This window comes from Rhodococcus sp. Ni2, from assembly GCF_021352185.1.
Lineage (GTDB): Bacteria > Actinomycetota > Actinomycetes > Mycobacteriales > Mycobacteriaceae > Rhodococcus_F > Rhodococcus_F qingshengii.
The window spans coordinates 167,501-225,171 of record NZ_WOXZ01000001.1; the positions used below are offsets into that span (position 1 = coordinate 167,501).

The window sequence follows — 57,671 nt, forward strand, 5'->3', positions numbered from 1 at the left end:
GGATGGACCCGGCTGCGACTGTTCCCCAGCAGTAACGCACAGGAACAGCAGTAACGAGCAGTCGCGCGGGTCCCTCCATACTAGGGGGCTCGCGCAACTCCTTGCCCCTACATCTCGGCAGGGCCCCTACAGCTCGGCAGGCAATCCGAACCTTGCGAACAGACTCAGATCGAAGAAACACGTCACGTGCGAGATCCCGGACTCGGTGACATCGAGAACGTGCAACTGGAAAGCGCGGTGAACACCATCGGGCTCGCGCATGTAGAGGCCGAACGCCGGCTGTCCGTTCGCAGCGGTCGGAAGTAGGCGCATCGCTCCTGGTCCGTCGGCCGGGCATTTGGTTCCGATGAGTTGCCCGATTGCCTCGGGGCCCTGGTACCAACCCTCGAACGGAGGCATCTCCCAGATGGCTTCGCGCGTGAACAGTTCGACGATGGCCTCGACGTCGTAGCTCTCGAAGCTGTGCACGTAGTCGCGAAGCAACTTCCGGGCAGCCTCGGTAGTCGGTTCCACGAGATCGTCCTCGGTGGGTCCGATGTGATTGATCTGCGCGCGAGCCCGCTGCAGCAGGCTGTTTACCGCAGTGGTTGTGGTGTCCAGCGCCTCCGCAACTTCCGACGCCTTCCACTGGAGAACGTCACGTAGAACCAGAACCGCACGTTGGCGCGCGGACAAGTGCTGCAAAGCGGCAACAAGGGCGAGCCTGACCGAATCGCGATTGACGACCATGACGGCCGGATCATTGACGTCGCCCAACGCAGAATCGGCAATCGGTTCCAACCAGGCAATCTCGTTGCGCTCGATCAAATCGTCGGCCGGGTCCGAACTAGGTGCGCCGAGGCCGGTCGGGAGGGGACGCCTCGATCTCCCCTCCAGCGCGGTCAGGCAGGTATTCGTCGCGATGCGGTAGAGCCAGGTCCTGAGAGATGACTGGCCCTTGTAACCGTCGAACCCGCGCCAAGCCCGGATGAACGTCTCCTGGACCTGGTCTTCGGCGTCGTGAATCGACCCCATCATGCGATAGCAGTGCGCCAGCAACTCGCGGCGGTACGGATCGGCAAGAGTGAGGAAATCACTGTCCAACGCCTGATCGACTGTCATTTGTTCAGACTAGTGGCCGAGCGCCCGAAACACAGGCGTCGGCGAGAATTCGATCAGGCAGGCGCCTGCACCGCAGTCAACCTGGATCTCTTCCGGAGAACGAACCCCAGTGATTCGTAGAGTCTGATCGCATTCGTATTCGATTGCACTGCATGGAGAAATGGCAGCTCGCCGCGCTCGCGAATCCCGGTAGCGACGGCACGGATCAGCGTCGTACCCAGGCCTCGCCCCCGAAAGTCGCTGTCAGTGCACACCGCACTGATTTCCGTCCATCCCGGAGGGTGCAACCGCTCCCCCGCCATGGCAACAAGTCTTCCGTCGACGCGAATGCCGTAGTAACTGCCCATCTCGACGGTACGAGGAAGAAACGGTCCTGGCTTGGTGCGCTCGATCAATGCCAGAATTTCGGGAACGTCGCCCGTTCCGAGAAGTTCGACCGACGGATCAACGGAGACTTCGAGTGCGGATCCGTCCATCTGCACCGAGCCGAACTGATCCACAACGCGCCACCCTTCCGGCGGGCGATGATCAAATCCTCGTAAACCTACTGTGCCGCCAGGACCTACGAGTGTGAGTAGGTTCTCCCAGTCCTCGGCGTCCAACTCGGGCGGATGACCGACAAACGGCGCGACCGTCGGGTCGTATCGCGCAACTCTCCCTGCCCAGCGAGCGAATTGCGCATGATGTCCGCGAAGTCCTTGTCGCACAGCATCGTCCAGCGGATGGGTGTCGACATCCGTGTCAACTGTCTCGACAAACGACGCCAGGGTCGCCTCCGTGGTCATCGAACCTCTTCCTGCCCTATTTGCCTGTGTTGGAGGCGAACGAACCTCCCCGCCCACCTCGATGACAACGCTAGGAACACTTGCTGTCGTAGTCGCCGGATAGAATCAAGATGATTCTGACCTCGACCTGTATTTCCGGCGTCAATCAGGGCTCGATTGCAGATCTGCACCAGGACATTCGTCGCGACGCCTCACCAACCGGAAGGCTATTTGGCATGAGCAACTCCGACCCGATCAGGTCTGCATTCGACCAGTTGCCCCTGAAGGAGATGGACGCTGCAACGCTGGTCTTCGCCATCGAGAGCGCCGTCGACGAGCTGGCGATCTCGGGTGAAACCCTACGGCTCGCCATGGAGGTCGCTACCCTTGCGCACCTCGATCAGTTCAGAAAGAACGGGATCAAGTCCGACGAGGATCCCTACATCGTTCATCCCCTACGAAATGTATTGCGGCTGCTTCGGTACGGGTGCTCCGATGTCGAGATCCTGAGCGCAACCGCGCTTCACGACACGGTCGAAGACCGACCACACGCCGTCATCGCGCTCCTCGGTGGCCAGACTGCAGACGACATGTCCGCATCCGAAGCGCAGGAACGTGCGTCAACACTCATCGCCTCGCGCTTCGGCCACAGAATCTCCGAACTTGTTGAGGCAGTGACCAATCCAATCGACTACCCATGCGACAACACCACCGCCGGATATCAGGATCACGTCATCCGCGCGATAGCGGATCCCGCAGTGTTCCTCGTGAAGTTCAGTGACTTCGTCGACAACGCGGGAAGCGTGAAGTACCTGAGCGAGACCGACAGGCTGAGACTGGTCACGAAATACGAACCACTCGTGGAGCACTTCAAGCGGACTTCACTTGCTCTCGGCAACGGATTGCACCTCCCTCCCTCAGGACTCGACGCGATCGCAAAGCACATCGCAACCATCGAAGGCGATTTCTCGAATACGGTCCGACCGGACATAAAAAATACTCGCCAGTAGTACCGATCAGTAATAATCGAGCAACCCAGAGAATTCTCCCAATATGCGATTTTGTTACCAGTGAGTATTCACTTTCTTGCCGATTTCATTACCATCGTGATCCGTGTCACAAGTCCGAATTCGATTGCACCGCAATGATTTAACGCCATATGTGTAACCGTGGTTCACGTTGACTAATATTCTTCAATTCGCCCAGGTGACATGAGCGTCGACATACTGCATTCTTAGATAAACCAGGGATTCCCTGGAAGCAGACACAATATGTTGCTGATTCGTGATTGGAGCGGTTCTGAGTCCACGCCTGCAGGGTGGCGCACAAGGCACACAGTGCCTCAGCGCACACAGCGCTTCGGTGCACACAGTGCTTCAGCGCAGGGGACTCGACGAACCGGAAGGGCAATCACTTGCCGACGCGCAACCGGGGGAAACACAGCGCATCGCGGCGTAGTTCACGAACCGGGGAATCCGGGTACGTGGGACACGGTCGGCTCATATCGCAACGTACGTGACGAAGAATCTCATCAAGGACGGTGGCAGTGACAATGTTCAAACGAATCGCAGTGGTCAATCGAGGTGAGGCCGCGGTCCGGCTGATCAGGGCTGTACGCGAACTGAACGCCGAACACGACTACGGCATTCGCGTCATTGCGCTGCACACCGAGGCCGAGCGCCGCGCCATGTTCGTCCGCCAGGCCGATGAGGGCGTGACCCTGCGCAGCACCGGCACCGGTAGCCCGTACCTCGACTACGCCGAACTCGAGCGAGCACTGCTCGCAGCCAAGGCCGACGCAGTCTGGGTCGGCTGGGGCTTCGTGGCCGAGGATCCCGCCTTCGCGGAGATCGTCGCGAAACTGGGCATCACGTTCATCGGCCCGAGCGCCGACGCGATGCGCCTGCTCGGCGACAAGGTTGCCGCCAAGATCCTGGCCGAGAAGGTCGGCGTACCGGTCGCCCCGTGGAGCGGCGGACCGGTCGAAACGCGCGCCGACGCTCGTCGTCATGCTCAGTCCATCGGATATCCCCTGATCATCAAGGCCCGAAGCGGCGGCGGCGGACGCGGTATCCGCAAGGTCTGGGCCGAAGACGAACTCGAAGTTGCACTCGAGCGCACGCAGGGCGAAGCAGAGCGGTCCTTCGGCGACCCCGTCGTCTTCCTCGAACGCCTTGTCACCGATGCACGCCACGTCGAGGTACAGGTCATCGCCGACAACCACGGCAATGTCTGGGCTCCGGGCGTTCGCGACTGCTCGATTCAGCGTCGCAACCAGAAGGTCATCGAAGAATCCGCCTCCCCCGTCCTGACCGAAGAACAGTCGGACCACCTCAAGAAGGTGTCCGCCGAACTGGTCAAGGCAGCCGGATACCAGGGCGCAGGCACGGTCGAATACCTCTACCAGCCCGAGAACAAGCTCTTCACGTTCCTCGAGGTCAACACCCGCCTGCAGGTCGAGCACCCGATCACCGAGGTCACCACCGGAATCGACCTCGTCAAACTGCAGATCCTGGTCGCCAGTGGTGACGAATTGGTCGGTGACTGCCCGCCCGCATTCGGCCACGCCGTCGAAGCCCGCCTCAACGCCGAAGACGCCGACAACGATTTCGCGCCGGCACCCGGCACCGTTCAGCTCCTCAAGTTCCCGCTCGGCTCCGGCATCCGGGTCGACACCGGCATCGCTGCCGGGGACGTCATTCCGCCCGACTACGACTCGATGGTCGCGAAGGTCATCGCGTGGGGCCGCAACCGCTCCGAGGCACTTGCGCGTCTGCGCACTGCCCTTCGTGAAACCACTGTCGTACTCGACGGCGGCACTACCACCAAGTCGTTCCTCCTCGATCTACTCGATCGCGACGAGGTCATCTCGGCATCCGCGGATACCGGCTGGCTCGACCGCACGGGCGCCCTCACCGGCACCACTCGCCGCGCGGACGTCGCGCTGATCGCCACCGCCATCGATGCTTACGACGCCGAGGAGTCACTCGAGCGTGCGGCCTTCCTCGCCTCGGCACGTGGCGGCCGCCCACGCGCCAATCACGCGATCGGCCGTACCGTCGAGCTCAACTACCAAGGTCAGGCATACAAACTGACCGTCGGGCGTATCGGCCCGCACCGCTACCGCGTCGACGGAGACGCCGGAGACATCGAGGTCGACGTCGATCGTCTCGGTGACTTCGAGTCACGGCTGGTGATCGGTGATCGCCGCTTCCACGTCGTTTCCGTCGTGAGCCCGGCTCGCTATCTCGTCGAGGTCGACGGCATCAGCCACCAGATCAGCCAGGACGACGCCGGCGTAGTCCGCGCGCCGGCTCCCGCCGTAGTGGTAGCAGTACCGGTCGCGGTCGGCGACGACGTCGAAGCCGGATCCACTCTGGTCGTGCTCGAATCCATGAAGATGGAGACCGCGGTTCGCGCTCCGTACGCGGGCAAAGTGCGTGAGGTTCTCGCTACCGTCAACTCCCAGGTCGATGCCGGCGCACCGCTCCTGCGCGTCGACCAGGTCAGTGAGGAAGCTGTCACGGAGAAGGCTCCGCGAGTCCAATTCGATCTTCCCGCAGCAACTTCCGGGTCCGATACCCGCGCAGATGCATTGGCACAGCTGGAAGCACTGACCGCGATGATCAGTGGCTACGACGTCAGCGGCAAGCACGCAAACGCTGTTCTGGCCGAATACGACGCACTTCGCAGCGCACTCGAATCCGAGGACCGCGAACTGGTCCAGGCAGAACTGGCTGTGCTGACCACCTTCGCCGACATCTGCGAACTCTCGCGCAACAAGCCCACCTCGGGCGAGTCCGCGAAGGACGAGTCCGTCCACAGCCCCCGCGAGCACTTCCACACCTTCCTGCACTCACTCGACTCCGAGCGCGAAGGTTTGCCGGCGTCGTTCCGCACGAGACTCGAACGGGCACTTCGCCACTACGACGTCACCGATCTGGAAGATCGCCAGGCCGTCGAGGAAGCGGTGTACCGACTCTTCCTGGCTCTGCAGCGCATGGAAGCCCAGATCCCGGTCATTGCAGCACTTCTCGAAGGCTGGCTCGTCGGCGACAAGGCTCCCGGTTGCTCGGCGCAGGAGCTCAACGAGGTTCTCGATCGACTCATCGTCGCGACGCAGGTCCGCTACCCCGTCATCGGCGACGTCGCCCGCAACCTTCGCTTCCGGTTCTTCGACGAGCCGCGCATCCGCAAAGTTCGCGAAGACGTCTACGACGGAGTACGCGGCAACCTCGCCTACCTCGAAGAGCAGCCGGACGCTGCAGATTTCGACGAGCGAATCGCCAATCTCGTCGCCACTCCCGAACCGCTCCTGGACCTGTTGGGTCGAAAGATCGGCCTCGGCAACCGCGATGGCGGCCCTCTGCTCGAGGTCATCACGCGTCGCTACTACAAGATTCACTCGTTCGAAGACGTCCGCGTTTTCGAGCACGTCGACCGCCGTTTCGTAACCGGTAACTTCGACCTCAAGGGCGACGGGCTGCATCTGGTCTCGACGGTGGCCGAATTCGACGCTCTCGGTACGGCTCTCGACGATGTCGCCACGATCGCGCAGGATGCTCCATCCGGTCGCGGGCTGGTAGTCGACATCTACCTCGACTGGCCTGATCAGCCCGCCGACGGCGACGCGCTCGTCGAGACGCTGCGCACCGAACTCTCGCGCAACGAGACGATCACCCGGTCTCGCCGCGCGACGGTGATCATCTGCAACCCGAACGGGGATCCGGTCCGGTGGGTCACCTTCCGCCCCGTCGACGGCGAACTGGTCGAGGACCACATCATCCGCGACATGCATCCGCTCACGGGTCAGCGTCTGGACATGTGGCGCCTGAAGAACTTCAACGGAAAGCGCCTCCCGGCTCCGGAGAACACCTACCTGTTCCACCTCTCCGCCAAGGAGAACCCGAAGGACGAGCGCCTGATCGCTCTCGCGGAAATCCGTGACGTGACACCGCAGCTCGACGACGAAGGCCAGATGGTTGCGCTTCCGGCCATCGAGCGCACACTTGCCGCGTGCCTCGACGGCATCCGCCGTGCGCAGTCCCAGCGCGGCGACAAGCGTCGACTCGCAGCCAACCGCGTCGTGCTCTACGTGTGGCCGGTCGCCGACGTTCCCAGCGAGCGCTTCTCGGTGATCGCTCAGAACGCAGCCCGACTGACCGTCGGCGCCGGGCTCGAAGAGATCACGCTCATCACTCGGCTCAAGGACCGAAAGGGCGGCGCGCCCAAGGAAGTTGCGCTGCGATTCTCCTACCGCGCGGGTGCCGGTGTGGTCATCAACAAGACCACACCTCCCACCGAACCGCTGCTCCCCCTCGACGCGTACGCCCAGAAGGTCCAGAGTTCGCGGGCACGCGGAACTGTGTACCCGTACGAGCTGATTCCACTCCTGACCGGCACCAAGGGCACCTTCGTCGAGCACGACTTCGACGAAGCGGGCGTCCTGTCACCTGTCGAGCGTCCGTACGGTCTCAACAAGGCCGGCATCGTCGTCGGCCTCGTGAACACGCCGACGCCGCGCTATCCCGAGGGAATGACCCGTGTCGCGCTATTCGGTGACCCCACCAAGGCGCTCGGTACCGTCGCCGAGGCCGAATGCTCACGCGTCGTCGCTGCCATCGACCTGGCCGAGAAGTTGAACGCTCCGGTCGAGTGGTTCGCACTGTCCTCCGGTGCCACCATCTCGATGGAGAGCGGCACCGAGAACATGGACTGGGTCTCCCGCGGCCTGCGCCGGATCATCACCTTCACCCAGAACGGCGGCGAGATCAACATCGTCGTCACGGGCATCAACGTCGGCGCTCAGCCCTACTGGAACGCCGAAGCCACCATGTTGATGCATACCAAGGGCATTCTGGTGATGACCCCGGACAGCGCGATGGTGCTGACCGGCAAGCAGTCTCTCGACTACTCCGGTGGTGTGTCGGCCGAGGACAACTTCGGTATCGGTGGTTACGACCGCGTCATGGGCCCCAACGGCCAGGCGCAGTACTGGGCCCCCGACCTCACTGCGGCGTGCGAGATCCTGTTCCGTCACTACGCACACTCGTACCTCGCTCCCGGCGAACGGTTCCCGCGCCGCGCAGCGACGACGGACCCCGTCGATCGCGACGTGCGTAGCTTCCCGCACACCCACCCGTCGAGCGACTTCGAGACGGTCGGCGACATCTTCTCCTCGGCGAAGAACCCGGATCGCAAGAAGCCCTTCGACATTCGCACCGTGATGCGTTCGGTGGTCGACCAGGACCACTCTGTTCTCGAGCGTTGGGCCGACATGGCCGGCGCCGACACCTCGGTTGTTGTGGACGCGCACCTCGCCGGACATCCGGTCACAGTGGTGGGCATCGAATCCCGCGCGATCCCACGTAAGGGGCACTTCCCCGCCGACGGTCCCGACACTTGGACGTCGGGAACGCTGTTCCCGAACTCGTCGAAGAAGACTGCTCGCGCGATCAATGCTGCGAGCGGCAACCGTCCGATCGTGGTGCTGGCCAACCTGTCCGGCTTCGACGGTTCCCCGGAGTCGCTGCGCAACATCCAGCTCGAGTACGGCGCCGAGATCGGCCGCGCCATCGTCAACTTCGACGGACCGATCGTGTTCTGCGTCGTCTCCCGCTACCACGGCGGCGCGTTCGTCGTGTTCTCCGGTGCGCTCAACGACAACATGGAAGTTCTTGCTGTCGAAGGCTCGTTCGCGTCGGTACTCGGCGGCGCCCCCGCCGCCGCAGTGGTCTTCACCCGTGAGGTGAACACCCGCACCAACAACGACCCGAAGGTGCAGCAACTGGAGGCAGACTTGGCAGCGGCCAAGGATGACACGGAGAAAGCACATCTGCGCGTAGAACTGAACGCTCAGCGCATCGCCGTCCGCTCCGACAAGCTCGGCGAAGTGGCATCCGAATTCGAAGCGATCCACAACATCCAGCGGGCCCGAGAGGTCGGCTCGGTGGATGAGATCGTCCCTGCCGCAGAACTGCGTCCGCAGATCATCGCAGCAGTCGAACGCGGCATGAAGCGCGCACTCGCGCAGTAAGTTTCTCCGCACGTCGAGCGGTCCCGCGAAATGCGGGGCCGCTCGATTTGTGTCCAGGCAGCGCCTGCGTCAGACGCCCTCGAGCGCCTCTCCGATCTCTTCGAGGACGTGATTGTGCTGCTCTGTTGCGAGCAGATGCCCCGCTGCAATGGTGACTGCCACGGGCCACTCGATGATCTCGAAGGCGACCATCAGTCCCATCACCGCAAAGTAGGCGATCTGCTCGGGTCTCGGAACAGGGATGGCACCGACGATCGGTAGCTCCAACTCGAAGCTCCGTGCCGAACGGACGGATTCCACTACCGCGCGGTGATCGACGGGGTTCGTGTGGTCGACGGTGTTCTGGGACATGTCACGATTCCTCAGGATTCATCTCGGGTCGCCCGGGAGTTCGGCGACGTGTCACTTCCAGCAGCGACGCTCACAAGCGTGTCCGATTCACCGGTTTCCGCTTCTTTGATTTCCACGTCGCTGATTTCCACGCTGTCGCGGGCGCTGACTCCCCCGGTTCGGGAGGTGTACGCAGTGCTCGTTCGCGTCGGGATCTTGCGAATCGTCGATTGACCGTTCGCGTTCTCCTCAGTTGCGGCAATCCGCTCCAACACCCGCGGAGCCAGCGCCGCGAGCAGCGTCGCCGCCGACGCGCAGCCCACCGCTTGGCCCCAGGCGATGGGACCGAGCGGCGTGCAACCGAGAAATTGGCTCACCACGGGTGTGCTGACGAGCGTCGCCAGCGCCGCAGCGGATCCGGCAACGGTTGCGACCACCAGCGGACTGCGTGATTCGAGCAGCGTCTGCCCCAGTTGGGTGCCCACCAGGGCAACCAACGCCACCGTCGACGCTCGCCGCCTCCTACCGCTCGCCCGGGCCAGAAGCCACGCTGCCAGCGCACCGATTGCCGTGGCACCGCCGCGGACAGCGATCGTCTGCCACAACGCATGAGCGTCCATCTGTTCGGACTTCTCGGATCCGTTCTCGGACGGGGTGCTCACCGCAAGCGCGGCAGCGGGCAAGGCGTCCGTCATCAGATTGACCAGTAGCAACTGCCTTGCGTTGAGCGGTGATTCGCCGGACAACGCAGAACCGATCAGCGCGAATGCGACTTCACCCGCGTTGCCTCCGAGCAAAACCCCTACCGCTGATCTGACCCGCCGCCACAATTGACTGCCCTCGTCCAATGCGTCGGTCAGTCCGCCGACACGGCCGTCGAGGAGCACGATGTCTGCGGCGCCGCGCGCCGGATCACTGTCGGTCGACGCCACCCCGATTCCCACGCTGGAAACTCGGATCGCCGCAGCATCGTTCGCGCCGTCACCGACCATGGCGCACACCCGCCCGTCGGTCTCCAACGCTTGCACGATCTCGACCTTCTGCTCGGGTGTCACGCGCGCAAAGACGCTGCTGCCGCGGACCGCATCCCGTCTTTCGGCGCGAGAGAAGTTCTCCCAGTCAGGACCGGTGACAACATCCTCGCGTGCGACGTCCAACCCCAGTTCGGTGGCGACCGCGGCCGCTGTTGTCGGATGATCCCCGGTCAGCACGCGCACTTGCCGTCCGTCGCCTCGAAGTTCTCGAACAAGTTGCGTTGCTTCGGGTCTGAGCGTGTCCGAGAGTCCGAGAAGGCCGACCGCTTCCAACCCCTCGGAGCAACACTGTTCGAGAAATTGCGAGTCTTCGCCTGCGCGTTGCGCGTCGTGTTCCGACAACTCGCGCTGGGCGACGGCAACCACCCGCAGTCCGCGTCCGGCCATGCTTTGAACGTGCTTCGCCGACACAGCATTCGGATCTCGTCCTGCTTCGGTCACGAATTCCGGCGAACCTTTGAGTGCGATCCGCCTGCCGAGCAAAGCTGCCGAGTACGGCCGCCCCGACCTGAACGGAACGAGGTTGTTCGCCTCGACGTCACCGAAAACCGAAGCATCGTCCAGAGCTTGCTGGGCTGCATCGACGACGGCGGCATCCGTCGAATGAAACACGCGATCGTCGCGACTTCCCAGGGCACTGCGCGCCGCAACTTCCAGAATCTCGCTTTCGTCCCAGCCGTCGACGCGTTCGACCGCGGCCACCCGTAGCTTGTTCTCGCTGAGGGTTCCGGTCTTGTCGAAGCAGACCACGTCGACACGACCGAGCGCTTCTATCGATCGTGGCGCACGAACCAACACTCCTGCTGCAGTGAGCCTTCGCGCTGCGGCCTGCTGAGCCAGAGTGGCAACCAGAGGCAGCCCCTCCGGCACGGCAGCCACAGCCACGGCCACACCTCCGGTGACGGCGCGGCGCAGACCGGTACCACGAAGCAGACCCGCGACTGTCACCAACGCCCCACCGCCGATACTGGCCGGCAGGGTCGCCCTCGTGAGTTCGCGAAGTCTGTTGGTCAGGCCCACAGCAGGTCCGGATCGGGACACACCGACATCGGCACGCCTGGTCACCGTTCGGGCTCCGATGGCCGTGACCACGCCACGACCGGATCCGGCAAGCACTGTTGTCCCTGCGTAGGCCATGCACCTTCGCTCGGCCAGTGGCATCCCAGGGGTCGGGTCGGTCTGCTTGTCGACGGGCAGGGACTCTCCCGTCAACGACGACTCGTCGACTTCCAGCGATTCGACGCTCAACAGGCGACAATCTGCGGGCACGATGTCCCCGGACTCGATTGCCACGACGTCACCGAGTTCGAGCGCGTCGGCCGCTGTCTCGACCGTGCCGTCGTTGGTTACTCGCCGAGCTACCGGTTCCTGAGTCCGCGAGAGCCGCTGCACCGCCCGCTCCGAATGAAGCCGTTGAACAGCGGACATCGCGGCATTGCCGACCAAGACCGAGCCGACCAGGACGGCGTCTACCGGTGAACCGAGGACTGCACTGGCAGCGGAGCCGGTCGCCAACACAGGCGTCAGTGGATCCGCCAATTCTGTTCGCAACGCCGACAATCCGTCACGGATCAACCTGAACCGTGCGGGCGCTCGCACACGAGCTTCCGCACGGTGCGGTGTATGTCGGATGGATTCGGATAGTTCGCGAACGACAGCATCACCGTCCATCTCATGCCAGGTATCGCTCGGAGTACCGACAGGGACGGGCGCTTTAATCACAGATCGGGACAAGGTGTATCCGGTCCACAGTCCCGCGGCCGAACCAGCTGTGATCGGCCCCGGCCCAGCCCCTCGAACTCCCGGAAGCATGATCAAGGCACCCAATGCCGAAGAACCTGAGGAGAGTTCGACACCGCGCCTCGTCGCTGTTCGAGCAGCCGGGAGCGCATGGACAACCCGCCACGCCCCGGCCAAGTCGGTGTGGATGTCGGCACTCACGTGCTCGCCACTCGGTGGTGAAATCCCGATGCGTAGCACTGCCTGTCCCGATATCGCCCTACTCGACACGATCGCAACTGTCCGACCCTCGGCCACCAACGCCGAGAGAGCTTCGCGCAGGCCGGCTTCGGCAGTCGATTGCGCCGGATAGAGCTCGTCGAATCCACTTCGCAGTGATCCGAGCCCGTCGTCGTCGATCGTGACGGCTGCGACCCCGGCCGCACGTATTTCGCCTATCAGTGTTTCCGCCAGACCTTTTCGCACGGGTCGCACGACCACTTCGGCGCCGCCGATGCGGTGCCTTCCCACTCCCACAGTTCCGTCGTTCAGAGCTTTCCTGGCTTGTTCCCACACTGCGACGCGATCCGACTCGGCCACCTCTCGTATGTCGGAAACCCGGAGCGAGTCGTCGAAGAGGACACTCGGATCGACGAGGACGGTGTCAATACGATCGAGCATGCGTAGAGCCGCAGAGTCCGAAACGGCGGTGTGGTGCGTCCGCCACAGACCGTATGACACACCAGCAGCGAATGATTCGCGCGACATCCGAAGCGGCCGCGGCGCCGAAACCTTGATACTCGTCGCGACGGTGTCGCCGCCGGCAGAGACGGTAGCCAGTGCAGCCCCGGCCACCAACTGAACCCCTGCGATCCTGTCTGCGTAACGCTCACCTGAGCCACTCGGTTCAGGCCTCACGGAAGAACCGCGACCGCCAGGTTCGAGTGGCCCCACACGCCGAGAGCTTCGCGCCGCCAGAGTTTCGCGCAGCAGCATCGTCCGCAGCCCGAAATCCACGCCCAATGACGCAGGCGCATAGGTCAGAACATCCGCGAACGACGTCGCCGACTCCAATGCGAAGTCGGTGAGCGAACGGCCAAGGCGCTGTTCGATTCGCCGACGCACCCGGGGTTGATAATTGATCGCCGACGCGGCCGCCGAGACATAGGCGGAACCTGGGATTCGCGGGGCACCGAATATCGATCCCGCTGCTGCAGGAATCATCCCCACACCCGCCAACGCGAGGGTGCCGGTCCGCAACGCCACGTCACTGACAGCGGTTCGCGGAATCGTCGAACCGCCCACCAACGCGAGTCCCGACAACGCCAGGCGCGGCGGCAAAGTTGCCACCGACACCGCACGCCGGGCCATCGCTGAGAACATCAGTGAGTGGATCGAGTGTGCGAAGAACTGTGAGTTCGATCCTGTGACCGGCCGGCCGCCTTGTGGGAGTTTCCGCTCGATTCCTTCTTTACCTGTTCCGGCTTGCTCGTGCGGCCAACCGCCTTGACCTGGCGATCCGGCCGACCGCTCTTGCGATCCCATTCGTGGAGTACCAGGGCCGTGCCGCCGACTGCCAAGAGCACCGGCCATTCCACCAATCCCGCCGCACCCACGGCCGCCATCGTGAGAACAGCCGTCGGCGTCGAGGAACTACCCGCACGAATTCCGTCTCGGACACCCTCCGCCGATCCACGTATCCCGCCCGTCACTCCACCGATCACTCCACCGCCGACGGCTCCGGCCACCGTCGTCGTTGCGTCTGCCACACCACGAACGACGCGGGTGGCTTCGTCCACAATCATCATCGGACGCTCCTATCAGCAGTCCATCGAAGAATTCAGTATTTGAGGCCATACCCAACACCGACGGCGGCAATCACGATCCGATACATTTTTCGGCGAACCTGGCGAGGGCGCGCCATCGCCAGCGCCGTGAGAGGGTACGGTGCGGGATGCAGCGACCACCTTCATCGACGGGAGTTCCACACAGTGGCGATCATCGGAAATTCGGACCTCGACATCTTCCGACTTAGCTTGGGCGGCAACCCTTTCGGATGGACAGCAGACGAGAAGACGTCCTTCGAGATCCTCGACTCGTTCGCCGAAGCCGGTGCAAACTTCATCGACACCTCCGACTCGTACACAGCGTCGGCTCCCGGCAATTCCGGCGGGGAATCCGAAACGATCATCGGGAAATGGATCACCGATCGGGGACTGCAGAACGACATCGTCGTCGCCACCAAGGTGGGTAGCCATCCCGATTTCAAGGGCCTGAAGGCCGACAACATCGCGGCCGCAGCTGAGGCGTCGCTGCAGCGCCTGCAGACGGACTGCATCGATCTGTACTACGCGCATTTCGACGACCCGCAGACTCCGCTCGAGGAAACTCTCGAAGCCTTCAATGCGTTGGTCGTCGCGGGCAAGGTTCGCTATCTCGGAATCTCCAACTACAGCCCCGACCGCGTCCGGGAGTGGCTGCGGATCACCGAGGAGAACGGTTACGCCGCGCCCATCGCGCTGCAACCGCACTACAACCTGGTTCACCGCAAGTCGTACGAACCCGAACTTGCCCAGATCGCCACCGACAACAACATCAGCGTCTTCCCGTACTTCGCTCTCGCTTCCGGCTTCCTGACCGGAAAATACAAGACCCGCGCGGACATCGAAGGCAGCTCCCGCGAACGACTGACGGCCGGATACTTCAGCGACGCCGGACTCGACGTCGTCGCGGAACTGGCGACAATCGCGCAGGCACACGACAGCGAGATCTCGACCGTCGCGCTGGCCTGGCTGCTGACTCGACCGGGCATCACCGCACCGATCGCGAGCGTCAGCCGGCCCGAGCAGCTCCCGGCGCTACTGGACGCCCCGAATCTGGTGCTCTCGTCGAATGAACTGGACACTCTCGAACGGGTGTCGGCGGCAGTCGGAGCCTGAGATCAGGCAGTTTTGAGATGAGCGCCGAGGGCCGTGTTGTTGATCGTCCAGAACGACCAACCGTCATGGCTCTCGGTGTCGCCTGAGATGTGACCGGTGACGGCATTTGCGGCCGCGGTCGGATCTGGGAATCGGCGGCCTTCCATCGGTCCGCGCATGATCTCGACGACCTCGGTGGTTTCGTCGAAGCGCCCGACCCAGCGATATCCGTGGCAATCGGCTGTCATCTCGAGGCGATTGTCGACGACTTCGATCTCCTCGACACCGCTGGCGCGACGCTTCTTCGCGGCGACTGGCGACGTCTTACGCTTGGTCGCAACCGGGGTCTCGACGTAAATGCTCGGATCCTTGACCGCGGCCAAGCCCAGCGCATCCCAACGATCGTGACCGTGCACGACGCGCCCACGCGGAATCGCGTGATGGCCGGTGCGATTACGTCCGGGGCTGTCCATGATCCACAGGTCGACCTCGGCGCGGATGTCGTCGGCGACCTCGTTGGAGGGCAACATGTAGAACTCGTGCGGATCTGCTGCCAGGTCGACGAACACCCAGAACTCGGAGCGGGTGTCGTCACTCTCGAGCGACTCGTCCTGACGCCTGGCCTGCCAGTCACCGTCGAGCTTGGACCGCACGCGGACGATTCGGCTGACACCGTCAGCGCCCGTCACCTCGACGGGATTACGACGTGAGTGCGTGAGACGGACAGCCTTGCCCCCACGCTGCGTAGCTTCGGAAATGAACGCATTGATGCCGCGGCTTGCGGTGTCTTCCATGATCGACCTGTCTCGAGCGGGTACGCCCGCATCACCGGATCGGCATCGGGGTCGAGCATTGAGCGAAATCCCGGCCTTTACTTCGATCGTGTGGCCGGTCAGTACCCCCGACCTTACAGCTCCGGCGACGGCCTGACTACGGCGCCCGACGCTCGTTCCCAGAGGTCAGCAGTGCAATGTCCCCGTAAAGCGCCGCCCGGTGAGCGAACATCAGCTCTTCCACACCGTCGAATTGATCCCCGACGTAGTGCGTGTTTGCAGCCGAAAGTTCACGTGATCCCGAGCGCGCAAGTAGGTCGTCGATCCGGCTGTCGAGGCTCGCTGCATGCGCAACCGCGCGCTGCGAACTCAACTGATCCTCGGCCCGTGCGACCAGGTCACCGATCCGCGCGAGGGCCGCCACGCGCTCGACCAGCTGGTCCCAGACCGCGCCGAGCGCTTCCCTGCGCGAAGCGATTCCGGCTCGGGTTCCCTCGTCGCGTGCCAGTGCAGCCGCGTCGTCCAACTCCGCAAGAATCGAACGCAGCGCGACGGTGTCGACCGCGATCTGGGTGATCTCGTCGGCCAGGTCGAGTTGGTTGCGTTGAATGACGAAGTGGTCGGAATGCCACGCGCTGGAGCTTTCGATCCGGTCGAACAGATTCCCGGCGAGGTAAAGCAAGGCGTCGTACTCACCGGCGCGTCCCTCGGGTTCTGAATCGACCAGTCCGTCGAGGACTTCCGCGATGCGCCTTCCGGCATCGGCGATGACACCGGTTCCCTGGACCTTCCCGAACTGGGCGGCGAGTTTGTCGAGTGCTGCGTTTCCACTGCTGGCCACGACACCGAGCCCCACCGGCAGCTTGGCTGGAACCGGTGTACGGGTGAGCCCGGCAAAGAGAGCCTCGCGTTGCTCGACGTCGAGATGCAGGCCGTCGCGCCGGTCCTTGCGGATGGCACGGACGCTGCTCGCGAAGTGACGATTGGAATGCACGATCGCCGACCGCATCGACTGAACGCGCTTCTCGAGCGCCTGCACCCGTCGTTCGAGGACAACCTGAACAGGGCCGATGCGAGTCGCGAGCAGTCGACGTCTGGTGCGGGCCAGCTCGTCGGTGAGATACCGCAACTCCGAGAAGCCGCCGATCTCCGGGAACGAACGTCCGACACTGCGCCGGTTCGCCAGGATCGACCGCGTCGACTCGTCCGCATAGCCGCCGGCGATCAGCAGCGCGACATCATCGGACAACTCCGGCCGGTTCGACTCGACTGTCCCCGCCGCACACCACTCCCTCACTCGGGTGGAGATGAGCGTTCGCCGTTCGGTCACCGACGCCACGACAAAGACGTCATCAGTTCCGTCTGCCATCTCACGCCTCCTTGTGGTCGCCGGTTACCACTGTTCCAGAATCTGCCGACACGCGCCCGACCCCTGCGACCCAGCTCGACGCACCCCTGCCATACCGTAGGCGTGTGACCTCCCTGCGATCAGACGCGCACGCAGGTCACTCGCGCGCATCACGGACCCCTCCAGCGGTTCAACCGCTGCTTCCAGATCTCGCGATCGAACAACTCCAGTCTTTGTTGCAGGTACGTTCCTGGACTCTCGCGGAATGGTTCGCGATGGCCGACCAACGCGGATTCCTCGCGCCCGCGGCCAGTGTCCCGCTCTTCATGGAAGCCGCGCTGAAGTATCCCGAGCACCGCGAGGCGCTACTTCGCCTCGCCGGTCGACGCGGGCAGTACCTGGCGGAGCAGAACCCGGATTGGGCCCAGCTACGACGAATCGGATCACGCCGGGACGAGCTGTGGCTTTCGCCCGATCCGGACGACCGTACGGCCTGGTTCGATTACATACGTACGGTCGACCCGGAACTGGCGAGCGAAGAGCTCGAGATCGCTTGGGACGACGAGGCCACGGCAAGCCGGCTGCACTTCCTCGACCATCTCGACGTCGGGCTGGGTGAACACGACTACGCGCTCCTCGAGCGTGCACTCGACGATCCAGCCGTGCGGGTCCGTGAGCGTGCAATTCAACTACTACGGCAACTCCCCCGATCTCCGTTTGCCTCTCGAATGGTCACTCGGGCTCGGTCCTGGGTGCGGCTCGAGACGAAGCCCTTGCGGCCGCGCCTTGCCGTCCGATTGCCCGGCTCGCTCGACGACCTCGCATTTCGTGACGGCATCGAAGACGTCCACTACAAGAACAAGGGCATCCGGCGCTGGTGGTTACGGCAAGTCGTGACCGCCACTCCGCTGACGCTGTGGGAATCGATGGCCGGTTCGCCACGCGAGGCCCTCACCATCCCCATCGAGAAGCAATGGCGCGCGGTGATGATCGAATCATGGACTGCTGCAACCGTTCTCCAGAAGAACACCGCGTGGGCGTCGGCATTTCTGGAGCGGGACGGGCGCACGACGGACCGGAGAATCGTCGCCATCGCGGACCCACGCGAGCGTGTCGAGTACATCGTCGCCGGACACGCGGACGAGTACCTTCTGGGCGTCGACGGCAGCGCACTACTCGACGGCATCGACCGCCCATGGCCCCTGGCCGTCGCCGAAAAGTTGTTGAATGCCTTGGAGAACGAAGCGATGGAGCATGCTGCGACGGGTGAGGACTTGGGCATCCACTCGCGTCACAGTCACTTTTCCACCCTGCGAAGCGTGCAGGCGCGCTTCCCTTTCGACGCCGTACCGCTTCTGCAGGACGCGGCGGCCCGAACGAGTGACCCCGGGTGGCAACACGCATTCACCGACAGCGCCGTCAACATCGAGCAGCGCCGACTCCGCTTGGACATCCTGCGCAATCACCGCTGAACGACGAAGGGGCCGCATCCTTGGAACGGAATGCGGCCCCTTCGTCGTTCGTGAAAGATCAGACCACGCTGACCATCTCGTGATCAGCCACACCGGCGGCCAACACCCGAAGGTGATCTTCGGTGCTGCCGAGGGTGTGCTCGATGGCGACGAGTCGGCTCACGTAGTGCCCCACCGGGTACTCTGCGGTCATACCGATACCACCATGCATCTGGATCGCCTCCTGGCCGATGAGCCGAGCCGAACGCCCGATCTGCAACTTCACCCGCGAAGCGATCACTGGATCGACGACGCCGTCGGCAAGGGACATCGTTGCGTACAGACTCATGCTGCGTGCCAACTCGAGCGAGACGTACAGGTCGGCGGCGCGGTGTGTCAGTGTCTGGAACTTTGCGAGGGGAACCCCGAATTGCTTACGCGTCTTGAGGTATTCGGTGGTCAGGCGTAGCGCCTCTTCCATCGCTCCGACAGCCTCGGCGCACAGCGCGGCCTGCTCACGGATCTGCGCGGCCTGGATCAGAGCAGTAGCGTCACCGCCCTCACCGAGTGCTTCGGCCGGCGTATCGGTGAACTCGATCTGCGCCCCGCGCAACCCGTCGTGAGTGGCGTAGGACTTGCGTACCAAACCGGAGGCATCGCTCTTGACGAGGAACAGTCCGACGCCACCGCCGGGGAGCGCAGCGCTCACGACCAAGATGTCCGCCGTCGCGCCGTGGCCGACGGGATTCTTGATACCGGTGATGGTCCAGCCGCCGTCGACCTGGGCCGCCGCGGTGGCCCGTTCGGTTGCCGGCCAACGGATTCCGGGTTCCTGGTCGGCGAACGCGAGGAACGTGGTGCCCTCGGCCACTCCGGGAAGAATCGACGAACGCTGCTCTGCACTGCCACCTTCGGAGATGAGGCCGCCCGGCGTCACGACCGCGTCGAGTAGCGGCTCGGGTGCCAAGCGTCGACCGATCTCGGTCATGACCGCGCCGATTTCCACTGGGCCGGCGTCCATGCCGCCGTCGTCCTCGGAGAATGTCAGGCCGAGCAAGCCGACCTCGGCCAACTGCTTCCAGACCTGCGGGCTCCACCCGGGATCGGAGTCGATGATCGCGTTGCGCTTCTCGGCGTCGTAGCTACGCGCGAGGAGATCCTTGGTGGTGTCGCGGAGAAGTTTTTGTTCGTCGTTGAGTTCGAAGTCCATGCCACGCCTCACAATCCGAGGATCGAGGAGGCGATGATGCTGCGCTGCACTTCGCTCGATCCGCTGTAGATGGATACCTTGCGGTAGTTCAAGTACGTCGGGGCAGTGTGCTGCGCCCAGCTCGCGGAGGCGATGTCGCTGCCCGCGTCGTACGGCAGTGAATCAGGGCCGGCCACGTCCATCAGCAGTTCGACGCTCGCCTGCTGCAATTCGGAGCCACGAAGCTTGAGCAGCGACGACGCCGGGTTCGGCTGGCCGTCAGCGGAACTGGCTACCACTCGGAGCTGAGTGAGCTCGAGGGCAAGCAATTCGTTTTCGAGTTCGGCGAGGCGAGCAGCGAAGAGCGGATCTTCGAGCAGTGTTCCGTTGCCGACCTTGACCTCGGCAGCGCGGGCCTTGGCCTGGGCCAGACGAACCTTCGAGAAACCGACGCGGGTGACACCGGTGCGCTCGTTACCGAGCAGGAACTTGGCGTAGCCCCAGCCCTGGTTCTCTTCACCGACCAGGTTCTCTCCCGGAACGCGGACGTCCTCGAAGAACACTTCGTTGACCTCGTAGCCGCCGTCGATCAGCTTGATCGGGCGGACCGTGACGCCAGGCGTCTTCAGATCGACAAGGATGAACGAGATGCCGGCCTGACGCTTGGGCGCATCGGGATTGGTGCGCACCAGGCAGAAGATCCAGTCGGCGTACTGTCCCAGCGTCGTCCACGTCTTCTGACCATTGATGACCCAGTCGTCGCCGTCGCGGACCGCACGGGTCTTGAGCGAAGCGAGATCGGAACCGGCCTCGGGTTCGGAGAATCCCTGGCACCACCAGATGTCGAGGTTCGCAGTCGCCGGAAGGAACTTCTCCTTCTGCTCCTGCGAGCCGAAGGCCGCGATGACCGGACCGACCATGTTGGCGTTGAACGCCAAAGGTTCGGGAACCGACGCAAGCTGCAGTTCGTCGAGCCAGATGTTGTGCTGGACCGGGGTCCAGTCCTTGCCGCCCCACTCGACCGGCCAGTGCGGTACCGCCAGACCGTGAGCGTTGAGGATCTGCTGCGCCTCGACCATACGGTCGCGCCCCAACTCCTCGCCGTGGGCGTACGCCTCCCTGATGTCCGCGGGGATTTGCGTACGGAAGAACGTCCGCATCTCGTCGCGGAACGCTAGTTCCTCGTCGGTCAATGCCAGGTTCATCGGGATTCCTTCGCACTCGAAACCGGATTCATGTTCGGTTCGACCGTACCCCGACAGCTATGGAGGCGGAACAGGTACCGCAAAAGACGGCACTCAGGGCCGACCCCCTACACGGTTTTCAGGACCAACAGGTAACCCCCGCCCGCGGCGTCGATACTTGTTTCGACATTCAACGCGGGAGCCAGACGCGACAACCGATCGATCAACCAATCCGACGCTTCCTGGGCGTCGTCCTTGCCGGGGCAGCGAGCGACGGCGACGCGGCCACCCTTTCGCTCGAGCTGCTCCACGACCCCGATGATCGGGGCGGGATCCACGACGAACAGCCGATCCGGCCATTCCACAACAGGTTTGACCGCACCCTTCTTGGTGTTGCATGCGCGGTGCGCCAAGCGTTCGACGCCACCTTTGGTCTTGCCACCCTTTTTTGCGGTGTTGATGCTGTCGATACTCGGGCCGCGCGGATCATTGACGGACATATCGGGATCGACCGGTTCGTCACACAGCCAGCAGCGCCAGGATTCACGTTCGCCGACTTCTTGAAGGGTGCTCATGTGGCAACGGTACCGTGCGCACTTTCGGCTGCTTCCGCTACCAAAAGTGCGCACGGGGCCGAAGGCCCTACATGTCTGCAATCGCCTCGAGCGGCTTCGTCTTGGCCGCTCGGTTGGCCGGCCACAGCGCCGCCAAGACACCCACCACACCCGAGCCGATCAGCATTCCGACCACCTGACCCCACGGGATCGTGATCTTGTCGAGGCCCTGATCCGCGAGAGTGCTCACGAAGGCCCAACCGAACGCGATGCCGAGAACAACTCCGACCGCCGCGCCGTACACCGCGATGAGCACCGACTCGAGGTAGATCGTGCGTCGCATCTGTCCGCGCTGCATGCCGACAGCTCGCAGCATTCCGATTTCTCGTCGCCGCTCGACCACCGACAGTGCCAGGGTGTTGATGATGCCCAGGATTGCGATCACGACCGCGAGTGCAAGCAGTCCGTAGAGGATCGCCAACAACGTGTTGATCTGCTGGCCCTGAGTTCCCTTGAACTCCTCACGATCCTGCACCTGGACGACGACGTACTTCTCCGTGGCCGTTTCGAGCTCGGATCGCAGCGTTGTCAGATCCGCGCCAGGCTTCGCCTTCACCAGCACCACGAAGTCCGGCAGACTCTCGGCCGGCATCAGCTTCCTGTACGCCTCGTCCGAGACGATCCACGAGCCGATCAGCTGGTTGTCCTCGAACACTCCCGCGACAACGGTCTGGTACTCGACGCCGCCAGGACCGGTCAACGTCTGGGTCGAGCCGACAGTCCAGCCCTTGTCATCCGCAGTCGACTTCGAGACGAGCATGTTGTTGCCGGTCAGATCGACCGTGCCCTCGAGGATCTTGTACTCGAGCACGCCTTCGATCGGGCCGTCGAACGAAGCGCCCTGCTCGTCCTCACCGTCGACCTTCGCACGCACTCCGTGCAACGACGTCGCGCTCTGCACGTCGGGCACCTGTCGGACCGCGTCGGCCGCACCTCGCGGCACGCCGATCGCGTTGGGACCGGTCAGGATGTAGTCGGCCGAAACACCCACGTCGACAAGAGCATTGATGCTCGCCTTGGCCGAGGAACCGAACACTCCGATGACCGTCACCAGCATCAGACCGAGAGTCAACGCGAATGCCGTTGCGGCCGTGCGACGGGGATTGCGCACCGCATTGGTACGAGCCAATCGCCCTATGGCACCGAACGGCTTGGCGAACACGGCACCGAGCGCGCCGACGATCGGCCGCGACAGCGCGGGAGCCCCGAGAAGCACCGCGATGATCAACGAGAACGCACCGAGGCCGACGATCAGCGCCGCGCCACCACCGGTACCGCGAGAGCCGAACACGAGCAGTGCCACACCGATCACGCCGAGAATCGCACCGATCAACGTCCGCACTCGCAGTGAGTCACCGGTGGAGGCGAACTCCTCACGCATGGCCGCCACCGGCGGGATCTTCGACGCACGACGAGCCGGGGCGTAAGCGCTGAGCGTCGTGACGACGACGCCGACCACCAACGCGACGATGATCGTGCGGGCACCCACCTGGAGCGGGCCTTCCGGCAGACCGACGTCGAATGTGTTGAGGAGACTGCGCAATCCGTAGGCGAGACCGATACCGCCGAGCAGACCGATGATGCTGCCGATGAGTCCGACCACGAGCGCCTCGGTGACCACCGAACGGCCGACCTGCGCTCGGCTCGCACCGATCGCACGCAGCAGCGCCAGCTCACGAAGACGCTGCGCCACGATCATCGAGAAGGTGTTGTAGATGATGAACGTTCCGACGAGCAGAGCAATCGCGCCGAACGCCAACAGGAAGTAGTTGATGAAGCTCAGCGCCGAGTCGACCTCGGCCTTGGTCTCCTCACGAACCTGGTCGCCGGTCTGCACCTTGAGATCGGGGAAAACCTGCTCGACGCGTTGCTGCAGTTCCGTCTGCGACACCCCGTCGCCCGCGACGTCGATGTACTCGACGTGTTGGCCGTCGGTGAAGAGTCCACGGGCCTGCTCGTCGGTGAAGAGCGCGCCGATGAACCCGCCGGTGTCACTGCCCGCCCCCTCGTATATGCCGGACAACGTCACGTCCACGATTCCGCGGGCCGGTGCCAGAACCTTGGCGGAGTCCCCCACCTTCAGTCCGGCTCGCTCGGCGGCGCTGGTGTTCAGCGCGACCTGACCGGTCTGCGTCGGAGGCGCGCCCTCGACGAAGGTGTCGGGTTCGGCAATCGCCTGGCCCGGCGGTAGGTAGGACTGACCGATACTCGGCGCGCCGCCGGTCTGAACAGCGCCGCCGTCTGCGTTGATCAGGACGATCTGTCCACTGACGGCCGGGGCTACCGCTCGGACACCGTCGACTGCGGCAAGTTTGTCGACATCCTCGACCGGAACGCCACTGGTGTTGCGCTCTTCCATCGATACCCGGACGTCGACGCCCTGGGCGGTGTTCTCGAAGATCGAATCGAAAGTCTTCTGGAGGGTGTCGGTGAAAACGAACGACCCCGCGACAAAAGCCGTGCCGAGCACCACGGAGAGAACCGTCAGCGCAAGTCGCACCTTGTGTGCCGCCAGGTTGCGCAGGGAAACCTTGCGCATCGGCGAGTTACTTACCGAAGCCATGTGCTCAAGCCCCGGCTTCCACGTTCACGACCGCCTGCGGAGCGTCGAGCCGCTTCATACGATCAAGGACCGAATCCGCCGTCGGCTCACGCAATTCGTCGACGATCTTGCCGTCCGCGAGGAACACGACACGATCGGCGTACGCCGCTGCCCGCGGATCGTGCGTCACGATCACCACCGTCTGGTTGAACTCGTCCACGGCCGCCCGCAGGATCGAGAGCACCTCCCCGGAGGACTTCGAATCGAGGTTTCCGGTCGGCTCGTCGCCGAAGATGATCTCCGGCTGACCCGCCAGCGCACGCGCACACGCCACACGCTGCTGCTGACCACCCGAGAGCTCTCCCGGCCGGTGATCGAGGCGATCCCCGAGACCCAGCTTGGTCAGGACGCTGTTCAACCAGGTCGGGTCCGCTTTGCGTCCCGCGATGTCGAGCGGCAACGTGATGTTCTCGAGCGCGGTCAGGGTCGGCACCAGGTTGAACGCCTGGAAAACGAAACCGATGCGATCGCGTCGCAATTGGGTCATCTGTTTGTCGGAAAGCGTCGTGAGTTCCGTGTCACCGATGAGAACAGAACCCGAACTGGCGGAATCCAGACCGGCGAGGCAATGCATCAGCGTCGACTTACCGGAACCGGACGGCCCCATGATCGCCGTGAACTCACCGCGGGCGAAATCTGCGGACACCGAACTGAGGGCGTGCACCTGGGTATCTCCGGTGCCGTAGGTCTTGGACAGGCCGACTGCGCGGGCCGCGACATCCTGGGCGTGCGAACTCATGATCGCCTTTCCTGTTCACTTCGGTGCTACTTTGCGGGCGTGACGGGCGCCCGTGAAAACACGGACGCCCGCAATGGTTGGTTCCATCCTGTCGGGTGGCGGGCGCGCCCGCCATCGGGGACCACCCTGATATTTGCGGCCGAGCCGGTCAGGGTCGGGGGAATGCGACCCCTCCTGCTTGTGCGCATTGACTGGAAACAGCGATACGAAGACCGGGCGCACATTAACCTTGTGACACCAATCACACGAGAGAGGCGGCCGAATGTCCGACGCCACCGCTGGAATCATTTTCGATCGGCTAGAGCACTGGGCGACGGTCAAGCCTGATCAAGCAGCGATGACCTTCCAAGGGACCGAATTCACGTGGGCTCAGTGGCGGGACCGCATCTTGCGTATCGCCGCCGCCCTCGCCGAATCAGGCATCGGTGCCGGCGACACTGTCGCGTTCGTCGACAAGAATCATCTGTCCTGTCTCGAAGTCACCTACGCCGCCTCACTACTCGGCGCCGCGAATGTCGTTCCCAACTGGCGACTTTCGAGCGAAGAGCTGGATTACGTTCTCGCGGACTGTGGCGCTCGCATTCTGTTCGTCGGCAGCGAACTACTCCCCCAGGTCGTCGCGATGCGAGACCGCTTGACGGCCGTCGAATCGATCTTCGCCGTCGGCGGTGAACACGACGAATTCGAGCCGTGGATCGACGAGGTCACACCGCTGCACTCCCGCCCCGAGGTGAGCCCCGATGCCACCGCTCTGGTTCTCTACAGTTCCGGGACGACCGGTCGCCCCAAGGGTGTCCAGCTCACGCATCGAAACCTGTTCGCGCACAGCAACAATGTCCTCGAAATCCTGCCGGCCCACGAGGATCACCGATTCTTGATCGCGATGCCGATGTTCCACGTCGGCGGAACGTGCTACGCCATCATGGCAATTCACACCGGTGGCCGCTGTTACTTCACGAGAGAAGCCGACGGACCGTCGATCTTCGCCGGTCTCGCCGCCGGAGCCAACATCGCCTTTCTCGTCCCACCGGTCATTGCCGGAGTCCTGGCCGCAGGCGAGCAGGCGGTCGCCGCCTTCAAAGCATTCAAACGCATCACCTACGGCGCCGCCCCCATGCCGCTCCCACTGTTGCGCGCGGCACTCGCAGCGTGGCCGGACACCGAATTCGTGCAGGTCTACGGCATGACCGAAATGGCAGGCGTCATTACCGCGTTGATGCCGGACGTTCACCGCGACGAGTCGCAGGTCGAGCGCATGGCATCGGCAGGTACGGCGATCCCCGGCGTCGAGATGCGCGTGGTGGACCCCGTCACGCTCGAGGACGTGCCCACCGGAACGACCGGTGAACTGTGGTGGCGATCCGAACAGTGCACACCCGGATACCTGGGTAAGCCCGAGGCGACGGCCGAAACGATTACCGCAGACGGGTGGCTACGTAGCGGCGACATGGGCCGCGCCGACTCCGACGGCTTCGTCTTCATCGAGGACCGCCTCAAGGACATGATCATCACCGGCGGCGAGAACGTCTACTCCCCCGAGATCGAACGAGTACTGGTGGAGCATCCGGCAATCGCCGAGGTCGCGGTCATCGGCGTTCCCGACGACCGTTGGGGTGAAACCGTCAAGGCTGTCGTGGTTCTCACTGCCGAAGCGCAGATCGACGAAGCCGAACTGATCACCTATACACAGGAACGCCTCGCAAAGTTCAAGTGCCCGACCAGTATCGACGTCGTCGAGATTCTTCCCCGCAATCCCACCGGAAAGATCCTCAAACGCGACCTCCGCAAACCGTACTGGGAGAACCGCGAACACAAACTGGTCTGAGTTCGCGTGCTGTAATGGGGCGGTGACTTCGCGCCGCCCCACCACACCCAATCCGACCGATCCGTGCCCGTGCGGCAGCGGCAACGCGTTGGCCGAATGCTGCGGCAAGTACATCAGCGGAGTAGCGCACGCACCGACCGCCGAAACCCTGATGCGTTCGCGTTACACGGCTTTCGCTGTGATGGACGACGAATATCTCACGCGGACTTGGCATCCCGACCATCGCCCAGCCCAACTCGATCTCGACCCCGACCAGAAATGGCTCCGGTTGGAGATCCTGGACACCGAACGGGGCGGGCTGTTCGATTCCGACGGCGTCGTGGAATTTCGCGCTCACTACACATTCGGACGCGAGCGGGGAATGCTCCACGAACGCAGTCGATTTGCGCGAACAGAGGGTAAGTGGCTCTATGTCGACGGCGATATCGGTTAGGTAACTCCGGGCACCGCCGCCGCGGATCCCGATAACGCGAGCCCTACGATCGAGTCATGACAACGAACCGGACGAGATCATTTGCCGCTGTCGCTGCCATCGCAGTGGGCGTGAGCCTGACTGCCTGTTCGCAGGACGCGGAGACCACTCCCACGGCAGCCACCTCGGCCGTCACCTCGACCTCGACCTCGAGTGCAGCAGCGTCGACCACAGAACCAGTCCCGACGGACAGCTCCGACAAGACGTCGGCTGCGGGCACCGAATCCAAGCTCACCGTCGTCGACATCCGAGTGGGCGAGCACGACGGATTCGATCGTGTCGTCTACGAAATGGGCGGAGCCGGCACACCCGGTTGGCGCGTCAAGTACGTCGACGCGGCGACGCAGGAAGGCAGCGGTAAGCCCGTGGACATCAAGGGTGCCGCAGTGATCCAGGTCCTGATCGACGGTTCCGCATATCCCTTCGACAGCGGAGTCGAGCAGTACTCCGGCCCCAACCCGGTCCCCGGCGTCGGCGGAGTCGTGACCGAGGTCAACGGGTCGAACGTCTTCGAGGGAGTCACGCAGTCGTTCATCGGCGTGACCGAGAAGCAGCCGTTCACGGTCACGACGCTCAGCGACCCTCCTCGCGTGGTGGTCGACGTGGCCCGCTGAGGCCGCACTTGACCTGAAGTTTGGTTGAGGTTCTACCTTCGTGTCGTACCGGCCACGTAATCTTCGTGGCCGGCGACCGGAGGGGCGAAGTCATGAGTATGGAAGTCACCGCGTGGAACGCGATGTACAACGCGATGCACGCGCAAGAAGATCGGCGCCCGTTCTCGAAGGCGACACTGAAGCGGATCGCGACGTTCGCAGTTCCACAGAAACGCAACCTCAGCTGGTACCTCGTACTGAGTGTCGTCACTGCTGCGCTTGCCGTGGCAACACCTGTCCTGGCCGGGCGCGTGGTCAACGCGATAGTCGGCGGCGACGCCGTCGACGTGGTCGTCAAACTTGCCGCCCTGATCGCACTGGTTGCACTTCTCGAAGCCGCTCTGGGACTGTTGACCCGGTGGCTCTCGGCCAGCATCGGCGAAGACCTGATCCTGCATCTGCGCACCACCGTCTTCGATCACGTCCAGAAGATGCCCATCGCGTTCTTCACCAGAACTCGAACCGGAGCACTGGTCAGCCGTCTCAACAACGACGTCATCGGCGCTCAGCGCGCCTTCAGCGACACCTTGTCCGGAGTGGTCAGCAATCTGGTCACCCTGGTGATCACGCTGATCGTCATGCTCGGGATCTCCTGGCAGATCACCGTCCTCGCGCTGCTACTTCTCCCGATCTTCGTCATCCCCGCACGGCGCATGGGCGCAAAACTTGCAGCACTCAATCGTGAAGCAGCCAACCATAATTCGCTCATGAGCACCCAGATGACGGAGCGGTTCTCCGCTCCCGGCGCGACTCTGGTCAAGCTGTTCGGCCGCCCGTCGCAAGAATCTGCGGAGTTCGCGGTTCGCGCCAGGCGTGTGCGCAACATCGGAGTCCGGACCGCAATGCTGCAGTCCGTCTTCGTCACAGCACTGACGCTGGTCTCGGCCCTTGCTCTTGCCCTCGTCTACGGACTCGGCGGCTTCTACGCGCTGCGCGGACAGTTGGACGCCGGCGCCGTCGTGGCGATGGCACTGTTGTTGACGCGGCTGTACTCACCGTTGACCGCACTGGCCAGCGCCCGGGTGGACGTCATGAGCGCCCTGGTCAGCTTCGAGCGGGTATTCGAGATTCTCGATCTGGCGCCGCTCATCACCGAGAAGCCCGATGCACGCACGGTGCCGCAGGGCCCGGTGTCCGTCGAGTTCAAGAACGTCACTTTTGCTTACCCATCCGCGGACAAGGTGTCTCTCGCGTCCCTGGAGGAAGTCGCGATCCTCGACACCCGCGGCGGCGAGGACGTGTTGCACGACCTGTCGTTCCGCACCGAAGCAGGACAGATGGTCGCCTTGGTCGGCACGTCCGGTGCCGGAAAGTCGACCGTGGCGCAGATGATTCCGCGCCTCTACGACATCGACTCCGGTTCGGTCGAGTTGGGCGGCGTCGACGTCCGCGACCTCAGTGCCGATTCCATCCGGGAGACCGTCGGCATGGTCACGCAGGACGGGCACCTGTTCCACGAGAGCCTTCGATCCAACCTGCTCCTTGCGCGACCGGATGCCACCGAAGAAGATCTGCGTGAGGTTCTGGAGCGCGCACGGCTCACCGACCTGGTTGCGTCGCTGCCCGACGGACTGGAGACCGTGGTGGGTGAACGCGGTTACCGCCTCTCGGGCGGCGAGCGTCAACGCCTGACCATCGCACGCCTGCTCCTGGCCCAGCCTCGCGTCGTCATCTTGGACGAGGCCACCGCGCATCTCGACTCGACGTCGGAAGCTGCGGTTCAGGAAGCACTCGGCGAAGCACTCGCCGGGCGGACTGCGGTGGTGATCGCTCACCGATTGTCGACGATCCGTTCCGCGGACCTGATCCTTGTCGTCGAGGCAGGCCAGATCGTCGAGCGCGGCAACCATGAGGAACTGCTCGCGCGCGGCGGCCGCTACGCCGAGTTGTACCGCACGCAGTTCGACACCAACGCCCGGAAGAACGGCGCCCTCGCACCGACGCCGATCTGATACCGCGCAGCGCCTTGCCCACACACACACACACACAGAAAACAGGCGCTGTCCTCCTCGCGGAGGGCAGCGCCTGTTTCAGTCTTTATGTCAGTCGTTGAAGCTGTAGGTCAGTCGTTGTAGCGATCGCGTCCGCCACCGCGGCGGTCGTCACGTCCACCGCGATCGTCCCGGCCACCACGGTCTCCACGGCCACTCGGACGTCCCTGCGGCGGCCCGAAATCAGGCTGCAGCTGGATCAGGACGCCGGAGATGCGTGTGCGACGCAAAGCTTCGAGAGTCTCGTTGGAGAGGTCGGCCGGCAGCTCGACGATGCTGTGATCCGGGCGAATGCTGATGTGCCCGAAGTCGCTTCGACGAAGCCCACCCTCGTTGGCGATGGCACCGACGATGGCACCCGGAACGACGCGGTGACGCTTGCCTACGGCGATGCGGTAAGCAGCCAACTCCTGGCCCTCGGGCCCACGCGAGCGCGGGGCCGGTCCGTCGTCGAAACGACGCGGAGGACGTGGTTCACGAGGCTCGCGCTCACGACGCGGCGGTGCCGGCGGCTCGGGAGAAAGCAAGAATGCTTCGCCGTCGCGCGACTGCAACGCCAGAGCGGCAGCGATGTCGATGAGCGGAACGTCGTGTTCCTGGTCGTAGTCCTCGATCATCTTGCGGAACATCGCGAGATTCTCCGAGGCCAGGCTCTCGGTGATGGAGTCACCGAACTTGGCCACGCGCTGGGCGTTGACGTCGTCGACACTGGGAAGCTGCATCTCCGCAAGCGGCTGACGGGTCGCCTTCTCGATGGACTTGAGCAGATGACGCTCACGCGGGGCGACGAACAGCAACGCGTCACCCTGACGACCGGCGCGGCCGGTACGACCGATGCGGTGGACGTACGACTCCGTGTCATGCGGGATGTCGTAGTTGACGACGTGGGAGATTCGATCCACGTCGAGGCCTCGAGCAGCAACGTCGGTCGCGACGAGGATGTCGAGGGCGCCGTTCTTGAGCTGACCGATGGTCCGCTCACGCTGTGCCTGGACGATGTCGCCGTTGATCGCGGCAGCCGAGTGCCCGCGGGCCCGCAGCTTCTCCGCCAGGTCTTCGGTGGCCTGCTTGGTACGGACGAAGATGATCATCGCCTCGAATGCCTCGACCTCGAGGACTCGGGTCAGTGCATCGAGCTTGCGCTGATGAGCAACCTGAATGTAGCGCTGCGTGATGTTCGAGGCGGTCGACGTCTTGGACTTGACGGTGATCTCGACCGGATTGTTCAGGTACTGCTTCGAGATCCGGCGAATCGAGCCGGGCATCGTTGCCGAGAACAGAGCGACCTGCTTGTCGCCGGGGGTGTCGCGGAGGATGCGCTCGACGTCCTCCTGGAAGCCCATCTTGAGCATCTCGTCGGCCTCGTCCAGAACGAGGTACTTGAGATTGGTCAGATCCAGGGTGCCCTTTTCGAGATGGTCGATGACACGACCAGGCGTACCGACGACGACGTGCGCACCGCGGCGCAGTCCGGACAGCTGGACGCCGTAGCTCTGGCCACCGTAGATCGGCAGGACGTTGAGTCCGGGGATGTGCGCGGAGTACTTGCCGAAGGCCTCGGCAACCTGAAGCGCCAGCTCACGCGTGGGAGCAAGCACCAGCGCCTGGGTCTGCTTGATCGACGTGTCGATCCGCGACAGGACTGGAACTGCGAAGGCTGCGGTCTTGCCGGTACCGGTCTGTGCGAGACCGACGACGTCCTTGCCTTCGAGCAGCGGCGGAATGGTGGCAGCCTGAATGGGCGAGGGCGACTCGTAGCCCACGTCTGACAGTGCCTTCAGTACCCGATCATCGATGTCGAGGTCGGCAAATGTTGGGGGTTCGGGGTCACGCTCAATATCACTCATTTGACCAGCAGTTTAGCGGATAGAGTATAGACACGACGACATACCGGGGGTGCATTTACGACAGATCCACCCTCCCAGCGGGTTTCGCCTAGCGTAGGAAGCATGACCGAAGCCACCGCAGCCACCCCCTCCCAGACCGTTGTCGCGATTGCCCAATTCGCCCCGGGGACGGACAAGAAAGCCAACCTCGAATCACTGCGATCACTGGCTTCCGATGCAGCAGCACGCGGCGCGAAAGTTGTCGTGGCGCCGGAATACTCGATGTTCACCGCACCGAAGACGGATGAGCGTTTGATCGAGTCCGCGGAGGACCTGGACGGCGAATTCGGTTCGGCGCTGGCGTCGGTCGCCGCGGAGTTCGGAATCTTCCTCGTGGCAGGAATGAACGAGCGGATCGACGACGTGAGCAGAATCTCCAACACCCTCGTCGCGATGGACCCGAACGGCGAACTGGTGGCGACCTACCGGAAACTGCATCTCTACGACGCCTTCGGTTACCAGGAGTCGGCCGTGATACGCGCGGGCGCGATCACCGAACCGCAGACTTTCGGGTGCGACGGCCTTTCCTTCGGCCTCCAGACCTGCTACGACCTGCGCTTCCCGGAAGTCACCCGGCGCATCGTCGACGTCGGCGCAGACATCTTGCTCCTGCCCGCCCAGTGGGTGCCGGGGCCGCTCAAGGAAGACCACTGGACCACTCTCGTGCGCGCCCGGGCCATCGAGAACACGATGTACATCGCAGCGGCAGATCAGAGCGCGCGCGGCGGCGCGGGTGCCAGCATGATCGTCGACCCGATGGGCGTCGTGATGTGTTCCCTTGGCGAGCAGGTCGGGGTCACCACCGCACTCGTTTCGGCTGCTCGCATCGCCGAGGTACGCGAGAAGAATCCTGCTCTCGCGCTGCGGAGGTTCACAGTCTCGTCGCGGTGACCTGCAGCGAGTAGCGTCGAACTGGTCGGGGTTCGAGCTTCTCGAGGACAACGCAGTGACCCAGTATCGGGATCGATCTTCCGCCGGCAAATTTCTGGCCGGGCGGCTCGAGACCTTGCGTATCGACAAGCCCGTCGTTCTCGGACTCCCGCGCGGCGGAGTTCCGGTCGCAGCCGAGGTGGCTGCGGCACTGAACGCTCCGCTCGACGTCGTGGTGGTGCGCAAGCTCGGCAGTCCGTACAACCCGGAACTGGCGATGGGCGCTATCGGTGAGGGCGGCGTGCGGGTCCTCAACCACGACGTCATCGCAGCGGTTCGCGTCTCGAAAAGAGAACTCGTCGCCGTCGAACGCAACGAGCGAACCGAATTGGAACGGCGGGCGCATCTCCTGCGCGAGGGGCGGACCCCGGTTTCCCTCCACGGACGCACTGCGGTGATCGTCGACGACGGAATGGCTACGGGCGCGAGTGCCGCCGTTGCCTGCCGATGCGCGCGCACCGCGGGTGCTGCCGCCGTGATCGTCGCGGTCCCAGTAGCGTCCCCCGAAGCCATGAGAGTGATCGCGTGCTCCGCCGATCGGGTCGTCTGCCCCTTCGTTCCTGCCCTGTTAGGCGGCGTCGGTGCTGCATTCGAGGACTTTCATCAACTCAGCGACGACGAAGTGCTGTCCTTCCTCGCCTGAGTGCACACCTCTCCAGCCTGAGCACAGTCCAAGAGATCTCTGAGAATTTGTGATGTGTGCAACATTTCGCTCCTCGGTGCCGATAGCCCAAATGGAACAAAAAGAATTCGGCTTTCTGGAGGAACCGTGACCATCTCGACCGATACCGTCGACGCCGTCGCAGCTGCGTGCCGTGACCGCCTGGGCGACCCTTCCGCCTGGGTTGCGTCAGACGCTTATCGACAGAGCCTCGCCCTGTGCATCATCGAATCCGTTCAGTCCACGTCGGGTCACAGCGAAGTGACCGTCGTCGATCGCTACTTGGCGTACCGGAAAGCCCGCGAGGACAAACCCGTCACGGATGGCGCACGTGAACTACTCCGCACCTTCGAGGAAGCCGGCAGTTCGGACCAGTGGGCAGGCAAGATCGGCTCGTACAAGCGTCGCTACACGGCGACGGGTGTCCCGATCGAGGCACGGCACATCCAACAGGTCGCCGAGAAACTCCATCACTTGCGGATCAACAGCGTCGAGGACCTGCTGTCGGCCGCCGATTCCGACAACGCTCTCGACGCCGTTCACCATGCCTGGGTGGACGCGTGCGGAGACGGTTCCGAAGTGACCTGGGCCCACCTGTTGATGTTGGCCGGAATTCCGCACACCGATCTGGGGACCGCTGCCGACACCTTCATCAGCGCGACACTCGGCACCACCGAGTTGCCGGGAGACACCTCGGAGATCCTTGCAGCTACTGCAGAGCAACTCGGAGTGGATCCGGACCGATTGGACTACGCAATTCGGCGGTGGCTGTCCGTGCACGGTCGCACGCTCCAACACGTCGCCTGAGTACCTATAAACAGGCGGTCACACTAAACTGCAGGTCAGCGCCCGACCAGTTCTACCGAATAGTAACGACAGTGCAAAATGACGACTAATGTGATGCAATGCACATCAGAAATGTCAGTAGTCACTGGAGGGGTCAATAGTGCGCGAGTTCTCAGTTCCACAGTCGTTCTCAATTCCGGAGAACGTATCCATGGCCGACTCCGTGTTCCGTCACGCCGAAGAAGACCCCACATTCGTGCCGTTCAAGAGGCCGTCGAACGGTGGATGGGTCGACGTCACTGCAGCTGAATTCGCGAAGCAGGTCTCCGCAGTTGCCAAGGGCCTGATCGCGTCAGGTGTCGAGCTCGGCGACCGCGTCGCTATCCTGTCAGCGACTCGCTACGAGTGGGTCGTTCTCGACTACGCCATCTGGACTGCAGGCGGATGCACCGTCGCGATCTACGAGACCTCCTCCCCTGATCAGGCGCAGTGGATCCTCGAGGATTCAGCGACAACACTTCTGGTCGTCGAAACGGCCAAGCACGCGGAGACTCACAAGGAAGTCACCGACGGCGCAGAAGCCCTCCGCGAGGTTCTTGTCATCGAGTCGGGTGCGATCGACGAGCTGTCCAGTCGCGGTTCGGCAATCACCGACGAAGAACTGCACACTCGTCGTCACCAGGTCACCGCTGCCTCGCCCGCGACCCTGATCTACACCTCCGGAACCACCGGACGCCCCAAGGGTGTCCAGCTGACGCACTCCAACTTCTACGCCGAGTCCAACGCCTGCCGCCTGGCGATGCCGGAGTCCATGGTCCCCGGCAAGAAGACTCTGATGTTCCTGCCGCTTGCCCACGTATTCGCGCGAGCGATCTCCTTCGGCGCTTTCGACGCCAAGGTCACCGTCGCCCACACGTCGGACCTGACGACGCTGCTCGAGCAGTTCGCCGGCTTCAAGCCCAACTTCATCCTCTCGGTGCCCCGCGTGTTCGAGAAGGTGTACAACTCGGCTCGCCAGAAGGCAGTCGACGGCGGTAAGGGCAGCATCTTCGACAAGGCTGCTGCCACCGCCATCGAATACAGCGAATCCCTCGAAAAGGGTGGCCCCGGACTGGCACTCAAGCTCAAGCACGCGGTATTCGACAAGCTCGTCTACTCGAAGTTGCGCGCAGCTCTGGGTGGCGAGTGCGAGCGTGCAGTCTCCGGTGGCGCAGCCCTCGGCGCGCGCCTCGGCCACTACTTCCGCGGCGTCGGCATCCCGATCTACGAGGGCTACGGACTCACGGAGACCAGCGCCGCAATCACCGTCAACACCTCGAGCGCGCAGCGCGTCGGCACCGTCGGCAAGCCGATCAACGGCCATGCAGCACGGATCGCCGAGGACGGCGAACTCCTCCTGCAGGGCCCGGTCGTGTTCGCCGGCTACTGGCACAACGAGAAGGCCACTGCCGAATCCATCGTCGACGGCTGGTTCCACACCGGCGACCTCGGCTCGATCGACAACGAGGGCTACGTCTCCATCACCGGACGCAAGAAGGAAATCATCGTCACCGCGGGCGGCAAGAACGTCGCACCGGCAGGCCTCGAAGATTCCCTGCGTGCGCACGCTCTGATCAGCCAGTGCCTCGTCGTCGGCGACGGTCAGCCGTTCATCGGTGCACTGATCACCCTCGATCCGGAGACTCTGCCCGGTTGGGTCGAACGCAACGGCCTGCCCGCCGGCACCCCGATTGCCGATCTGGTGAAGAACGCCGACCTGATCGCCGAGATCGACTCGGCCGTTGCCGACGCGAACAAGAAGGTCTCCAACCCCGAGCAGATCAAGAAGTACACGATCCTCGAGGTCGACTTCACCCAGGAGACCGGTGAATTGACGCCGACGCTCAAGCTCAAGCGCAACATCATTCACGAAGCTCACAAGACCAAGATCAGCGACCTGTACGCCTGATCGATCGTCTTTCACGAGTCTGGCCCGGTTCGAATGCGAACCGGGCCAGACTCGTTTCACTGTCCGGCGGAGAGTAGTTCCTTTTCGATCTCGGATGGAAGGCCGTGCACCGCACGATCCTCCCGCTGAGTCGGCAGAGTTTCCCGCTGCATCCACTCCCAGGTATCGCGCACGGTGTCTTCGACGGGCCGGCACCGCAGCCCTGCTTGCCCCGCCTTGGCGGTGTCGGCTTCGAGGAAGCCCGCGAACTCACCCTCCTGCGGCACCCAACACGGAAGTTGTGTCCACGGCTGCGCTCCAGCGGCCGCCAGCCTGTCCTCGTCGATCCACACGAGTTCAGCGTCCGAACCGGTGGCAACCACGCACGCCTGGAGGAGTCCGGAGGTAGTGGTGTGGCCGGACGGGCTGATGACGTCGTATGCCCCGCTGATCCCGGCGGCCAGTCCGGACAGGACAAAGGTTGCGATGTCGCGGGCATCGACGTACTGCAACGGTCTGGTCGGCACTCCGGGAGCAACGACACGTCCGCCCGCCGCGATACGCTGCAGCCACCACGGCAACCGCCCGATGTCCTCGCGCGGGCCGAGGATCAACCCTGCCCGCGCGAGTAACGCGTCCGGGAAGGATTCCAGGACAGCGAGTTCGGCCCCGCGTTTGGCGGACGCGTAATCGCTGTAGTCATCGGAGGTCGCAGATGCGGCCACCACTGGTGAGGTCTCGTCTACGTGCAAGCCCCATTGGTAGACGGATCCACTGGAGATGTATGCGTACCGGTCGACGTGACCGAGTAAGACGCGCGCATTTTCCCCGATCACTCGGGGGCTACCCGACCAGGTGTCGACGACAAGATCCCATCGACGATCACCGAGCGCATCAACCATCGCACGCTGATCGGTGCGATCCGCGAACAGGACCTCCGCTGTAGGTGGTGGCGCTCCGGTGAGCCCACGATGGAGCACTGTCACCTCCCAGCCCCGAGCCAAAGCGGCATCGACGAGAGCGTGGCCGAGGAACCGTGTTCCTCCGAGCATCAACAGCTTCATGAGGGCCATCGTCACTTGAAAAGCGTCGTGCGGCAACACGTTCGTCTGGTAGCGCAATTTCCGGCGACTGGGGCACGGACGAACCGCTCAGATACCTCGTCCGGGATTGAGAACGTTCTTCGGATCGAATGCGGCCTTGACTGCAAGCATCATTTCGCGTTCGGTCTGGCCGACCATGTCCGCCATGTACGGCGCTTTGAGAACCCCGATACCGTGTTCACCGCTGATCGTTCCGCCCAACGCCAGTGCGCCGGCAACGATGTCGTCGAAAGCTCCGCGCGCACGATCCTGCGCACCCGATTCGGCAGCGTCGAACACGATGGTCGGGTGGAGATTGCCGTCGGCGGCGTGACCGAAGGTTCCGATCGTGACGCCGTGGCGATCGGCCGCTTCACGAATGCATTCCAACATGGACGGCAACGCCGGCACCGGCACCGCGACGTCGTCGAGAAGTACCGTGCCCAACGCCTCGAGAGCCGGCAAGGCCATGCGGCGCGCGGCGGTGAACTCTTCACCTTCCACCGGATCGTCGGTGTGGAAAACCTCTCGGGCCCCGGCGCTTTCGCACGCCGCGGCGCAGTCCGCTGCCTCGGCGGCCGCCGACCTACCGTCGCACTGGATGAGCAGCATCGCCCCGGCCGATTCGTCCAGCCCCATCTTGGTCAGCCGATTGACGGCGCCGATGGTGACGTCGTCCATCAACTCCATCTGACACGGTTCGGCCACCGCCGACACGGCGAGGACGGCGTCGATCGCGGACTCCGCGGAATCGAAGAACGCAACGACGGTGGTCGCGGCAGTGGGCGCCGTACGCAACCGCATCGTGGCTTCGACGATGACCGCGAGAGTGCCCTCCGACCCGACGAGCAGATGTGTCAGGTCCAGCCCCGCAACGTTTTTGCGCGTTCGTGCACCGGTACGGATCACACGCCCATCCGCCAGTACCGCTGTCAGGGCCGCGACGTGATCACCGGTGACGCCGTACTTGGCGCAACAGATGCCGCCTGCATTTGTCGCCAGGTTGCCGCCGATACTCGAGATGGACCGGCTTCCCGGATCCGGTACGTACCAAAGACCCTGCTGTGCAGCAGCTTCCGCCAGGTCACCGTTGATCACTCCGGGCTCCACCGTGGCGGTGCGCGCGGCAGGATCGATCTCGAGAATTCGATCCATGCCCGCGACGCTCAAGACGATGCATCCGTCAAGTGCGTTGGCGGCGCCGGCCAACCCGGTACCTGCCCCTCGTGTCACCACCGGAACGGCGAGTTCGTGGGCCACCGCCATGACCGCAACGACGTCGTCGACCGTCTTCGCCTTGACCAGCGCGGCGGGCCTTCCGGCTGCGGTGAGCAGTGATTGATCCCGGACGTACGCACCCATTCGGTCGGGATCGGTTGTCGCCCTGTCCCCCACCGCTTTCTGCAGACGCTCGCCCAACAGATCGATACTCGTGGTCATTTTGTTCGTCCTTCGTAGAATCCGCGCACATGGCGCTCGACCAAAACGGCGGCCTCGTCAGCTGCGCCGCGCTCGATCGCGTCGGCGATACCCTCGTGCTCTGCCAGCAGTGCGCCGAGCGTGGCCGCCGAGTTCTCGCGCGAGTCGAGTTCACTCAGCAGGTAGCCGGCGATGCTGTCGCGGAGAACCGTCATGACCAACCCGAACGCCTTGTTCCCGCCGGCTCCGGCCAGCGCAACGTGAAAGTCGACATCGGCGTCGTGGAATGCGACCGAGTCGTCGGCAAGGGTTGCGACGCGCATCCGCTCGATCGCATCCCGGGCGCCGTTCGGCACCGCGACGACAGTGCGCAGCGCAGCAGCTTCGAGCAGCACTCGCAATTCGACAAGATCGCCCAATGGAACTGCACCCACCTGCAACGCCGTGCTGAGAGCTGTGGCCGCGGAATCGGCCGTATGCTCGTGCGTCACCCGAGGCCTGGCAGTAGAAGTGGTGTCCGCGCCGGTCAACAATCCCTGCGCTTGCAGGACCCGAAGGGCCTCACGGACCGTCGATCGACCCACCGAGAACGTCTGTGCAAGTTCCTGTTCGGTGGGCAATGCCTCACCGACCGGGAGTGAACCGTCGAGAATGGCAGCGCGGATTCGTCCCGACACGGCAAGGCTGAGCGGCATGCGCGACAACGGAGTCGTATCCATGCCGCGACGCTACCACCCCTTGCCTGCTTGTCTGACAAACTGTTTAATTGAGGAGATTCGTGACCCGGACCACAACAGAGAAGGTGCCGACCATGACCGACAAGCTCGAATTGGATCCCGCGACCACCGCCGTCGTGCTCATCGAGTACCAGAACGACTTCACCACCGAGGGCGGTGTTCTTCACGAGGCCGTCGCACCAGTCATGGAATCGAACGGACTCCTCGCGAACACCGCCGCGCTGGTCGATGCGGCCCGTGCGGCGGGTGTCACCGTGATGCACGCACCGATCACCTTCGCCGAGGGGTACAACGAAATCACCTCGCATCCGTACGGAATCCTCAAGGGCGTCGTCGACGGAAAGGCCTTCGTGAAGGGTTCCTGGGGAGCTGCGATCGTCGACGACCTCACTCCAAAAGACGGCGACATCGTCATCGAGGGCAAGCGTGGACTCGACACTTTTGCCAGCACCAACCTCGATTTCATTCTGCGTAGCAAAGGAATTCGCACGATACTTCTCGGCGGTTTCCTGACCAACTGCTGCGTCGAATCGACCATGCGCACCGGATACGAGAACGGCTACCGGGTCATCACACTCACCGATTGTGTAGCCGGAACTTCGGTCGCCGAACACGAGAACGCGATCACCTACGACTACCCGATGTTCTCGCACCCCGTCACGTCGAAAGAGGTGCTCGGCGCGCTCTCCTGAGAGGACTACCTGGAATGCGCGAGAAGGAATTCACGGCTGACGTTGGTGACACTGGCGTGAACCTTCTCGTGCAGCAGGTCGTGACCGGCGTCCTCGAACTCGCGCATCTCGACGTTGCGCAGCGTCCGCGCCCAGTCCCGGACGGGATCGACCGGGGCGATCCGGTCGTCGGTACCGTGAACGACCAGGACTGGGATGCCCGCGTCGGAGAGTTCCGCCCACCCGTGTTGCTCGACCGCACTGCGTGGAATGCCGCACAGCACTGCGGAGGCAAAATCGTGATCGCGATGAGCCAGCATCGTCAGCGCCGTCACCGCACCCAAGGAATGGCCCATCACCGCCTGCGGGACTTCGGGCAGTTCCGCCAAAGCGATGTCAGCGAGCGCGGCTGCATCGGCAGCAAGATCGGAGAGCGGAGCCCCGACTCCCGGATCACCCTCTGACAAACCGTGCCCGGTGTGATCGATCGCCCACACGTCGATCCCCGACGCCGTCATTGCGCCCGCAAAGCGGTGATACTGGCCGCTGTGCTGGCCGAGACCGTGCAGAAAGACCAGTGACACCGTGGGCACCGCACCCCCTGCCGCCGGCCAATGCCGAAAGTGCACCTGACCGGTTCGTCCGTCGAAGAAAGGCATGATCGTCATTCTGCACGCCGCTACCGATATCCGCGGCTCGTGAGCGATTACTGGTGGGTTGCCTTGTCGGTGAGCGATGGCACAATCGCCCTGTGTTCCTACTCGATGATCAGATCGTCTACAGCGCCAGCGACCTCTCGGCTGCGGCCTCGTGCGAGTTCGCACTGCTGCGGCAACTCGACGCCCGAACCGGTCTGATCGCGGCCGAGGCCGCCGAGGCGGATCCGATGCTCGAACGGACGTCGAGCCTCGGCGACTCGCACGAGCGCGAACAGCTTCAGAAGTTCATCGATCAGCACGGAGACGGCGTCGTCGTCATGCCGCGACCGGAACACTCACGCGCAGGCCTGACCGCTGCCACGTTGGCCACCGTCGAGGCAGCACGATCGGGCGCGCCGGTCATTTATCAGGGAACCTTTTTCGACGGCCGATTCCTCGGGTTCTGCGATTTCCTCGTCCGCGAAGGCGACACCTACGCGGTCTACGACAGCAAGCTCTCCCGGCACGCCAAGGTGTCGGCACTTCTACAACTCGCCGCATACGCGGATGCGTTGGAGCGCAATGCAATTGCCGCATCCGATCAAGTTCATCTACTGCTAGGCGACGGCAGCACGTCGTCGCACGACATCGGAGACATCGCGCCGGTATTCGCGGCACGTAGAGCTGAACTCGAACGAGTCCTCGACGAGCACCGCGCCGAGGGGAAACCGACACAGTGGCTCGACGATCGGTACCTGCGTTGTGGTCGATGCGACACCTGCAGCGTCGAGGTCGAAAGCCATCGAGACCTGCTGCTGGTTGCGGGTGTCCGCGGCAATCAGCGTGAACAGCTGATCGTCTCGGGGATCACGACAATTGACGAACTCGCCGCGAGCACCGGCCCAGTCGAGGGAATCCGCCGGGAAACACTCGACAAGCTCCGTGCACAGGCAGCGGTTCAACTACGCCAGGAACTGTCCGGCGACGCCGAATTCGAGGTCTACGAACCCTCGGCGCTCGGCGGACTCCCCATCCCCGACGACGGCGACATCTTCTTCGACTTCGAGGGCGATCCGCTCTGGGCCGAGGACGGGTCCACCGATTGGGGGTTGGAGTATCTGTTCGGTGTGGTCGAAGGGCCTGCGGACGACTACGTGTTCAAGCCGTTCTGGGCACACGATCGCGAGGGTGAGCGCCAGGCGCTCCTCGACTTCCTCGATTACGTCACCGCGCGTCGAGAAGCTCATCCAGGCATGCACATCTACCACTACGCCGCGTACGAGAAATCGGCGCTGTTGCGCTTGGCCGCACGTCACGGTGTCGGCGAGCAGACCGTGGACACCCTGCTCAGCGAGAACGTGCTCGTCGACCTGTACCCGATCGTCCGCGCGTGCCTGCGGATCGGACAACGCTCGTACAGCATCAAGAAACTCGAGCCGCTCTACATGGGTGAGCACGGCCGTGACGGTGACGTGACCAACGCCGCCGGCTCGGTCGTCGCCTATGCCGACTACTGCGAATTGCGCGACGGCGGACAAGCCGACCAGGCCAGGGAACTTCTTCAGGGCATCTCCGACTACAACGAGTACGACTGCGAATCCACTCTCCGCCTGCGCGATTGGCTCGCCGAGCGCGCCGCAGAACATGGTGTCGAACTTCGAGAGCCGACCGGACAGATCAAGATTCCACTCGAAGAACTCACCGAATCGGAAATCGCACTCCGCGACTTCGCCGGCCACAAGGCCGGTTCGACACGCACCCCCGATCAGCAGGCTGCTGCTCTATTGGCCGCAGCAGTCGGTTACCACAATCGCGAGCGGAAGCCGTACTGGTGGGCCCACTTCGACCGATTGGTCACACCGATCGAAGACCTCGTGGACATCCGCGACGTCATGGTGGTCGAGCAGTCCGAAATCGAAACGGACTGGCACAAGAGCACCGCGCGGCAGAAGAAGTTTCGTCGCCACATCCAGTTGACCGGAAGTTTCGGCACCGGAACATCTTTGAGTCCGGGCAGTGATTTGTTCGCTCTCTACGCAACCCCCTCCCCCGATGCCGTTGCAAGCGAGAACCCCACCCAACGCGGCACCAGCAGCGTCAAGGTCACCGCCGTGGTCAAGTCCGAAGGGCTCGACGTGGTCACCGTGGAAGAACTGCTCAGCGGTGACGAATACATCGATTCCCCGGTCGCGTTGGCACCTGGTCGTCCGATTCCCACCGGACGCATGGAGAAGTCCATCGCCGCTGCCGCGTCCGACGCCAGCGAGAGCCTGCCCGAACTGCCACACATCGCGGCAGTCGACATTCTCAGGCGCAGCACCCCGAGAACCCTCTCGGGTTCACCGCTGCCACCTGTCGGCACCGACAACAACTACGCCGACGCCATCACCGCCGCACTTCTCGACCTCGACGATTCCTACGTGGCGGTGCAAGGTCCTCCCGGTACCGGCAAAACCTACACGGGCGCTCGTGTCGTCAAGACACTGATCGAACAACACCATTGGCGAATCGGCGTGGTGGCACAATCACATTCGGTGGTCGAGAACATGCTTGGCGGCATTCTGAAGGCCGGCGTGGACCCCGCACTGGTCGCAAAGAAGGGCAGCCGCAGCAAGACCGCGGAATGGCAGGACATCGCGTCCGAGGAATACGCCGGATTCATCGCCGAAGCGGAAGGCGTCGGCTGCGTCATCGGCGGCACTGCATGGGACTTCGCGAATACCGATCGTGTTCCCGCCGGCAGTTTGGACTTGCTCGTGGTCGACGAGGCAGGTCAATTCGCGCTGGCGAACACCATTGCCGTCGCGATTTCCGCGCGAAACCTGTTGCTGCTGGGCGACCCGCAGCAGTTGCCGCAGGTGAGCCAAGGTACTCACCCCGAACCTGTCGACGAATCGGCACTCGGTTGGCTCGCCGAGGGACACGGCGCACTGCCACCCGAACTCGGCTACTTCCTCGAGAAAACGTGGCGGATGCACCCGGATTTGTGTGCGCCCGTGTCCGCATTGTCGTACGAGGGCAAGCTGCGTTCCCAGGAAACCGTCAGTGCGGCAAGAAAACTCGACGGACTCGCTGCCGGAGTACACACGGTGTTCGTCGATCACCGCGGCAATTCCACCTACTCCCCGGAAGAGTCCCAGGAAATCGTTCGCCAGATCCAGGGCCTTCTCGGCACGCCTTGGACCGACCCGAGCGAGTTCGAGGGAACCAGGCCGCTGGAGCAGTCGGACATTCTCGTGGTCGCGGCGTACAACGCCCAGGTGGGCACCGTCGAGCGCGATCTCACCGAGGCCGGTCTCACGGAGGTCGAGGTCGGGACCGTCGACAAGTTCCAGGGCCGCGAGGCTGCGGTGGCAATCGTGTCGATGGCCGCATCTGCCGTCGAGGACGTCCCGCGAGGGATGTCGTTCCTGCTGTCGCGAAACCGTCTCAATGTTGCCGTCTCACGCGGCAAGTGGTGCGCGATCATCGTTCGATCGCACGCGTTGACGCAGTACATGCCCAGTACGCCTGCGGGATTGGTCGAACTGGGTGCATTCATGAGGCTGACGAGCTAGCCGAAGCCTGTCTTACCTGAAGCACTGCCCTACCCGAAGCACTGCCCTTCGCCGCGATAGGTGGGAACCGAGGTTCGGGTGCCGTCGGCTTCGACCACGTACACGCGGTCGAAGCGCTCGCACAGCTCGCCGGCCTTGGCGTGACGGAACCACACGCGGTCGCCGATCGCGATGTTTCCGGCTTCCTTCCCGGTGACCGGCGTCTGGACTTCGCCGGCTCCTTCGTTGCGGAGCAGTTTGAGACCAGCGGGCCAGACCGGTGACGGAACGCGGGTGTCTCCGGCAGGTCCCGACGCGATGTATCCGCCGCCGAAAAGGGTCGTGACGGACGGCGTCGGCTTGCGCACGGCCGACAGTGCGAAGAACAGCGCCGGATCGGGACGGAAGGCACGGTAGCGGTCGAACAGGGTCGGTACGTACAGTCCGGAGCCTGCTGTTACCTCGGTCACCACAGGATCGGCCGAGCTGACCTCCAGCGACCCCGTACCGCCGCTGTTGACGATCTCGAGTGCACCCACGGCATCGGTGACGGCCGCGACCACAGCGCCCCTTCTGGACGCCAGTTCGCGGGCAGAGGCCTTCTTGACCCAACCGATCGGAGCGCTGGTGTCCGGGAGGCCGGCGATCTGGGCTTCGTAGAACATCACTCCGACGACGGAGAATCCGCGTTGGCGCGCACGCGCCGCGAGTGCGGCGACCGCGGCAGGTTCGCGCAGTGGCGAGCGTCGTACGCCCAGATGGATCGGGCCGATCCGCAGTGACGCGTCGACGTCGAGACACACGCGGACAGGCGCATCCCCCGTCGACGCCGAACGAATGAGGTCCAACTGCGCATCGTCGTCGACCATCAAGGTGATCGATGCGAGAGCGGTGTCGTCGGCAGCGAGATCCGCGATGGCGCCACGATCGGCGGTCGGGTACCCCATCAGGACGTCCCGTGCGCCGAGCCCGACCAGCCACAGAGCCTCGCGCAGTGAGTACGCCATGATTCCGCGGAATCCGCCGGACGCGGTCAGTGTGTCGCCGAGAGTTTCAGCCAGAACCGTCCGACAACGAACCGATTTGCTCGCCACTCGCACCGGGGTTCCACCGGCGCGGCGCACCAGGTCGGCTGCATTACTGCGCAGTGTGGTCAGATCCAGAGCAGCCAGAGGCGGGTCGAGTTCTCGCGTGGCAGCAGTGAGTCGATCAAGGGTCCTGGTCACAGATGATCCAATCGTCGCGGCGTGCGACCAGTCAATCACCAATCCTGGACGTATGTCCAGGATTGCGGTTCTACTGAGGCGCGACCACGGCTTTGTTGGCGATTACCTGAACCATTTCTCCGAACTCGGCAATAGTCGCGTCGGAGTCACGATCGACCAGCCATCGCAGAACAAGGCCGTCGATCATTGCAAGACTCAGTCGCGCAATCGAACTCAACGGCTCCGTCCACACCGTGCCCGATATCTTGGCGCACTCTTCGAGAAACGACACCGCGAGCTCATCCATGATTCGGTACTGCTCAAATGCAACCGCCCCAGCACGTTCGGCTCCGAGATTGCGACTACGCAGTGCCTGCGCGGTAATTTCGTAGGTCAACAACTGGCGATCCGGGGTTGCCTCGATGGTCGGCCACATTCCGGTCAGGCCGATGTGCAGCAATTCCCTGAGCCCCTGCACGCCACTGAGATCCGGCGCATGGCGGACCTGCGCGAACGCATACTGCATCGACGCACTGAGCTGCAGAATGAGCGTTTCACCCATTGCCGCGATCAGCGCTTCCTTGCTCTCGAAGCAGTAATGAACGACGCCGAGCGATACCCCGGCCTCCTCTGCCACCGCCCTTACCGTCACAGAACTGACACCGCGCTGTTCCGCAATAGACAAGGCGGACTCGACCAATTGTGTGCGGCGTTCGTCCGCCGGGAGCCTGTTCAGCATCCAATGATCGTAGAACGCAAATGACAAAATCTTCGCGCAATACTTGCCTGGACGACCGTCCAAGTACATTATTGCGTAATGGCTTCGGACACTTGGCAGAACTGGGCGGGCACTCAAAGCGCCGCGCCGCGTCGCTTTGCGACGCCGACAAATACCCGTGAACTTTCGTCGTTGGTCGCCGAGGCCGCTTCGCGTGGCCAACGTGTGAAGGCCGTCGGCGCCGGCCACTCGTTCACCGGTGTCGCGGTCACTGACGGTGTCCTCGTCAGCCTGGACAACTTGAGCGGAATCGACTCGATCACACCGACCGACGACGGTGCGCTGGTCACTGTTTTTGCAGGCACTCGCCTTCATGCTCTCAACGACGCCTTGTGGCAACGCGGATATGCGATGGCCAATCTCGGTGACATCGACGTCCAGTCACTGGCCGGCGCGACGTCCACCGGCACACACGGCACCGGCGCACGATTCGGCGGTATCGCCACGCAGATTCGCGGAATCGAGATCGTTCTCGCCGACGGATCCGTCGTTACCGCAAGCGCCGACGAAAACGTCGAATTGTTCGAAGCAGGCCGCCTCGGATTGGGCGCAATCGGCATCATTTCGAAGATCACTCTCGCCTGCGTCCCGCGATTCACACTTCGCGCAATCGAGGAACCCGACACGCTGTCTCACATACTGGACACCCTCGAGAGCGATCGTCTGGGCTTGGACCACTTCGAGTTCTACTGGTTTCCGCACACCGACCGTGTCCTGACGAAGAGCAATACGCGACTGCCCGGAGATACCGAACCCGATCCAGTGGGCAAGGTCCGCGCGTTCGTCGACGACGAACTCCTCTCGAACACACTCTTCGAAGGTGTCAACCGCGTTGCCACCCTGGCACCGGCCGCGATCCCGAGAATCAACAACGTGTCGTCCCGATTGCTCGGCGCCCGCGAGTTCACCGATCGCAGCTACCGAGTATTCGCGTCTTCGCGCCGGGTGAAGTTCAAGGAGATGGAATACGCGATCCCCCGCGAACACGTCACCGAGACACTCCACGAAATCGACCGCTGGATGAAGAAGTCCGGAACCAACGTCGCATTCCCCGTCGAAGTACGTTTTGCTGCCGCCGACGACCTCTGGCTCTCCACTGCTCACGGACGCGACACCGCATACATCGCCGTACACCAGTACCACCGACGACCCGAAACCGAATACTTCGCCGCAGTGGAGGCAATCGCGCGCGCCGTCGACGGCCGGCCGCATTGGGGAAAAATGCACAACCGGACCGTCGACGACCTGCGTCCTACGTACGACCGACTCGACGACTTTGTCGCCGTTCGAGACAAGTACGACGCGAATCGTGTGTTCGACAACGAATACTTGCGTCAGGTACTCGGCGACTGACGGTCAGTGCCGCAGTAGTTCCGCTTTTCGCGCATCGCTCGCAAACGAGGCTTTGATCGAGTTCCGGGCGAGGGTGTCTCGCTCGGCCTCCGTCAGACCCAGGGCTCGGCCCAGTTCGGTGAAATTGTCGTCGACATATCCCCCGAAGTAGGCCGGGTCGTCGGAGTTGACCGTGACGATCAAACCCATCTCGAGCATCGATCGAAGCGGATGATCCGACAGCGAATCGAACACCCGCAGACGAACGTTCGACAACGGGCAGACCGTCAGTGGAATCTCCTCGTCGACCAGACGCTCGATCAGGGCAGGATCCTCGAGTGCCCGGACTCCGTGGTCGATCCGCTCGGCGCCGAGAATGTCGAGCGCCTGCCAGATGTACTCGGGCGGTCCCTCTTCACCGGCGTGAGCCACAACGTGCAAACCCTCGGCACGCGCGCGGGCGAACACGTCCTCGAACAGTGACGGCGGGTTGCCGACCTCCGCGGAGTCGAGTCCGAGCCCGACGATCGGAGCCTGCAGGCGAATTATCTCGGAGAAGATCTCCTCGGCGTCTTTGACGGGCTGATCTCGGAGGATGGCGGCGATTGCCGCGCTGCTGAGCCCGAACTCGCGCTCACTCGATGCCACCGCATCCATGATCCCGTCCAGGACCTCGGTCAGCGGAACACCACGGACCACGTGCGCCTGTGGATTGAAGAAGAACTCGGCATGCGCGACGCCGGCGGCAGCCGCGCGGCGGAAGTACGCTCGCGTCAGGTCGGCAAAATCCTCCGCGGTGCGCAGGACGGCCATGTTGGCGAAGTAGAGATCGAGGAACGACTGCAGATCGGTGAACTCGTACCTCGACTTCAGATCGTCGATGTCCTTGTACGGCAAGTCCATTCGATTGCGCTCGGCAAGTCGGTAAATCTGTTCGGGTTCCAGAGAACCCTCGATGTGCATGTGCAGCTCTGCGACAGGTGTAGCCATGTCGGTGTTACCGCCCCTTCCAGACCGGGGCGCGCTTCTCGGCGAACGCCGTCGCGCCCTCGCGTGCATCTTCGGACGCGAACACCGGCGCCATGACCTGCAACTGCTTCGCGAAAGCTTCGTCGTCGGACCAACCGCCGGCCTTGACGATGATCTCCTTGGTGACCGCAACCGCGAGCGGTCCGTTGCGGGTGATGCGATCAGCCAGCTCCAGCGCGCCTTCGAGCGCCTTACCTGGCTCGGTCAACGTGTTCACGAAGCCGTAGCGGTAGGCCTCCTCGGCTGTGAAACTGTCACCGGTCAGGGCCAGTTCCAATGCCTTCTGGTACGGAATCCGCTTGGGCAGGCGCAACAATCCGCCTCCACCTGCGACCAGCCCTCGCTTGACCTCCGGGATACCGAACTTCGCTTCGGACGACGCGACCACCAGGTCGGTGGCAAGCACGAGTTCCGTGCCGCCTGCCAACGCGAAGCCCTCGACCGCCGAAATGATCGGCTTACGCGGCGGCCCTTCCGTGAATCCGAGACCGCGTCCCGGCACGAGTACGTTCTCGCCGGCCACGAATGCCTTCAGATCCATACCGGCACAGAAGTTTCCGCCGGCCCCTGTCAGCACCGCCAAGGACAGATCGTCGTCCGCATCGAGCTCTTCGACCGCAGCGGCCAATGCGTGACTGACCGCCGAGTTGATGGCGTTACGCGCCTCGGGCCGGTTGATGGTGATGATCAGTGTCCGCCCGCGCCGCTCGGTGAGAACCTCGTCCGCCATGATGTCCCTCTCGTTTGTCGACCACGCTCGCGTGACTACGCGACGTCGCGTTCGACAATACGGACGAAGCCATCGGGGTCGATCTGCGCGGTGTCGTGAGTGCAGAACCACCCCTGGGTGAACCTCGTCGAGGTCGCTTGCGGCGAGTTCCAATACCGACGCGTGACACTCGGTCCACGGCACAGCAACTCACCGAAGCCACCTGGAGCATCCGGGCCGTACAACGCCACTTCCATTCCACCGAAAGCGATTCCGACGCTTCCGAGGTGGGTGGGTGCCGACTCGGTTGGCAGAATGAGACCAGCCCCACAGGTCTCGGTTTTGCCCCACCCGATCACATGCCGAGCAGCCGGGAACAGGGTCAGCAGCTTGGCTTCCTGTTCGACCGTGATCGGCGACCCGCTGCAATCGATCCACTGCACCGACCTCGAACCGGCACGCGCCGCCGGCCCGAGGGTGAGCAACCGAGGCTCGAGCAGGTCCTCGGGCCGCCCGGTCACGATGTCGACGGTATGCACACTCTCACGCCAGAAGTCGCCGGCGAGGACCACCGTTCCACCGACCACCAACGTCGCGAGCACGTGCACGAATTGCCGTACCGACTTGAAGTCATTGTCCACCAACAGATTGCGCACACCTTCGACGCCGTAATCGCGCGAGTGCAGAATGCCGACGATGGCGGAGAGCACGTTCTCGTTGCTCAACTCGACGCCCAGCATTTCGCCCGAAGAATCGGCGGTGTACGCGAGGATCGCCATCTCCTCCGGGGCGGCACCGTCGTCGATGAACGGAACACCGTGTGGGAGTTCCCCGTCGAGCACCAACACCGAGCCACTGTCCGCGATGACGAAGTCCGCCGCGTCGTCGCTCAGATGAACACCCACCGAGACTGGAACACCGCCGGCGAGAATGACGCCGAGGCACGCCTCCATCCACCTCACCCCGGCGGCGACGCGAATGGCCACACGGTCACCGATCTCGACGCCTCGCGACTTCAGCCCGCCTGCGACCCGCGACGCCTCGGCCCACAACTCCGCGAAGGTGACCTGCTCGCCGTCGACCTCCTCCACCGCGATGCGTGAGGAGAATCGATGAACGGCGATATCGAGGAGTTCGGACAGCGACGGGTCGAGTTGGCTGTACCGAAGCACCCCGTCACCCGCACGGGTGACACGGGCGTCGGCGAGGAGCTGAGTCGAACACGGGTATTCCACAAGCGTCGACCGCATCGATACCTCCACGTCACTGACAACCCACCGGCCATTCGACTATATGACGTGGATCACAGTTCGTGGAGGTCTCTGGCGATAATCGTCGCAAACTTACTTTCCGGAGTAGACCGCTTTGCCCGGTCCGACCTCGAGGAAACTGCGGACAGCGCCGCGTAGGTCATCAGTGGCGAACAGCGCACCGGACACCCCGGGAGTCACCGAATCCGCGTGGGCGATCCCGCCGGAACGCCAGGCCGCCACGATCTGCTTGGTGGCGTCGTGGGCTCGCGTGGGCCCGTCCGCCAACCGGGCCGCCAGGGCACGCGCCGCAGCATCGACATCGTCGTGAACTGCATTGACGACGCCCCACGAGTGCAGGGTTGCGGCGTCGTAGAGATCGCCGGTCATGACCAACTCCCGAGCCCGTCCGGAACCGGCGCGCTCGGCCAAACGCTGCGGTCCACCCATGGACGGCGTCAGACCGACCACTGTCTCGACCAGTCCGAACTTCGCCTTCGGCGCCGCGAGGATGATGTCGCAGGCCAAGGAGATCTCGAAGGCAGCAGTCAGCGTCAGCCCGTGCGCCGCGTAGATGACCGGGCACGGCAACGCCTCGAGCGGATGGCAGATCTGGGCGAACAGTTCGCGCCACAATTCCGCTCCCTGCTCCGGGTTCAGTCCGTCGAACACATGGACGTCGACGCCGGCCGAGTTGACCTTGCCCTCGGCGCGCAGAAGCACAGCGCGCGGTGGGTTTTCGGTCAGCGCTGCAACATCGGCGATGACGGCGTCGAACATGGCCTGATCGAACAGATTGAGTGGTCCGTGCGCGAACGTCAGGACAGCCACCTCGGCACCACCATCGGTGGTGAAGCGCTCGAGACGGGTGGGATGCGATTCGGGAGCAGTCATGCCGCCACACTGCCACATCGAACCGGCCTACGATCGTCGGGTGGACGGTCTGAGAAATGCACTCGCGGACGTTGTGGGACACCGGTTCGTCGTCGACGACGCCGACGTATTGGCGACCCGTTCCACCGACCAGACAGGGCGCTACAGCGGGCGCGCCAGTGCTCTGGTCCGACCCGGAAATACCGCCGAAGTCTCGGCAGTGCTGAACGTGTGCCGCTCGCGCGGCGTACCGGTCACCGTTCAGGGCGGGCGAACCGGTCTGGTCGCCGGGACGGTGCCCGAGCACGACGACGTCCTGCTCTCCACCGAACGCCTCGAGGCGATCGGCGAAGTCGATGTTGCCGCCGGTCGGATCACCGTCGGTGCGGGAGTGACACTCGCGCAGGTACATTCGGCGGCCGCCGCCGCCGGTTTGAAGTTCGGTGTCGACATAGCCTCGCGGGACACTGCGACGATCGGCGGCATGGTCTCCACCAATGCCGGTGGCCTGCACACGGTTCGATACGGGAACATGGCCGAACAGGTGCTCGGACTCGAGGTGGTGCTCCCCGACGGGACCACGGTGCGTCGGTCACCGAAAGTGTTGTCCGACAATTCCGGATACAACCTGCCCGCACTGTGGGTGGGCAGCGAGGGAACTCTAGGGGTGGTCACTTCCGTCGACCTGAAATTACGGAAGATACCGACTCACCGCGTCACATCGCTGACCGGTTTCGACCGACTGCAAGACGTCGTGGACGCGGGGCGCACGTTGCGCACTCTCGACGGCGTCGACGCACTGGAGTTGGTGGACGGCCGTGGACTCGAATTGGCCGCACGCCATTTGAACGCCGCGGTGCCGACGGGGCGACCGTGGTACCTGCTCGCCGAGGTGTCCGCGGCCCACGATCCGCTGGAAGACCTGGCCGAGCTGCTCGAACGCATCGACCCACCGCAGACCCCGGCAGTGGCGGTCGACGATCCCGGCTCGACGCGTTTGTGGGCGGCGCGGGAGTGTTTCGCCGAAGTGGTCGGACTGTTCGGTCCCCCACTGAAATTCGACGCGGCGCTGCCGCTGGACTCGCTTGCCACCTTCGCCGAGGACGCCGCGGCGGTGATCGCGAGTCGTGCCCCCGAGGCAATTCCGATCCTCTTCGGACATGTCGCCGAGGGAAACATCCACCTCAACGTCCTGAACTGCCCGAACGCCGACACCGTGTACCGCAGCGTCCTCGAACTGGTTCGCGATCACGGCGGAAACGTCAGTTCCGAGCACGGGGTGGGCTCGCTCAAACGCAACTATCTGGACCTGGCCCTCTCTGCGGAGGACATAGCCACGATGTGGGCGATCAAGCGAGCCCTGGACCCGAGCGACTATCTCAATCGTGGAGTGATGTTTCCCGACGCGCTTCGGCACTGACGGCCATCGCGTCGTCGTGTGCGTCGCCGCGCAGAGGCCGAGCGAAGCACACCGAAGCGACGAAGCCGATGAGCAGCACGCCTGCGGGCAGCCAGATCGACTCCGACATCGCCGTGCTGAACGGTTCACGGACGAACTCGGGTAGGTGACCCACTCCGGCTTCGGAACTGCCGCCGGTCAGACCCTGAGCCGCCAATCGTGCGGTGATCAGTGCTCCGATCGCGGCACTGCCGAGAACCGCACCCACCTGCCGGGTGGTGTTGTAGACGCCGGCGCCGGCGCCGGCCTGCATCGGAGGCAGGTTGTGTGTGGCGGTGGCCGCGAGCGGCGACCAGATGCATGCGTTGGCGAAGCCGATCAGGCCGATCGGCAGGAGCAGTTCCCAGATCGCGACGTCGGGAGACATAACCAATGCCAGCCAGCCCAGGGCGATCGCGAACAGCAGGAAGCCGGTGCCCGCGATGTAGCGCGGATGCGTCTTGTCGACGAGCTTGCCGATGATCGGCGCAAAAATGCCGGTCAGCACGGCCATCGGAACGAGGAGGAGCGCCGACTGCGTCGGGGAGAGTCCGCGAACTGCCTGGGTGTAGAACATCAGCGGAAGGACCATCGACGTGATCGCGAAGCCCATCGCGGTGATGGCGACGTTGGCGAGCGAGAAGTTGCGGTCCTTGAAGAGTTCGAGTGGGAGCAAGGGCTCGTTCTTGTTGCGCGACTGGTAGAACACGAACACCGCGAGCAACACCACACCGGCGCCGATCAGGCTCCAGACGAATCCGTTCCAGTCGTACGAACTGCCTTCCTGGATTCCGAACACGAGCAGGAACATGCCTGCGGCGCTGAGAATCACGCCGGGGATGTCGAACTTGTGCTCGCTGGTCGGCAACGACGGAACAAGCTTCCATGCGAGGAGGAAGGCGATGACACCGACCGGGACGTTGACGATGAAGATCCATTCCCAGCCGAGATTGTCGACCAACACACCACCGGCAAGCGGACCGACCAGCGTCGCAACACCGGCAACCGCGCCCCACAGGCCCATTGCGGCGCCACGCTTGTTCGGCGCGAACGTGCGTGTGATGACGGCCATCGTCTGAGGCGTCATCATTGCGGCGCCCAGACCCTGGAAAGCCCTTGCCACGATGAGCATCTCGACGCTGCCGGACAGACCACACCACAGTGAAGCGCCGGTGAACAGTACGAGGCCGATCATGTACAGGTTCTTCGGTCCGAACCTGTCACCGAGCCGGCCGGTGACGAGCAGCGGCACCGCGTACGCCAGCAGGTACGCGCTGGTGACCCAGACGACCTTGTTGATGTCGGTGCCGAGGTCCTCCATGATCGCAGGGTTGGCGACAGCGACGATGGTGCTGTCCACCAGAATCATGAAGAACCCGATACACAGCGCCCACAGCGCGTGCCAGGGATTGACCTGCTTTTCCATCTTCAGTCCTTAGGTAGTGCGGACGAGCCTGCGGAGCCGGCCAGCCGGTCGAGAAGTTCTTGTGAGAGCCAGGGCATTTCGCCGCTCTCGATGTCTGTCACCAACGCGCCGATCCACTCTCTTTCGGCGACGGTCAGTGCGTGGGCGTAGTCCGCGCCCACCGTGAAGATTCGTGGTTTTTCCGCCGCCTTCACCGCTTCGTAGTCGGCCTCGAATTTCGCGATCGTCTTGTCGAGGTGCGCGAGACGAATTCGAAGCATCTGACACGCGGTGGACGCAGAGAGGTTGTGCATTTCGGCGAGCGCGAGCGGCAACCGCGGATACTCCCGCACCGGAACCGCCAACATCTCACGTAGTTGATGCTCGAGGGCCTCACGGCCCCGGGCGGTGATCTCGTACGTCGTCCGTTCGGGCCGGTTGCCCTCACGATCGGTCCCGATCGAAGCCAGAAGTTCCTGCTTCTCCAACCGGGAAACCGTGTGATAGAGCGATCCCGGCTTGATCTTCACCAACTGATCGCCCCGGCGAACCGAGGCCAGTTGATACATCTCGTACGGATGCATCGAACGCTCGGACAGCAGGCCCAGAACGGTGATTCCCAGAGGCGTCAGTGACACGTCACCCATGAGTCCCCCTCCCTGACAAGCCGCAATTGACTATTTCTTGACTATTCCACCTGAAATAGTCCACATGGAATATACGACCTCTGTCCATCTCGATCAACCCGTTCGAATCGGACTAGCCTGTAGCAAGTGGACGAACATCACCTCGACATCATCCGACTCGCTTGGGCACGTGAACTGGGCCTCGGCGACTCGGCACTTCGGCCGGCACACACGGCCCGCGTCGTCGGCGACGACATCCACGTTCTCGATCTGGCAGGCTCAGGTGCAATCGTCGGGCCGCAGTGGTTCATCGAGCGCACCGAGGACATCTCCGTCGACGCCCTGCTGCAACCGGCGCGTCTGCTCGAGATCGCCGGCGATCACGGCGGCCGAATCACCGGCCCCGTCGATCTCGCTTTCCTCGGCGACTACACGGACGCGCCACCCGACGAGCAACTACTGATTTCCCACGACATCGACGATGCCCTCGCCGTCGCTGCGCTGTGCCCACCCGACGACAGCACCACAGCCGACCTCGGGAACCGGACGCGGTGGTTCACCGCCCTCACCGATTCCGCCGAGGTGCTCGGATGCGCGGCATACTCCGAATTTCAGGGATTCGTGGCAGATCTCACGACCCTGACTGCTCCAGCGCATCGCCGTCACGGAATCGGCTGCGCAGTAACGCTTCTCGCTGCGGAGGACGCTCTCGATTCCGGATTGATCCCGCAGCTACGCACAAGTCGCGGCAGTGCGATCGGAGCGACGCTTCCACGTAAAGCCAAATTCGACGTTCTGGGGGCATACGCTCGGGTACACGTGCACCTGCCCAGTTGACACTCGAACGAGAGGGACCGCAGATGAGTACGGAAGACGGCGCGAGCGAACCGACATTCGTCGAAGAGGGTCGTGAATTCAAACGCGACACCAACTACATCCCGACCCGGATCACCGAGGACGGCCGCGACGGGTACCCCGTCGAACCCGGGCGATACCGGTTGATCGTGGCACGTGCCTGCCCGTGGGCAAACCGCGCCATCATCGTCCGCCGCCTACTCGGCCTCGAAGACGTACTGTCGATGGGCATCTGCGGTCCGGTTCACGACAAGCGAAGCTGGACTTTCGATCTCGACCCGGGCGGCGTCGATCCCGTACTGAAGATCCCGCGACTGCAGGACGCATACTTCGCCCGAGATCCCCACTACCCCAGGGGAATCACGGTGCCCGCCATGGTGGAGATCGCCACGGGCAAGGTGATCACGAACGACTACCCACAGATCACCCTCGACTTCTCGACGCAATGGAAGAAGTACCACCGCGAAGGCGCGCCGGATCTGTACCCGGAGCCATTGCGAAACGAAATCGACGAAGTGGCCGAGTACGTTTTTCGCGACGTCAACAACGGCGTCTACCGCTGCGGTTTCGCCGGTTCACAGCAGGCGTACGACGAGGCATACGACACGCTGTTCGCTCGCCTCGACTGGCTCACCGAACGTCTTGCCCGGCAACGTTTCCTGGTGGGCGACACCATCACCGAAGCCGATGTGCGCCTGTTCACCACGCTGGCGCGGTTCGATCCCGTCTATCACGGCCACTTCAAGTGCAACAGAAGCAAACTCAGCGAGATACCGGTGCTGTGGGACTACGCGCGCGATCTGTTCCAAACCCCCGGATTCGGTGACACCATCGACTTCACACAGATCAAAGCGCACTACTACATCGTGCATTCCGAGATCAATCCCTCCGGAATCGTGCCCAAGGGACCGGAATTGACACACTGGCTCGAACCGCACGGACGCGAACAGTTGGGTGGCCGACCGTTCGGGGACGGCACACCACCTCATCCGCCCATCCCGTCGGAAGTGGTTCCGGCAGAGCACTGGGCCACCAGGTAGGTCGCGGGGGGCTACTCCCCTGCGTACGTGCCGAAACTCCAGTACACACCTTCGGGATCACGGCAGGTGAACCCCCGCGAACCGTAGTCCTCGTCGCGCAATCCCTGCGTGATCGTGGCGCCCGCCGCGACAGCGCGTTCGTGGAGTGCATCGGCGGCGTCCGCGTCGTCCACGACGATGTACACCGAACCGATTCCAGGCGGCAGGCCGGCGATCGCAGAATCGGTGCGCGGCGAACCCAACATGATGCCGCCACCGCCCGGCCAGTCGAGTTGGGCGTGGTCCACCACGTCTCCCTCTCCGTAGACGGCCTTCTCCACGAAACCGAAGGTGCTCACCAGAAAGTGGATTGCCGCACGGGCGTCGAGGTAGCGCAGCGTCGGCCAGATGGTCGTCGAACGAGATTCCGAAGTGGCGGTCATAACACTCGAACTCCTGCCTGGGAAAACTCACGAAGAAAACCGAGTCTCGTACGAGCCTATGGCCCCGGTGATCACCGCCGCCAGCGAAAACTTCACCTATTCTCGAGATACGGTCCACCTCGCTTCAGAGGAGGACAACTGTGGAGGGGCAGCAATGAGCAAGTCGACGAACAACGACAGCGGGCGTATCGAGAAGGTCCTCGTTTCCGTTCTCGACAACGGAAGCCGCCTGCAAGCGCCCGCAGTGGCCAAATACGTCAACCATGTCCGTAAGGCCCACCCCGACGAGTCACCTGCTCAGATCGTCGAGCGGATGGAGAAGATGTTCATTCTCGCCGTGACCGGCAGCGGCAGTGCCGTCGGCGCCACCGCCGCGGTGCCGGGCGTCGGAACGGTCGCGTCCATCGCTGCCGTCGGTGCGGAATCGGCTTTCTTCCTCGAGGCGTCAGCGCTGCTGACGTTGGCAATTGCGTCAGTGCATGGAATCTCCGTACAGGATCACCAGCAACGACGTGCCCTGGTCCTGGCAGTCGCCCTCGGCGAATCCGGTATGGAGATCGTGCAGAAGGCCACCGGAATCACAGCCAAGAACTGGGGAACGGCAATCACGAGCAAGATTCCCGGACCCACGATGAGGGGAATGAACAGCACCCTCGTGCGGAAATTCGTGACCAAGTACGCCGCCAAGCGCAG

The 57,671-nt window shown here is 63.5% G+C and carries 46 protein-coding genes (2 of these 46 running past the window's edge); 20 read left to right on the plus strand and 26 right to left on the minus strand.

Annotation, left to right across the window (positions count from 1 at the left end; genetic code table 11):
- A protein-coding gene (locus tag GN300_RS00770; RefSeq protein WP_042923411.1) for a VOC family protein crosses the window boundary here: on the plus strand, positions 1-35 show its end. The gene continues 376 nt to the left of window position 1, outside the view; the window shows 35 of its 411 coding nt (coding positions 377-411); its start codon lies beyond the left edge, outside the window; the stop codon is at positions 33-35.
- Positions 36-126: 91 nt separating this feature from the next.
- Here GN300_RS00770 and GN300_RS00775 read toward each other — a convergent pair whose 3' ends face one another.
- Both GN300_RS00775 and GN300_RS00780 read right to left on the minus strand, forming a co-directional pair.
- Positions 127-1,101 carry a sigma-70 family RNA polymerase sigma factor gene (locus tag GN300_RS00775; RefSeq protein WP_003945115.1) on the minus strand — a complete coding sequence of 325 codons (975 nt, stop codon included), beginning with the start codon at positions 1,099-1,101 and terminating at the stop codon, positions 127-129.
- 53 nt (positions 1,102-1,154) lie between these two features.
- Positions 1,155-1,886: a GNAT family N-acetyltransferase gene (locus GN300_RS00780; protein WP_063316858.1), complete on the minus strand. Its 732-nt coding sequence runs from the start codon at positions 1,884-1,886 to the stop codon at positions 1,155-1,157.
- A gap of 215 nt (positions 1,887-2,101) precedes the next feature.
- Between GN300_RS00780 and GN300_RS00785 the strand changes: the two genes are divergently transcribed.
- Together GN300_RS00785 and GN300_RS00790 are read left to right on the plus strand one after the other, a co-directional pair.
- Positions 2,102-2,875 carry a hypothetical protein gene (locus GN300_RS00785; protein WP_225320093.1) on the plus strand — a complete coding sequence of 258 codons (774 nt, stop codon included), beginning with the start codon at positions 2,102-2,104 and terminating at the stop codon, positions 2,873-2,875.
- A 542-nt stretch (positions 2,876-3,417) separates the two neighbouring features.
- A complete protein-coding gene (locus tag GN300_RS00790; protein WP_063316874.1) occupies positions 3,418-8,901 on the plus strand; it encodes a carboxyl transferase domain-containing protein in 5,484 nt (1,827 codons plus the stop codon).
- 69 nt (positions 8,902-8,970) lie between these two features.
- Here GN300_RS00790 and GN300_RS00795 read toward each other — a convergent pair whose 3' ends face one another.
- From GN300_RS00795 to GN300_RS00805, 3 genes are read right to left on the minus strand one after another with little or no spacing between them, the layout of a single operon-like run.
- Positions 8,971-9,252 (minus strand): hypothetical protein, encoded by a 282-nt coding sequence (locus tag GN300_RS00795; RefSeq protein ID WP_030536904.1) that lies wholly within the window; start codon positions 9,250-9,252, stop codon positions 8,971-8,973.
- An 11-nt stretch (positions 9,253-9,263) separates the two neighbouring features.
- A complete protein-coding gene (locus GN300_RS00800) occupies positions 9,264-13,367 on the minus strand; it encodes a cation-translocating P-type ATPase (RefSeq protein ID WP_063316857.1) in 4,104 nt (1,367 codons plus the stop codon).
- On the minus strand, positions 13,367-13,792 hold the full coding sequence (locus GN300_RS00805) for a hypothetical protein (protein WP_030536906.1): 426 nt from the start codon (positions 13,790-13,792) through the stop codon (positions 13,367-13,369). The genes GN300_RS00800 and GN300_RS00805 overlap by 1 nt, the downstream gene beginning before the upstream one ends.
- A 183-nt stretch (positions 13,793-13,975) precedes the next feature.
- On the opposite strand from GN300_RS00805, the gene GN300_RS00810 reads away from it, so the two are divergent.
- Positions 13,976-14,923 (plus strand): aldo/keto reductase, encoded by a 948-nt coding sequence (locus tag GN300_RS00810; RefSeq protein WP_007732210.1) that lies wholly within the window; start codon positions 13,976-13,978, stop codon positions 14,921-14,923.
- A 2-nt stretch (positions 14,924-14,925) separates the two neighbouring features.
- Here GN300_RS00810 and GN300_RS00815 read toward each other — a convergent pair whose 3' ends face one another.
- The gene (locus GN300_RS00815; RefSeq protein ID WP_003945109.1) at positions 14,926-15,696 is read right to left on the minus strand and encodes a hypothetical protein; all 771 of its coding nucleotides are present in this window, start codon (positions 15,694-15,696) and stop codon (positions 14,926-14,928) included.
- Between the two features lie 136 nt (positions 15,697-15,832).
- Positions 15,833-17,044, minus strand: a complete 1,212-nt coding sequence (locus GN300_RS00820) for a hypothetical protein (protein WP_058037442.1) — start codon at positions 17,042-17,044, stop codon at positions 15,833-15,835.
- A 104-nt stretch (positions 17,045-17,148) separates the two neighbouring features.
- Between GN300_RS00820 and GN300_RS00825 the strand changes: the two genes are divergently transcribed.
- A complete protein-coding gene (locus GN300_RS00825; protein ID WP_063316856.1) occupies positions 17,149-18,495 on the plus strand; it encodes a DUF5691 domain-containing protein in 1,347 nt (448 codons plus the stop codon).
- Positions 18,496-18,553: 58 nt separating this feature from the next.
- On the opposite strand, the gene GN300_RS00830 is transcribed toward GN300_RS00825, so the two are convergent.
- The 5 genes from GN300_RS00830 to GN300_RS00850 all read right to left on the minus strand — a co-directional run bounded on the left by GN300_RS00830 (position 18,554) and on the right by GN300_RS00850 (position 24,802).
- Positions 18,554-19,684 carry an acyl-CoA dehydrogenase family protein gene (locus GN300_RS00830; protein WP_030536908.1) on the minus strand — a complete coding sequence of 377 codons (1,131 nt, stop codon included), beginning with the start codon at positions 19,682-19,684 and terminating at the stop codon, positions 18,554-18,556.
- 8 nt (positions 19,685-19,692) lie between these two features.
- Entirely contained in the window at positions 19,693-20,868 is a 1,176-nt protein-coding gene (locus GN300_RS00835) for an acyl-CoA dehydrogenase family protein (protein WP_007736177.1), read from the minus strand.
- A 107-nt stretch (positions 20,869-20,975) separates the two neighbouring features.
- Positions 20,976-21,422 carry a hypothetical protein gene (locus GN300_RS00840; RefSeq protein WP_007736175.1) on the minus strand — a complete coding sequence of 149 codons (447 nt, stop codon included), beginning with the start codon at positions 21,420-21,422 and terminating at the stop codon, positions 20,976-20,978.
- A gap of 67 nt (positions 21,423-21,489) precedes the next feature.
- Positions 21,490-24,024 (minus strand): ABC transporter permease, encoded by a 2,535-nt coding sequence (locus GN300_RS00845; RefSeq protein ID WP_019749299.1) that lies wholly within the window; start codon positions 24,022-24,024, stop codon positions 21,490-21,492.
- 4 nt (positions 24,025-24,028) lie between these two features.
- The gene (locus tag GN300_RS00850; protein WP_003945134.1) at positions 24,029-24,802 is read right to left on the minus strand and encodes an ABC transporter ATP-binding protein; all 774 of its coding nucleotides are present in this window, start codon (positions 24,800-24,802) and stop codon (positions 24,029-24,031) included.
- A 262-nt stretch (positions 24,803-25,064) separates the two neighbouring features.
- Between GN300_RS00850 and GN300_RS00855 the strand changes: the two genes are divergently transcribed.
- From GN300_RS00855 to GN300_RS00870, 4 genes are all read left to right on the plus strand, one after another.
- Positions 25,065-26,627 carry a long-chain-fatty-acid--CoA ligase gene (locus GN300_RS00855; protein ID WP_003945105.1) on the plus strand — a complete coding sequence of 521 codons (1,563 nt, stop codon included), beginning with the start codon at positions 25,065-25,067 and terminating at the stop codon, positions 26,625-26,627.
- Positions 26,628-26,649: 22 nt separating this feature from the next.
- Positions 26,650-27,060, plus strand: coding sequence for a YchJ family protein (locus tag GN300_RS00860; protein WP_042923391.1), 411 nt, complete (start codon positions 26,650-26,652; stop codon positions 27,058-27,060).
- Positions 27,061-27,116: 56 nt separating this feature from the next.
- Positions 27,117-27,713: a hypothetical protein gene (locus GN300_RS00865; protein WP_063316855.1), complete on the plus strand. Its 597-nt coding sequence runs from the start codon at positions 27,117-27,119 to the stop codon at positions 27,711-27,713.
- A gap of 92 nt (positions 27,714-27,805) precedes the next feature.
- Complete coding sequence (locus GN300_RS00870) at positions 27,806-29,704, plus strand: ABC transporter ATP-binding protein (protein WP_019749303.1); 1,899 nt, start codon at positions 27,806-27,808, stop codon at positions 29,702-29,704.
- Between the two features lie 110 nt (positions 29,705-29,814).
- On the opposite strand, the gene GN300_RS00875 is transcribed toward GN300_RS00870, so the two are convergent.
- The gene (locus GN300_RS00875) at positions 29,815-31,590 is read right to left on the minus strand and encodes a DEAD/DEAH box helicase (protein ID WP_003945121.1); all 1,776 of its coding nucleotides are present in this window, start codon (positions 31,588-31,590) and stop codon (positions 29,815-29,817) included.
- Between the two features lie 102 nt (positions 31,591-31,692).
- Here GN300_RS00875 and GN300_RS00880 point away from each other — a divergent pair, with 102 nt between their 5' ends.
- The 4 genes from GN300_RS00880 to GN300_RS00895 all read left to right on the plus strand — a co-directional run bounded on the left by GN300_RS00880 (position 31,693) and on the right by GN300_RS00895 (position 35,954).
- The gene (locus tag GN300_RS00880) at positions 31,693-32,520 is read left to right on the plus strand and encodes a carbon-nitrogen hydrolase family protein (protein ID WP_063316854.1); all 828 of its coding nucleotides are present in this window, start codon (positions 31,693-31,695) and stop codon (positions 32,518-32,520) included.
- A gap of 55 nt (positions 32,521-32,575) precedes the next feature.
- Complete coding sequence (locus GN300_RS00885; protein ID WP_063316853.1) at positions 32,576-33,202, plus strand: phosphoribosyltransferase; 627 nt, start codon at positions 32,576-32,578, stop codon at positions 33,200-33,202.
- Between the two features lie 126 nt (positions 33,203-33,328).
- Positions 33,329-34,027, plus strand: a complete 699-nt coding sequence (locus GN300_RS00890; RefSeq protein ID WP_058228429.1) for a hypothetical protein — start codon at positions 33,329-33,331, stop codon at positions 34,025-34,027.
- 139 nt (positions 34,028-34,166) lie between these two features.
- The gene (locus GN300_RS00895) at positions 34,167-35,954 is read left to right on the plus strand and encodes a long-chain fatty acid--CoA ligase (protein WP_042450345.1); all 1,788 of its coding nucleotides are present in this window, start codon (positions 34,167-34,169) and stop codon (positions 35,952-35,954) included.
- A 56-nt stretch (positions 35,955-36,010) separates the two neighbouring features.
- Here the strand turns inward: GN300_RS00895 and GN300_RS00900 are convergent, their stop codons facing one another.
- The 3 genes from GN300_RS00900 to GN300_RS00910 all read right to left on the minus strand — a co-directional run bounded on the left by GN300_RS00900 (position 36,011) and on the right by GN300_RS00910 (position 39,153).
- The gene (locus GN300_RS00900; RefSeq protein ID WP_082845821.1) at positions 36,011-37,006 is read right to left on the minus strand and encodes an NAD-dependent epimerase/dehydratase family protein; all 996 of its coding nucleotides are present in this window, start codon (positions 37,004-37,006) and stop codon (positions 36,011-36,013) included.
- Between the two features lie 78 nt (positions 37,007-37,084).
- Positions 37,085-38,455, minus strand: coding sequence for an FAD-binding oxidoreductase (locus GN300_RS00905; RefSeq protein WP_058037438.1), 1,371 nt, complete (start codon positions 38,453-38,455; stop codon positions 37,085-37,087).
- Positions 38,452-39,153 (minus strand): FadR/GntR family transcriptional regulator, encoded by a 702-nt coding sequence (locus GN300_RS00910; protein WP_063316852.1) that lies wholly within the window; start codon positions 39,151-39,153, stop codon positions 38,452-38,454. The genes GN300_RS00905 and GN300_RS00910 overlap by 4 nt, the downstream gene beginning before the upstream one ends.
- Before the next feature lie 92 nt (positions 39,154-39,245).
- Between GN300_RS00910 and GN300_RS00915 the strand changes: the two genes are divergently transcribed.
- Positions 39,246-39,863 (plus strand): cysteine hydrolase family protein, encoded by a 618-nt coding sequence (locus GN300_RS00915; protein WP_030536921.1) that lies wholly within the window; start codon positions 39,246-39,248, stop codon positions 39,861-39,863.
- 5 nt (positions 39,864-39,868) lie between these two features.
- On the opposite strand, the gene GN300_RS00920 is transcribed toward GN300_RS00915, so the two are convergent.
- Positions 39,869-40,510: an alpha/beta hydrolase gene (locus GN300_RS00920; protein WP_003945142.1), complete on the minus strand. Its 642-nt coding sequence runs from the start codon at positions 40,508-40,510 to the stop codon at positions 39,869-39,871.
- An 83-nt stretch (positions 40,511-40,593) separates the two neighbouring features.
- Between GN300_RS00920 and GN300_RS00925 the strand changes: the two genes are divergently transcribed.
- Positions 40,594-44,037, plus strand: a complete 3,444-nt coding sequence (locus GN300_RS00925; protein WP_063316851.1) for a bifunctional RecB family nuclease/DEAD/DEAH box helicase — start codon at positions 40,594-40,596, stop codon at positions 44,035-44,037.
- Between the two features lie 29 nt (positions 44,038-44,066).
- Here GN300_RS00925 and GN300_RS00930 read toward each other — a convergent pair whose 3' ends face one another.
- The gene (locus GN300_RS00930; RefSeq protein WP_063316850.1) at positions 44,067-45,242 is read right to left on the minus strand and encodes an amino acid deaminase/aldolase; all 1,176 of its coding nucleotides are present in this window, start codon (positions 45,240-45,242) and stop codon (positions 44,067-44,069) included.
- Positions 45,243-45,312: 70 nt separating this feature from the next.
- Positions 45,313-45,960 carry a TetR/AcrR family transcriptional regulator gene (locus GN300_RS00935; protein ID WP_020908434.1) on the minus strand — a complete coding sequence of 216 codons (648 nt, stop codon included), beginning with the start codon at positions 45,958-45,960 and terminating at the stop codon, positions 45,313-45,315.
- A gap of 78 nt (positions 45,961-46,038) precedes the next feature.
- On the opposite strand from GN300_RS00935, the gene GN300_RS00940 reads away from it, so the two are divergent.
- Entirely contained in the window at positions 46,039-47,352 is a 1,314-nt protein-coding gene (locus GN300_RS00940) for a D-arabinono-1,4-lactone oxidase (RefSeq protein ID WP_054781623.1), read from the plus strand.
- Positions 47,353-47,355: 3 nt separating this feature from the next.
- On the opposite strand, the gene GN300_RS00945 is transcribed toward GN300_RS00940, so the two are convergent.
- The 4 genes from GN300_RS00945 to GN300_RS00960 all read right to left on the minus strand — a co-directional run bounded on the left by GN300_RS00945 (position 47,356) and on the right by GN300_RS00960 (position 51,213).
- Positions 47,356-48,321, minus strand: coding sequence for an adenosine deaminase (locus GN300_RS00945; protein WP_003945144.1), 966 nt, complete (start codon positions 48,319-48,321; stop codon positions 47,356-47,358).
- A 7-nt stretch (positions 48,322-48,328) separates the two neighbouring features.
- Positions 48,329-49,090: a crotonase/enoyl-CoA hydratase family protein gene (locus GN300_RS00950; protein ID WP_003945127.1), complete on the minus strand. Its 762-nt coding sequence runs from the start codon at positions 49,088-49,090 to the stop codon at positions 48,329-48,331.
- A gap of 35 nt (positions 49,091-49,125) precedes the next feature.
- On the minus strand, positions 49,126-50,319 hold the full coding sequence (locus tag GN300_RS00955) for a class I adenylate-forming enzyme family protein (protein WP_063316872.1): 1,194 nt from the start codon (positions 50,317-50,319) through the stop codon (positions 49,126-49,128).
- 93 nt (positions 50,320-50,412) lie between these two features.
- Positions 50,413-51,213, minus strand: coding sequence for an enoyl-CoA hydratase/isomerase family protein (locus GN300_RS00960; RefSeq protein ID WP_007736151.1), 801 nt, complete (start codon positions 51,211-51,213; stop codon positions 50,413-50,415).
- On the opposite strand from GN300_RS00960, the gene GN300_RS00965 reads away from it, so the two are divergent.
- Entirely contained in the window at positions 51,212-52,612 is a 1,401-nt protein-coding gene (locus GN300_RS00965) for an FAD-binding oxidoreductase (RefSeq protein WP_063316849.1), read from the plus strand. The two genes, GN300_RS00960 and GN300_RS00965, sit on opposite strands and share 2 nt — an antisense overlap.
- On the opposite strand, the gene GN300_RS00970 is transcribed toward GN300_RS00965, so the two are convergent.
- Positions 52,572-54,056 carry a DHA2 family efflux MFS transporter permease subunit gene (locus GN300_RS00970; protein ID WP_003945132.1) on the minus strand — a complete coding sequence of 495 codons (1,485 nt, stop codon included), beginning with the start codon at positions 54,054-54,056 and terminating at the stop codon, positions 52,572-52,574. The two genes, GN300_RS00965 and GN300_RS00970, sit on opposite strands and share 41 nt — an antisense overlap.
- Positions 54,057-54,058: 2 nt before the next feature.
- Positions 54,059-54,682 carry a PadR family transcriptional regulator gene (locus GN300_RS00975; RefSeq protein ID WP_063316848.1) on the minus strand — a complete coding sequence of 208 codons (624 nt, stop codon included), beginning with the start codon at positions 54,680-54,682 and terminating at the stop codon, positions 54,059-54,061.
- Between the two features lie 126 nt (positions 54,683-54,808).
- Between GN300_RS00975 and GN300_RS00980 the strand changes: the two genes are divergently transcribed.
- Together GN300_RS00980 and GN300_RS00985 are read left to right on the plus strand one after the other, a co-directional pair.
- Positions 54,809-55,498: a hypothetical protein gene (locus GN300_RS00980; RefSeq protein ID WP_007736143.1), complete on the plus strand. Its 690-nt coding sequence runs from the start codon at positions 54,809-54,811 to the stop codon at positions 55,496-55,498.
- A 23-nt stretch (positions 55,499-55,521) separates the two neighbouring features.
- Complete coding sequence (locus GN300_RS00985; RefSeq protein ID WP_063316847.1) at positions 55,522-56,556, plus strand: glutathione S-transferase family protein; 1,035 nt, start codon at positions 55,522-55,524, stop codon at positions 56,554-56,556.
- An 11-nt stretch (positions 56,557-56,567) separates the two neighbouring features.
- Here GN300_RS00985 and GN300_RS00990 read toward each other — a convergent pair whose 3' ends face one another.
- A complete protein-coding gene (locus GN300_RS00990; RefSeq protein ID WP_003945129.1) occupies positions 56,568-56,978 on the minus strand; it encodes a VOC family protein in 411 nt (136 codons plus the stop codon).
- A gap of 154 nt (positions 56,979-57,132) precedes the next feature.
- Here GN300_RS00990 and GN300_RS00995 point away from each other — a divergent pair, with 154 nt between their 5' ends.
- Positions 57,133-57,671 carry the 5' portion of a hypothetical protein gene (locus GN300_RS00995; protein WP_003945111.1) on the plus strand. It continues 211 nt past the right edge of the window, so 539 of the gene's 750 nt are visible here — the first part of the coding sequence; the start codon lies at positions 57,133-57,135; the stop codon falls past the right edge of the window.

Excerpts from the sequence above, each read along its gene's own strand:
- GN300_RS00775 (WP_003945115.1), bottom strand. The coding sequence starts at position 1,101 with ATGACAGTCGATCAGGCGTTGGACAGTGATTTCCTCACTCTTGCCGAT.
- GN300_RS00780 (WP_063316858.1), bottom strand. The coding sequence starts at position 1,886 with ATGACCACGGAGGCGACCCTGGCGTCGTTTGTCGAGACAGTTGACACG.
- GN300_RS00785 (WP_225320093.1), top strand. The coding sequence starts at position 2,102 with ATGAGCAACTCCGACCCGATCAGGTCTGCATTCGACCAGTTGCCCCTG.
- GN300_RS00790 (WP_063316874.1), top strand. The coding sequence starts at position 3,418 with ATGTTCAAACGAATCGCAGTGGTCAATCGAGGTGAGGCCGCGGTCCGG.
- GN300_RS00795 (WP_030536904.1), bottom strand. The coding sequence starts at position 9,252 with ATGTCCCAGAACACCGTCGACCACACGAACCCCGTCGATCACCGCGCG.
- GN300_RS00800 (WP_063316857.1), bottom strand. The coding sequence starts at position 13,367 with ATGTTCTCAGCGATGGCCCGGCGTGCGGTGTCGGTGGCAACTTTGCCG.
- GN300_RS00805 (WP_030536906.1), bottom strand. The coding sequence starts at position 13,792 with ATGATGATTGTGGACGAAGCCACCCGCGTCGTTCGTGGTGTGGCAGAC.
- GN300_RS00815 (WP_003945109.1), bottom strand. The coding sequence starts at position 15,696 with ATGGAAGACACCGCAAGCCGCGGCATCAATGCGTTCATTTCCGAAGCT.
- GN300_RS00820 (WP_058037442.1), bottom strand. The coding sequence starts at position 17,044 with ATGGCAGACGGAACTGATGACGTCTTTGTCGTGGCGTCGGTGACCGAA.
- GN300_RS00830 (WP_030536908.1), bottom strand. The coding sequence starts at position 19,684 with ATGGACTTCGAACTCAACGACGAACAAAAACTTCTCCGCGACACCACC.
- GN300_RS00835 (WP_007736177.1), bottom strand. The coding sequence starts at position 20,868 with ATGAACCTGGCATTGACCGACGAGGAACTAGCGTTCCGCGACGAGATG.
- GN300_RS00840 (WP_007736175.1), bottom strand. The coding sequence starts at position 21,422 with ATGAGCACCCTTCAAGAAGTCGGCGAACGTGAATCCTGGCGCTGCTGG.
- GN300_RS00845 (WP_019749299.1), bottom strand. The coding sequence starts at position 24,024 with ATGGCTTCGGTAAGTAACTCGCCGATGCGCAAGGTTTCCCTGCGCAAC.
- GN300_RS00850 (WP_003945134.1), bottom strand. The coding sequence starts at position 24,802 with ATGAGTTCGCACGCCCAGGATGTCGCGGCCCGCGCAGTCGGCCTGTCC.
- GN300_RS00855 (WP_003945105.1), top strand. The coding sequence starts at position 25,065 with ATGTCCGACGCCACCGCTGGAATCATTTTCGATCGGCTAGAGCACTGG.
- GN300_RS00865 (WP_063316855.1), top strand. The coding sequence starts at position 27,117 with ATGACAACGAACCGGACGAGATCATTTGCCGCTGTCGCTGCCATCGCA.
- GN300_RS00870 (WP_019749303.1), top strand. The coding sequence starts at position 27,806 with ATGAGTATGGAAGTCACCGCGTGGAACGCGATGTACAACGCGATGCAC.
- GN300_RS00875 (WP_003945121.1), bottom strand. The coding sequence starts at position 31,590 with ATGAGTGATATTGAGCGTGACCCCGAACCCCCAACATTTGCCGACCTC.
- GN300_RS00880 (WP_063316854.1), top strand. The coding sequence starts at position 31,693 with ATGACCGAAGCCACCGCAGCCACCCCCTCCCAGACCGTTGTCGCGATT.
- GN300_RS00900 (WP_082845821.1), bottom strand. The coding sequence starts at position 37,006 with ATGGCCCTCATGAAGCTGTTGATGCTCGGAGGAACACGGTTCCTCGGC.
- GN300_RS00905 (WP_058037438.1), bottom strand. The coding sequence starts at position 38,455 with ATGACCACGAGTATCGATCTGTTGGGCGAGCGTCTGCAGAAAGCGGTG.
- GN300_RS00910 (WP_063316852.1), bottom strand. The coding sequence starts at position 39,153 with ATGGATACGACTCCGTTGTCGCGCATGCCGCTCAGCCTTGCCGTGTCG.
- GN300_RS00915 (WP_030536921.1), top strand. The coding sequence starts at position 39,246 with ATGACCGACAAGCTCGAATTGGATCCCGCGACCACCGCCGTCGTGCTC.
- GN300_RS00920 (WP_003945142.1), bottom strand. The coding sequence starts at position 40,510 with ATGACGATCATGCCTTTCTTCGACGGACGAACCGGTCAGGTGCACTTT.
- GN300_RS00935 (WP_020908434.1), bottom strand. The coding sequence starts at position 45,960 with ATGCTGAACAGGCTCCCGGCGGACGAACGCCGCACACAATTGGTCGAG.
- GN300_RS00940 (WP_054781623.1), top strand. The coding sequence starts at position 46,039 with ATGGCTTCGGACACTTGGCAGAACTGGGCGGGCACTCAAAGCGCCGCG.
- GN300_RS00945 (WP_003945144.1), bottom strand. The coding sequence starts at position 48,321 with ATGGCTACACCTGTCGCAGAGCTGCACATGCACATCGAGGGTTCTCTG.
- GN300_RS00950 (WP_003945127.1), bottom strand. The coding sequence starts at position 49,090 with ATGGCGGACGAGGTTCTCACCGAGCGGCGCGGGCGGACACTGATCATC.
- GN300_RS00955 (WP_063316872.1), bottom strand. The coding sequence starts at position 50,319 with ATGCGGTCGACGCTTGTGGAATACCCGTGTTCGACTCAGCTCCTCGCC.
- GN300_RS00965 (WP_063316849.1), top strand. The coding sequence starts at position 51,212 with ATGCCGCCACACTGCCACATCGAACCGGCCTACGATCGTCGGGTGGAC.
- GN300_RS00960 (WP_007736151.1), bottom strand. The coding sequence starts at position 51,213 with ATGACTGCTCCCGAATCGCATCCCACCCGTCTCGAGCGCTTCACCACC.
- GN300_RS00970 (WP_003945132.1), bottom strand. The coding sequence starts at position 54,056 with ATGGAAAAGCAGGTCAATCCCTGGCACGCGCTGTGGGCGCTGTGTATC.
- GN300_RS00975 (WP_063316848.1), bottom strand. The coding sequence starts at position 54,682 with ATGGGTGACGTGTCACTGACGCCTCTGGGAATCACCGTTCTGGGCCTG.
- GN300_RS00985 (WP_063316847.1), top strand. The coding sequence starts at position 55,522 with ATGAGTACGGAAGACGGCGCGAGCGAACCGACATTCGTCGAAGAGGGT.
- GN300_RS00990 (WP_003945129.1), bottom strand. The coding sequence starts at position 56,978 with ATGACCGCCACTTCGGAATCTCGTTCGACGACCATCTGGCCGACGCTG.